49 protein-coding genes and 1 tRNA gene (1 of these 50 cut by a window edge) are annotated in these 56,992 nt (G+C 71.1%); 28 read left to right on the top strand and 22 right to left on the bottom strand.

Annotation, left to right across the window (positions count from 1 at the left end; translation table 11 throughout):
- The 3 genes from ACFP2T_RS24615 to ACFP2T_RS24605 all read left to right on the top strand — a co-directional run.
- Positions 1–568: the 3' portion of a helix-turn-helix transcriptional regulator gene (locus ACFP2T_RS24615; protein WP_377425309.1), read on the top strand. The gene continues 263 nt to the left of window position 1, outside the view; only the last 568 of its 831 coding nucleotides appear in the window; its start codon lies beyond the left edge, outside the window; its stop codon occupies positions 566–568.
- Between the two features lie 168 nt (positions 569–736).
- Entirely contained in the window at positions 737–1,831 is a 1,095-nt protein-coding gene (locus tag ACFP2T_RS24610; RefSeq protein ID WP_377425308.1) for a winged helix DNA-binding domain-containing protein, read from the top strand.
- 88 nt (positions 1,832–1,919) lie between these two features.
- On the top strand, positions 1,920–3,155 hold the full coding sequence (locus ACFP2T_RS24605; RefSeq protein ID WP_377425307.1) for a low temperature requirement protein A: 1,236 nt from the start codon (positions 1,920–1,922) through the stop codon (positions 3,153–3,155).
- Positions 3,156–3,222: 67 nt separating this feature from the next.
- Here ACFP2T_RS24605 and ACFP2T_RS24600 read toward each other — a convergent pair whose 3' ends face one another.
- Positions 3,223–3,834, bottom strand: a complete 612-nt coding sequence (locus tag ACFP2T_RS24600) for a TetR/AcrR family transcriptional regulator (RefSeq protein WP_377425306.1) — start codon at positions 3,832–3,834, stop codon at positions 3,223–3,225.
- A gap of 185 nt (positions 3,835–4,019) precedes the next feature.
- On the opposite strand from ACFP2T_RS24600, the gene ACFP2T_RS24595 reads away from it, so the two are divergent.
- Positions 4,020–4,577 carry a DUF308 domain-containing protein gene (locus ACFP2T_RS24595; protein ID WP_377425304.1) on the top strand — a complete coding sequence of 186 codons (558 nt, stop codon included), beginning with the start codon at positions 4,020–4,022 and terminating at the stop codon, positions 4,575–4,577.
- A 70-nt stretch (positions 4,578–4,647) separates the two neighbouring features.
- Here the strand turns inward: ACFP2T_RS24595 and ACFP2T_RS24590 are convergent, their stop codons facing one another.
- Both ACFP2T_RS24590 and ACFP2T_RS24585 read right to left on the bottom strand, forming a co-directional pair.
- Positions 4,648–5,604 carry a cyclase family protein gene (locus ACFP2T_RS24590; RefSeq protein ID WP_377425302.1) on the bottom strand — a complete coding sequence of 319 codons (957 nt, stop codon included), beginning with the start codon at positions 5,602–5,604 and terminating at the stop codon, positions 4,648–4,650.
- Positions 5,605–5,720: 116 nt separating this feature from the next.
- Entirely contained in the window at positions 5,721–6,323 is a 603-nt protein-coding gene (locus ACFP2T_RS24585) for a peroxiredoxin-like family protein (RefSeq protein WP_377425301.1), read from the bottom strand.
- Positions 6,324–6,396: 73 nt separating this feature from the next.
- Here ACFP2T_RS24585 and ACFP2T_RS24580 point away from each other — a divergent pair, with 73 nt between their 5' ends.
- Positions 6,397–7,017, top strand: a complete 621-nt coding sequence (locus ACFP2T_RS24580) for a TetR/AcrR family transcriptional regulator C-terminal domain-containing protein (protein ID WP_377425299.1) — start codon at positions 6,397–6,399, stop codon at positions 7,015–7,017.
- A 41-nt stretch (positions 7,018–7,058) separates the two neighbouring features.
- On the opposite strand, the gene ACFP2T_RS24575 is transcribed toward ACFP2T_RS24580, so the two are convergent.
- Both ACFP2T_RS24575 and ACFP2T_RS24570 read right to left on the bottom strand, forming a co-directional pair.
- Positions 7,059–7,766, bottom strand: coding sequence for a carbon-nitrogen hydrolase family protein (locus tag ACFP2T_RS24575; RefSeq protein ID WP_377425298.1), 708 nt, complete (start codon positions 7,764–7,766; stop codon positions 7,059–7,061).
- Between the two features lie 21 nt (positions 7,767–7,787).
- Positions 7,788–8,801 carry a UDP-N-acetylmuramate dehydrogenase gene (locus tag ACFP2T_RS24570; protein WP_377425296.1) on the bottom strand — a complete coding sequence of 338 codons (1,014 nt, stop codon included), beginning with the start codon at positions 8,799–8,801 and terminating at the stop codon, positions 7,788–7,790.
- 79 nt (positions 8,802–8,880) lie between these two features.
- Here ACFP2T_RS24570 and ACFP2T_RS24565 point away from each other — a divergent pair, with 79 nt between their 5' ends.
- Complete coding sequence (locus ACFP2T_RS24565) at positions 8,881–9,636, top strand: protein phosphatase 2C domain-containing protein (protein ID WP_377425294.1); 756 nt, start codon at positions 8,881–8,883, stop codon at positions 9,634–9,636.
- Between the two features lie 67 nt (positions 9,637–9,703).
- On the opposite strand, the gene ACFP2T_RS24560 is transcribed toward ACFP2T_RS24565, so the two are convergent.
- Both ACFP2T_RS24560 and ACFP2T_RS24555 read right to left on the bottom strand, forming a co-directional pair.
- Positions 9,704–10,693 carry a hypothetical protein gene (locus ACFP2T_RS24560; RefSeq protein ID WP_377425293.1) on the bottom strand — a complete coding sequence of 330 codons (990 nt, stop codon included), beginning with the start codon at positions 10,691–10,693 and terminating at the stop codon, positions 9,704–9,706.
- 139 nt (positions 10,694–10,832) lie between these two features.
- Entirely contained in the window at positions 10,833–11,894 is a 1,062-nt protein-coding gene (locus tag ACFP2T_RS24555; protein WP_377425291.1) for a hypothetical protein, read from the bottom strand.
- A gap of 211 nt (positions 11,895–12,105) precedes the next feature.
- On the opposite strand from ACFP2T_RS24555, the gene ACFP2T_RS24550 reads away from it, so the two are divergent.
- From ACFP2T_RS24550 to ACFP2T_RS24540, 3 genes are read left to right on the top strand one after another with little or no spacing between them, the layout of a single operon-like run.
- Positions 12,106–13,101, top strand: a complete 996-nt coding sequence (locus tag ACFP2T_RS24550; RefSeq protein ID WP_377425289.1) for an AAA family ATPase — start codon at positions 12,106–12,108, stop codon at positions 13,099–13,101.
- Positions 13,098–14,240, top strand: coding sequence for a vWA domain-containing protein (locus tag ACFP2T_RS24545; protein WP_377425288.1), 1,143 nt, complete (start codon positions 13,098–13,100; stop codon positions 14,238–14,240). The genes ACFP2T_RS24550 and ACFP2T_RS24545 overlap by 4 nt, the downstream gene beginning before the upstream one ends.
- Positions 14,237–16,585, top strand: a complete 2,349-nt coding sequence (locus tag ACFP2T_RS24540) for a CHAT domain-containing protein (protein ID WP_377425287.1) — start codon at positions 14,237–14,239, stop codon at positions 16,583–16,585. Before ACFP2T_RS24545 ends, ACFP2T_RS24540 begins: the two co-directional genes overlap by 4 nt.
- A gap of 44 nt (positions 16,586–16,629) precedes the next feature.
- On the opposite strand, the gene ACFP2T_RS24535 is transcribed toward ACFP2T_RS24540, so the two are convergent.
- Positions 16,630–18,198 (bottom strand): CATRA conflict system CASPASE/TPR repeat-associated protein, encoded by a 1,569-nt coding sequence (locus ACFP2T_RS24535; RefSeq protein WP_377425285.1) that lies wholly within the window; start codon positions 18,196–18,198, stop codon positions 16,630–16,632.
- Positions 18,199–18,201: 3 nt separating this feature from the next.
- Entirely contained in the window at positions 18,202–18,531 is a 330-nt protein-coding gene (locus ACFP2T_RS24530; RefSeq protein WP_377425283.1) for a CATRA system-associated protein, read from the bottom strand.
- Between the two features lie 309 nt (positions 18,532–18,840).
- Here ACFP2T_RS24530 and ACFP2T_RS24525 point away from each other — a divergent pair, with 309 nt between their 5' ends.
- Entirely contained in the window at positions 18,841–20,184 is a 1,344-nt protein-coding gene (locus ACFP2T_RS24525; protein ID WP_377425282.1) for a hypothetical protein, read from the top strand.
- A 79-nt stretch (positions 20,185–20,263) separates the two neighbouring features.
- Here ACFP2T_RS24525 and ACFP2T_RS24520 read toward each other — a convergent pair whose 3' ends face one another.
- Positions 20,264–20,842 carry a CGNR zinc finger domain-containing protein gene (locus ACFP2T_RS24520; RefSeq protein ID WP_377425280.1) on the bottom strand — a complete coding sequence of 193 codons (579 nt, stop codon included), beginning with the start codon at positions 20,840–20,842 and terminating at the stop codon, positions 20,264–20,266.
- Positions 20,843–21,034: 192 nt separating this feature from the next.
- Between ACFP2T_RS24520 and ACFP2T_RS24515 the strand changes: the two genes are divergently transcribed.
- On the top strand, positions 21,035–21,748 hold the full coding sequence (locus ACFP2T_RS24515; RefSeq protein WP_377425279.1) for a type 1 glutamine amidotransferase domain-containing protein: 714 nt from the start codon (positions 21,035–21,037) through the stop codon (positions 21,746–21,748).
- A 129-nt stretch (positions 21,749–21,877) separates the two neighbouring features.
- Here the strand turns inward: ACFP2T_RS24515 and abc-f are convergent, their stop codons facing one another.
- Both abc-f and ACFP2T_RS24505 read right to left on the bottom strand, forming a co-directional pair.
- Complete coding sequence (gene abc-f / locus ACFP2T_RS24510; protein WP_377425278.1) at positions 21,878–23,515, bottom strand: ribosomal protection-like ABC-F family protein; 1,638 nt, start codon at positions 23,513–23,515, stop codon at positions 21,878–21,880.
- Positions 23,516–23,545: 30 nt separating this feature from the next.
- Positions 23,546–23,671: a hypothetical protein gene (locus ACFP2T_RS24505; RefSeq protein ID WP_377425277.1), complete on the bottom strand. Its 126-nt coding sequence runs from the start codon at positions 23,669–23,671 to the stop codon at positions 23,546–23,548.
- 144 nt (positions 23,672–23,815) lie between these two features.
- Between ACFP2T_RS24505 and ACFP2T_RS24500 the strand changes: the two genes are divergently transcribed.
- Together ACFP2T_RS24500 and ACFP2T_RS24495 are read left to right on the top strand one after the other, a co-directional pair.
- Complete coding sequence (locus ACFP2T_RS24500; protein ID WP_377425276.1) at positions 23,816–24,340, top strand: hypothetical protein; 525 nt, start codon at positions 23,816–23,818, stop codon at positions 24,338–24,340.
- A gap of 69 nt (positions 24,341–24,409) precedes the next feature.
- Entirely contained in the window at positions 24,410–25,255 is an 846-nt protein-coding gene (locus ACFP2T_RS24495) for a DUF4097 family beta strand repeat-containing protein (RefSeq protein ID WP_377425275.1), read from the top strand.
- 73 nt (positions 25,256–25,328) lie between these two features.
- Here ACFP2T_RS24495 and ACFP2T_RS24490 read toward each other — a convergent pair whose 3' ends face one another.
- Positions 25,329–26,546, bottom strand: a complete 1,218-nt coding sequence (locus tag ACFP2T_RS24490) for a macrolide family glycosyltransferase (protein ID WP_377425274.1) — start codon at positions 26,544–26,546, stop codon at positions 25,329–25,331.
- Positions 26,547–26,658: 112 nt separating this feature from the next.
- Here ACFP2T_RS24490 and ACFP2T_RS24485 point away from each other — a divergent pair, with 112 nt between their 5' ends.
- Entirely contained in the window at positions 26,659–27,258 is a 600-nt protein-coding gene (locus tag ACFP2T_RS24485; protein ID WP_377425273.1) for a TetR/AcrR family transcriptional regulator, read from the top strand.
- 18 nt (positions 27,259–27,276) lie between these two features.
- On the opposite strand, the gene ACFP2T_RS24480 is transcribed toward ACFP2T_RS24485, so the two are convergent.
- Positions 27,277–27,936 (bottom strand): acVLRF1 family peptidyl-tRNA hydrolase, encoded by a 660-nt coding sequence (locus ACFP2T_RS24480; RefSeq protein ID WP_377425272.1) that lies wholly within the window; start codon positions 27,934–27,936, stop codon positions 27,277–27,279.
- Between the two features lie 76 nt (positions 27,937–28,012).
- Positions 28,013–28,810, bottom strand: a complete 798-nt coding sequence (locus tag ACFP2T_RS24475; protein ID WP_377425271.1) for an alpha/beta hydrolase — start codon at positions 28,808–28,810, stop codon at positions 28,013–28,015.
- A 600-nt stretch (positions 28,811–29,410) separates the two neighbouring features.
- Between ACFP2T_RS24475 and ACFP2T_RS24470 the strand changes: the two genes are divergently transcribed.
- A complete protein-coding gene (locus ACFP2T_RS24470) occupies positions 29,411–30,175 on the top strand; it encodes a DUF5131 family protein (RefSeq protein ID WP_377425270.1) in 765 nt (254 codons plus the stop codon).
- 1 nt (position 30,176) lies between these two features.
- On the opposite strand, the gene tcmP is transcribed toward ACFP2T_RS24470, so the two are convergent.
- The 5 genes from tcmP to ACFP2T_RS24445 all read right to left on the bottom strand — a co-directional run bounded on the left by tcmP (position 30,177) and on the right by ACFP2T_RS24445 (position 35,045).
- On the bottom strand, positions 30,177–31,370 hold the full coding sequence (gene tcmP / locus ACFP2T_RS24465) for a three-Cys-motif partner protein TcmP (protein ID WP_377425268.1): 1,194 nt from the start codon (positions 31,368–31,370) through the stop codon (positions 30,177–30,179).
- 1,003 nt (positions 31,371–32,373) lie between these two features.
- Positions 32,374–32,445 (bottom strand) — tRNA-Arg (locus ACFP2T_RS24460).
- Between the two features lie 119 nt (positions 32,446–32,564).
- On the bottom strand, positions 32,565–33,245 hold the full coding sequence (locus ACFP2T_RS24455; protein ID WP_377425266.1) for a winged helix-turn-helix domain-containing protein: 681 nt from the start codon (positions 33,243–33,245) through the stop codon (positions 32,565–32,567).
- Between the two features lie 211 nt (positions 33,246–33,456).
- A complete protein-coding gene (locus tag ACFP2T_RS24450) occupies positions 33,457–34,134 on the bottom strand; it encodes a DUF305 domain-containing protein (protein ID WP_377426178.1) in 678 nt (225 codons plus the stop codon).
- Positions 34,134–35,045 carry a DUF3105 domain-containing protein gene (locus ACFP2T_RS24445; protein WP_377425264.1) on the bottom strand — a complete coding sequence of 304 codons (912 nt, stop codon included), beginning with the start codon at positions 35,043–35,045 and terminating at the stop codon, positions 34,134–34,136. The genes ACFP2T_RS24450 and ACFP2T_RS24445 overlap by 1 nt, the downstream gene beginning before the upstream one ends.
- Positions 35,046–35,140: 95 nt before the next feature.
- On the opposite strand from ACFP2T_RS24445, the gene argS reads away from it, so the two are divergent.
- The 4 genes from argS to thrC all read left to right on the top strand — a co-directional run bounded on the left by argS (position 35,141) and on the right by thrC (position 41,048).
- A complete protein-coding gene (argS, locus tag ACFP2T_RS24440) occupies positions 35,141–36,799 on the top strand; it encodes an arginine--tRNA ligase (RefSeq protein WP_377425262.1) in 1,659 nt (552 codons plus the stop codon).
- 136 nt (positions 36,800–36,935) lie between these two features.
- Entirely contained in the window at positions 36,936–38,321 is a 1,386-nt protein-coding gene (lysA, locus tag ACFP2T_RS24435) for a diaminopimelate decarboxylase (protein ID WP_377425261.1), read from the top strand.
- 150 nt (positions 38,322–38,471) lie between these two features.
- Positions 38,472–39,818, top strand: coding sequence for a homoserine dehydrogenase (locus tag ACFP2T_RS24430; protein ID WP_377425259.1), 1,347 nt, complete (start codon positions 38,472–38,474; stop codon positions 39,816–39,818).
- Positions 39,819–39,998: 180 nt separating this feature from the next.
- On the top strand, positions 39,999–41,048 hold the full coding sequence (thrC, locus tag ACFP2T_RS24425) for a threonine synthase (RefSeq protein ID WP_377425257.1): 1,050 nt from the start codon (positions 39,999–40,001) through the stop codon (positions 41,046–41,048).
- Between the two features lie 36 nt (positions 41,049–41,084).
- On the opposite strand, the gene ACFP2T_RS24420 is transcribed toward thrC, so the two are convergent.
- On the bottom strand, positions 41,085–41,678 hold the full coding sequence (locus ACFP2T_RS24420; protein ID WP_377425255.1) for a hypothetical protein: 594 nt from the start codon (positions 41,676–41,678) through the stop codon (positions 41,085–41,087).
- Between the two features lie 334 nt (positions 41,679–42,012).
- Here ACFP2T_RS24420 and ACFP2T_RS24415 point away from each other — a divergent pair, with 334 nt between their 5' ends.
- The 7 genes from ACFP2T_RS24415 (at position 42,013) to rho (ending at position 51,961) form a co-directional block, all read left to right on the top strand.
- Positions 42,013–45,291 (top strand): efflux RND transporter permease subunit, encoded by a 3,279-nt coding sequence (locus ACFP2T_RS24415; RefSeq protein ID WP_377425253.1) that lies wholly within the window; start codon positions 42,013–42,015, stop codon positions 45,289–45,291.
- A gap of 125 nt (positions 45,292–45,416) precedes the next feature.
- A complete protein-coding gene (locus ACFP2T_RS24410; protein ID WP_377425251.1) occupies positions 45,417–46,673 on the top strand; it encodes an MFS transporter in 1,257 nt (418 codons plus the stop codon).
- A gap of 108 nt (positions 46,674–46,781) precedes the next feature.
- Positions 46,782–47,435, top strand: coding sequence for an HAD family hydrolase (locus tag ACFP2T_RS24405; protein WP_377425250.1), 654 nt, complete (start codon positions 46,782–46,784; stop codon positions 47,433–47,435).
- 79 nt (positions 47,436–47,514) lie between these two features.
- Positions 47,515–48,381, top strand: coding sequence for an SPFH domain-containing protein (locus ACFP2T_RS24400; protein WP_377425249.1), 867 nt, complete (start codon positions 47,515–47,517; stop codon positions 48,379–48,381).
- 13 nt (positions 48,382–48,394) lie between these two features.
- Positions 48,395–48,628 carry a type II toxin-antitoxin system antitoxin gene (locus ACFP2T_RS24395; protein ID WP_377425248.1) on the top strand — a complete coding sequence of 78 codons (234 nt, stop codon included), beginning with the start codon at positions 48,395–48,397 and terminating at the stop codon, positions 48,626–48,628.
- Positions 48,629–48,633: 5 nt separating this feature from the next.
- The gene (gene thrB, locus ACFP2T_RS24390; protein WP_377425246.1) at positions 48,634–49,581 is read left to right on the top strand and encodes a homoserine kinase; all 948 of its coding nucleotides are present in this window, start codon (positions 48,634–48,636) and stop codon (positions 49,579–49,581) included.
- Positions 49,582–49,879: 298 nt separating this feature from the next.
- Positions 49,880–51,961 carry a transcription termination factor Rho gene (gene rho / locus ACFP2T_RS24385; RefSeq protein WP_377425244.1) on the top strand — a complete coding sequence of 694 codons (2,082 nt, stop codon included), beginning with the start codon at positions 49,880–49,882 and terminating at the stop codon, positions 51,959–51,961.
- Between the two features lie 83 nt (positions 51,962–52,044).
- Here the strand turns inward: rho and ACFP2T_RS24380 are convergent, their stop codons facing one another.
- Complete coding sequence (locus ACFP2T_RS24380) at positions 52,045–52,926, bottom strand: NAD(P)-dependent oxidoreductase (protein ID WP_377425242.1); 882 nt, start codon at positions 52,924–52,926, stop codon at positions 52,045–52,047.
- A gap of 117 nt (positions 52,927–53,043) precedes the next feature.
- On the opposite strand from ACFP2T_RS24380, the gene ACFP2T_RS24375 reads away from it, so the two are divergent.
- Together ACFP2T_RS24375 and ACFP2T_RS24370 are read left to right on the top strand one after the other, a co-directional pair.
- Positions 53,044–53,385: a winged helix-turn-helix transcriptional regulator gene (locus tag ACFP2T_RS24375; RefSeq protein WP_377426176.1), complete on the top strand. Its 342-nt coding sequence runs from the start codon at positions 53,044–53,046 to the stop codon at positions 53,383–53,385.
- An 80-nt stretch (positions 53,386–53,465) separates the two neighbouring features.
- Positions 53,466–56,942 (top strand): phosphodiester glycosidase family protein, encoded by a 3,477-nt coding sequence (locus tag ACFP2T_RS24370; RefSeq protein WP_377425241.1) that lies wholly within the window; start codon positions 53,466–53,468, stop codon positions 56,940–56,942.
- Positions 56,943–56,992 lie beyond the last annotated feature (50 nt).

Raw genomic sequence — 56,992 nt, 5'->3', positions numbered from 1 at the left:
GGGCCTGCGCGTGGACATCCCGCCGGGGCCGCCCCGCGACGTGCCGGCCGGGATCCTGCACCTCATCGACCGGCTGGACGACACGCCCGCCTTCGTGATCGACGCTGTCTACAACCTGCTGGCCTGGAACTCCATGGCGACCGCACTGTTGATCGACCCGACCGTGTGGCCGGTCGAGGACCGCAACCTCATCTGGCAGCTCTTCGGCGGCCCACACGCCGACTTCGACGATCCGCAGGTCGACGAGTTCGCCCGGCAGTGCCTCGCCGACCTGCGTACGGCGGCGGCCCGCTATCCCGACGACCCGGGGATCAACAGGCTGATCAGCCGGCTGCGCGGCGCCAGCCCCACCTTCGTCCGCCGCTGGAACGAGTACCCGGTCGACCCGCCCCGGCCCAGTTCGACCAAGCGGATCCCGCATCCGGTGGTGGGCGACCTGGAACTCGACTGCCAGACACTGGAGATCAGCGACCGTGACCAGCGTCTGATTCTCTACACCGCCGCCCCCGGCACCCCCTCGCACGACGCGCTCCGGCTGCTCTCGGTGGTCGGACTCCAGAAACTCTGACCGCGCCTTCGGCCCGGCACGCTCCGGGCCGGCGGTATTCAGGACGGAAACTGACCTGAGAGCGGCATAGCGTCGGCCTCATGTCGCAACGGCATCGGGGCATCCGCCACATGTTCACGGTCGGCTGAGATGGCCGCCCGCAGGCCCGTACCGCGCCCGGGTGTGCGGGTGCTGAGTTCGCGGTCGCTGGGCCGGGCGGTCCTCGACCGGCAACTGCTGCTCCGCCGCGTGGACCTGCCGGTGGTCGGCGCCGTCGAGCGGTTGTTCGGGCTGAACGCGCAGAGTCCGAACCCGCCGTACGTCGCGCTGTGGAGCAGGCTGGACCGCTTCGCGATCGGGGACCTCACGCGGGCGATCGAGGACCGTTCGCTGGTCCGGTCGACGCTGATGCGAGCCACCCAACACCTGCTGTCGGTGCCGGACTTCCGGCTGGTCAGACCCGTACTGGCGGCACTGCTGCGCCGGGCCCAGCGCAATGCGTTCGGTAGCCGTACGGTCGGGATCGACCTCGACGAGCTGGCGGCCGAGGCGCGGCACCTGCTCGCCGACGGGCGGGTGCTGACCCGGCCCGAGCTGGGCCGCCGACTCGCCGCGCGGCGGCCGGGTGCGGACGCGACCGCGCTGGGCTGGAGCGTGCAGTACCTGGAGCCGGTGGTGCATCCGGCGCCGAGCGGCACCTGGAACACCTACGGTGCGACGCCCTTCGCCCACGCCGACTGGACCGGGGTACGGCCGGAGCCGACCGTCGAGGACGTCCGCCAGATGGTCCGGCGCTACCTCGCGGCGTTCGGGCCGGCGACCGTGGCCGACGCCCGAGCCTGGTCCGGCGTGGCCGGACTGCGCGAGGTCTTCGCCGAGCTCCGGACGGAACTGCGGGTCTACGCCGACGAGTCCGGCCGGGAGCTGTTCGACGTGCCGGCGGGGGTGCTGCCGCCGGCCGACCTGCCGGCGCCGGTGCGCTTCCTGCCGGAGTTCGACGCGCCGTTGCTCGCGTACGCCGACCGGACCCGGATGATGACCGACGAGGTACGCCGACAGGTCTGTGTCGGTGACGCCGTCGAACCCACCGTCCTCGTCGACGGAACGGTCGCCGCGACGTGGTCGGTGTCCCGGACCGACCCGGCCGCCACGCTGACCGTACGGCCGTTCCGGGCGCTCTCCGTGGTCGAGCGCTCGGACGTCGAGGCCGAGGCCCAACGGCTGCTCGCCTTCACCGATCCGGACGCCGCCGGGCACCAGGTACGGCTGCTGGAGCCCCGCTGACCACGCCGACCTCCATCGCCCACGCAACCCGGTCGGCGGCCGACTCGTTGGTGCCACAGGTGCGGACCGGGGTGGACAGGGGCGGACGATGGTGGCGGGACGCGGTGCCGGACTGCTGCGCTCTGCGACGAGTTCGGGGCGCGCCACGTTCCTGGAGCTCTTCTTCGACCTGGCCTTCGTTGTCGCCCTCACCCGGGTCTCGCAACGGTTCGCCGACCTCGGCAGCGACACCGGCTGGGCGCTCGTCGCCGGGCTCGGTCGTACCCTGCTGCTGTTCCTGGCGCTCTGGTTGATCTGGTCGCACACCGTCTGGATCACCAGTCGCTACGAGCCGGAGCGGTCGGTCATTCAGGCGGTCGTGGTCGGCACCATGTTCGCTGCCCTGGTGATGGCGGTGACGCTGCCGCGCGCGATGGAGGAGCGAGCGTTGCCGTTCACGGTCGCGTACCTGATGGTGATGGTGGTGCGGCCGCTGGTGGTCGCCGCCGCGCTGCGTGGCCATCCACGACGGCTGGTGCCGTTCCGGCTCGCCATATGGGCGGCGGTGGCCGCGCCGCTCTGGCTGGTCGGCGCGTTGGGCCCGGACGGGCTTCGCCTGCCGCTGTGGGCTGCCGCACTCGCCGTGGACTACCTCGCCTGGACTCTGGGCTGGCCGCTGCCGTGGCTCGGGGCTGCGGCGGTGGGTCGCTGGCGGATCGCCGGGGAGCATCTGGCCGAACGTCATCAGCAGATGTTTCTCGTCGCGCTCGGTGAGTCGATTATGATCATCGCCCTCGCCTTCAGCGGCGTGGACTACGCCGCGGGGCGCGCCGCCGCCTTCGGGGTCGCGTTCACCACCAGCGCGCTGCTGTGGCGGATCTACTTCTACCGCGCCGGCCTGTTGCTGACCGAGGCGTTGGATCGGGCGCGTATGCCCGGCCAGTTGGGTGCGGCCTCGGGACGGACGCATGCGTTGCTCGTGCTCAGCGTGCTCGTCACCGCGGTCGGCTACGAGCTGGTGATCGCCCAGCCGTACGGGCCGCCGCGGCCGACGTGGCTTCTGTTCGTGGTGGGCGGTCCGGTGCTCTTCCTCGTCGCTCGGTTGCGGCTGGAGTACGAGATCTTCGGCCGGGTCTCCCGATCGGGGATGATCGGCTTGGTGGTCCTGCTGCTGGTCCCGGCGGCGTTGGTCCGCTGGTCGCCGATGGTCGGACTGAGCGTGGTGGCCGGGGTGCTGGCCCTTGTCGCGCTGCTCGACGCGTTGCGCAGTCGGCAGCAACCGCCGGAGGACATCGCCTCGCCGATCGGGCGGGAGACGCCCGGCAATCGCGGGTCCGAGGCGTGATCGCGGGGGCTACCTGAAGCGCTCCGTCGCCCCGAAGCTGTACCAACTCACCTGTCTTCTGGCGGGATCAGGCATCCGCCGACTCGACAGGATCGGACGCGGCATGAGCGCGCAGCAGTCCCTCGACGCCGCGCAGGAAGGTGTCGCAGACCAGCGTCGGGTCGAAGAGGCAACCGGCGGCCATGGCGCCGTCGCGCAGCATGACGAAGTGCCGGGCGGCGGCCTCGGCGGGCGCTTCCTGAATGCGCGCCAGCAGTTCCGTGACGGTGTCCAGGAACCACTGGCGGTGGGCGAGCACCGCCCGGTGCACCGGGTGATCGGGGTCGGGATACTCGGCGGCGGCGTTGAGGAAGGCGCAGCCGCGGAAACCGGGGGACTGGATGCCCTGGGCGATCACTTCGCCAACGGCCCGGATGGTGTCGGCCGCCGGTAGCCCACCCTCGGCAGCCCCGTTGACCTGAGCGCGAATGGCCTCGTCGACCTGGCTCAGGTAGGCCAGAACGAGCTCCTCCTTGCCGGGGAAGTGCCGATAGAGGGTGGCGCGGGTCACCTGCGCTTCGGCGACGATGCGGTCGATGCCGACCGAGTGGATGCCCTCTTCGTAAAAGACCCTTGTCGCCGTGTTGAGCAGCCGGGACCGCGCTTCGGACGGCCGGCCTCCGGATTCTCCCCGCACCATGGCACCCATCGTAGCGGATAGAACGTTCGGTCTTGACGCTCTCCGGTCGCTGTGTCATCGTTCCCTGAGACAGAACGTTCGTTCTCCCTGGAGGCCGCCACGTGGCTCTTCGGAGCCACTCGCCCGATTCGTCCTCGGAGTCCGTTTACCGCAGCTCCAGACCAGGCAGTACCGAAAGGATCACCGTGACCCCCATTGCTGCACCCGCCATCCCCGCAGCGGCGTCCGCCCTGCGGCGGCTGTACGTCGTCCGCTTCGCGTTCGCCGTCGTCTGGGCCATCGTGATGTTCACGACCGCGTCGCACCTCGGGCCGCTCGCCGTCACGCTGCTCGTGCTGTATCCGCTGTTCGACGTGTTCGCCGCGCTCGTCGACGCTCGTTCGTCGCGGGCCACCGGATCGGTGCTCGGTCTTCACGTGAACGTCGCCGTCAGCCTGCTCACCGCTGTCGGCGTGGCCATCGCCGGCGCGTCCGGCATCCCCGCGGTCCTGCGTGTCTGGGGCGCCTGGGCGATCGTGGCCGGGGTGGTACAGCTGATCGTGGCCGCCAACCGTCGCAAGATGGGCGGCCAATGGCCAATGATCATCAGTGGTGCCATCTCCGTGCTCGCCGGCGCCTCGTTCATCGTGATGGCCGGAGCCGACGGTGCCACGCTGACCAACGTGGCCGGCTACGCCATCCCGGGAGGCATCTTCTTCCTCGTCTCGGCGCTCCGCCTCGGCCGCATCGCCGACGAGAACTGATATGGACACTCGCGCCGTCGGTGCCGTCACCGGGAACGGGTGCCGACACCGTCGGGCGCGAGTCCCCCGGTCAGAAGGTGGCGATCGGGTTGACCGGGCTGCCGGACGTACCGGCGAAGCGGACCGGCGCGACCGCGAGGTGGAAGTCCCACTGGCCAAGCTCGGCAGCGGTCGTCGCGCACACCTCCAGGTCGCAGTTGTCGAGCATCCACAGACCCATCGCGACGAGGCTCACGGCGTGGACCGGCATCAACACGTCTTCGTACCCCGACGGCTGAACGTCCTGAGGGGTGTCAGCGCCGATCAGCGCGACGTCGCGTTCATGCAGCCACGGCAGGCAGGACGCGTGCCAGCCGGCCTGCGTGAAACCGCTGGCCCCACCGGTCTCGTGCCGGAAGCGGCCATAGCCGGTGCGCAGGAGCACGGCATCGCCGGGCCGCACCCGCACACCCTGGCGACGCTCGGCCTCCTCGAGATCGTCGGGAAACACACCCTGCCCCGGCTCCAACCACGGCACATCACGGACCCTCGCGATGTCCAGCAGCACACCACGCGTGACGATCCCGTTCGCCGCCGCCGTGACGGCCCCCCACGCCGATCCCGTAGCGGCGTCGACCAGCGAGTGCGACCGCCCGTTGTACATCGTGCCGTCCCAGAAGATGTGGCACGGCGAGTCGACGTGGGTGATGGTGTTGCCGTGGAACGTGATGCCGACCCGCTCGGACGAAAAGCCCCAGCGCCGGTCGGCGTGGAATGCGGGCACCGGCATGTTCTCGGCACCCGGCATGTCGGCGGCGCACGGGCACGTCGTCGTCGACCGCTCCATCTCCTCCGGTACGGCAACCTCCCACGCGCAGGACACGCTCCTGCCGTGGCGTACGGCCCGGGCCGCCGCCAGCCGGACGTCGTCGGTGATGTGGTTCAGAGTGCCGAGCTCGTCGTCGTCGCCCCACCGTCCCCAGTTCGACAGCGTGTCGAAGTACCCGAGCACGTCGTCCTGTCCGGGCATCGCTCGCCCTGCCGTCATCCCAGCATCGACTCCTCCGGTCGCGGTTCGAGGCACCGCACAGGGTATCCCGCCCTTTTTGGGTCGCGCTGAACTACACCTACCTGCACCTGACCCCGCTCGGGGAATGGGACGGCTCAGCGCCGCTCCGGATCCGGGGATCGGGGCACCGATCGGGGTGCCGGGGCGGCCAGCGCGAGGAGTTCGTCGACCGACCACTGGTCGTAGACGTGCTCGCCGTACCGGTGTGCGAGCACCCGGCCGTCCGGCGCGATCAGGAAGTCGGCGGGCAGCCCCAGTCGGCCGCCCTCCGGGCTCGCCGCCGGCCCGCGCTCGCGCCGCCGGACGATCGCCCACGCGCTGCGCAGCACCGCCCGGACGATCGGCACCCAGGCACGCGGATCGAGCACGGCCCGGGGCGCCGACTCCACGCCGAACTCCGCGTAGAGCCGCTTGCCGGGATCGGGGATGACCGCGAACGGAAGGTCGGCCGTGTGCTGTCGCAGGTCGTCGGCGGAGGAGTGGAACACCACCACCTCGCGGACGCCGGCTGCCGTGATCTCGTCGTGCCGGACCACCACCGACCGCAGGTGCAGGTTGCAGACCGGACAGCCGGCGAATCGCCGGAACTGGAGATGGATCAGGTGTTCGCCATCCGGGACGGTGAGCGGGGGACCGGTGACCGGCGTGAGGGTGCGGGCGCTGACGACCCGGATCGGCGAACGTCGGGTGGTGGGCATCGGCAGCACTCCGGTCGTAGGCGTACAAAATATACCTACGATCGTAGGCGTATGTTGTACGCTGTCAAGCGCCATGCCGCGCCCGCGTTCACTCAGTCCCGTCCAGCTCGCCTCCGCCGCGCTCGCCGTCATCGACCGCGATGGACTCGTCGGGCTGACCATGCGGGCGGTCGCGAAGGAACTCGGGATGAGCACGATGGCCCTCTACCGCTACGTGCACGACCGGGCGGAGCTGGAGGCGCTGGTCGTCGAACTGGTGCTCGGTGCCGTCGACTCCACCCCGCCGCCGCCCGGCCCGCCCTGGCAGGCGCGGATCGAGGTGATGGTCGGGCGGGTCCGGGCCGCCGTCGGCGCCCATCCGGCGGTCGTCCCGCTGACCCTCACCCACCGGCACCGCTCACCCGGCGTGCTGCGCTGGTCGGAGACGGTGCTCGGCATCCTGACCGAGGCGGGCCTCGACGGCGGTCGGCGAGTCGTCGCGCTGCGCGGCCTGCTCAGCTACGTCGTCGGGGCGATCCAACTCGAACACCTCGGTGCGCTCTCCGGAGCCGGCACCACGGCCATCGCGGAACTGCCCCAGGCGGAGTTTCCACACCTCGCCGAAACCGCGCGGTCGGCGCGGCGGATCGGCCCCGACGAGGAGTTCGGCGGCGGGCTCGACATCATCCTGCGCGGCCTGACCGCCCCACGGTGAGTCTCCGGATCACGTGAGTGTCCTGATCAGGTGAGTCCTGATCAGGTGAGTGACGCGCGAGCGATCTCGCCCGGTCCGGTTCCCGCCTCGGCCACGACCCCGCCGTCCGGGTTCCATATCCGCGACCGGCCCGCGGCGTCGGAGTACCCTCCGCCGGTCGAGCCCGCGAAGCTGGCGATGGCCACCCAGACCCCGTGGTCGGCGGCTACCCGGCGGGCACGCTCCTCCTGGATCCCCGCATCCGAGGCGGAGTCCGTCGCCCCGGCCACGTACGCGTCGATGCCGAGCGCGGCGGTGTCGGCGGCGTGCCGAGGCACACCGGTGTCCTTGCAGACGGCGAGACCGAGTCGCCAGCCGTCCACGTCGAGCGCGACCGGCGTCGTGCCCGGGACGAACCACTCGGGCTCGGCACCGCCCAGCCAGATCTTCCGGTACGCCACGCTCGCTCCGGCGGCGTCGACGGCCAGCACCCCGATGGACGAGCGGCGGCCGGTGTCATCCGGCACCGGGGCCCCGGCCAGTGCGACCGAGCCCGATTCGGCGCAGGCCGCCACGAGCGGGGCGAGCCGCTGATCCTCGGCGGTGATCGCCGGGGCGTCCAGTTCGTACCCGGTCAGCGACAACTCGGGAAAGACCACCACCCGGGCACCGGCGGACCGGACCGTCGCGGCGTGGATCAGCGCGTTCGCGGCGACGTCGTACGGCACGCAGGGTGGCTGGGCGACGGCGATGGTCAGCGGCTGACGCATGAAGGGGGGCCGATCCGCTGCTCAGTACGAACAGTTGACGAGATTGCACTCCGGGTTGAGCCGGACGTCGAAGCGGGCCTCGACACCGTCGCGAATGTGCGCGGCGAACTTCATCACGTCCGCCGCCGTGGCGCCGCCCCGGTTGGTCAGTGCGAGCGTGTGCCGACTGGACAGGGCGACGCTCCCGTTGCCCCAGTCCGTGCCGTAGCCGCGATGGAAGCCGGAGTGCTCGATCAGCCACGCCGCGTGCAGCTTGGTCCCCTTGATGTCCGGCTGGCTGGGGCACTCCCGGGCCCGGTCGGGCACCTCTTCGAGCACCGGGTTGATGAAGAACGACCCGACGCTCCAGGTGTCGTGGTCATCGGGGTCCAGCACCATCCGCTTCTCCCGACGCAGTGCGATCACCGTCTCGCGTACGTCCGCCGGGGCCGCCGTGCCGCCGACCTCGATGCCCAGCCGCTGTGCGACCGCCGGAAAGGTGACCGGATTCGACTGACCGCTCCTTCGCAGCCGCATCGTCACGTCGAGTACGACCCAGCGGTCGCTGTGCTTGAAGACCGACTGCCGGTGGCTGCCGAATCCGCACTGCTCGGGGAGCCAACGCTCCACCTGGCCGGTCTCCCGGTCGTAGACCGACAGCGACTCCAGGACGTCGGAGGTCAGCGTGCCGTACGCCCCGACGTTCTGTACCGGTGTGCCCCCTGCCGAGCCCGGAATCCCGGACAGGGTCTCTATCCCGGCGAGTCCCTCCGCCACGGCGGTCCGGACCACCTGGTCCCATTCGACCCCGGCGGCGACGGTGAGCCGGTCGTCGACGATCTCGAACTCGGTCGACGCCATCTTGACCACCGTGCCCGGCCAGCCCACGTCGCCGACCACGAGGTTGGAGCCGCCGCCCATCACCAGCAGCGGCTCTCCCGCGCTGTCGGTGCTCCGCAGCAGGTCAACGGCGTCCGGGGTGGTCGTCGCGACGTGCAGCGCCCCGACCGGCCCGCCGATCCGCATGGTGGTGAGGTCAGCAAACGTGATTGTCACGGCTGGGAAGCTTACCGAGCGGCCCAGGTGCGGTGCCGGGCATCGGGCCGATGGCGGCGGAACCGGAAGAATCCTCGGCATGGATTTCGCCTTCGCGACCGAGCCGGCGCCGGGCCGACCCAACGAGGACCACCTCGTCGTGTCGGCCGGGTTCGCGATCCTGCTCGACGGGGTCACCGAACTGCCGGGGTTGGACACGGGCTGCCGGCACGGTCCGGGGTGGCTCGTCCGGATGCTCGGCGCGCACCTCGCGGCGGCGCTGTCGGCCGACCAGACGACGGGACTCGACCGGGCGCTGGCCGGCGCCGTCGACGCGGTCGGACGGCTGCACGCCGACACCTGTGACCTGACGAACCCGAACAGCCCGTCGTCGACCGTGGCGATCGTGCGCGAACGCGGCCAGCAGGTCGACTACCTCGTGTTGTGCGACTCGTCGGTGGTGTTCGAGGACGCCCGGGGCACCGTCGTGGTCAGCGACGACCGTACGGGCGGACTGCCCGGTTACGACCGCGACACCGTCGCCCGGCTCCGTAACCGGCCGGGCGGCTTCTGGGTGGCGTCGACCGATCCGGCCGTGGCAGCCGAGGCGATCACCGGCAGTGTCGACCGGAACGGGCTGGTCCGGCTGTTGCTCTGCACCGACGGCGTGTCCCGACTGGTCGACTTCTTCGGGCTGGGCTGGGCCGAGGTGTTCCGGCTGGCCGAGGCGGGCGGGCCCCGCGCGGTGATCGAGGCGGTCCGGGCCCGCGAGGTCCAGCACCCCGGTCGGCTCACCAGCGCCGGGCGTACGGTCAAGCGCCACGACGACGCGACCCTCGCCGTACTCCTGCGGTAGCGGCGGACGGCGGTGCGGCACGCCGGCCGATCGGGGAGGGCCGCGCCCATCCGGCCGGTACCGCCGACTATCCGGCGTCGAGCGAGCGGACGAGGTCACGCATCGACCGGATGCCGGAGCGGATCTCCTGGAGGTACCGGTCCGGCGCCGGCGATTCGTACACCGGTGCGGCGCCGATCGCGGTGGCGGCGAAGCCGACGGTCTGCACCGCGCATCCGTAGCCGTGCAGGATCCGCAGTGCGTCGCAGTGCTGGAACGGAACGTAGAGCGGCGTCGTCACCACCAGGACCCGGTCCCCGGTCGTCAGGCTGACGTTCCGGGCCCAGAACCGGTAGGTGTCCGGGGTGTTGGCGCGGCTTCCACCGGTCTCGGCGGGTGCGGCGAGCACCTCCAGGGGGCGGCCGGGGCCGTATGCGTGGCGGTAGACGCGCCACGAGGTCCGTTCCACGGCACCGGTCGAGCCCCGACGTCGCGCCGGCCGCTCGATCCCGAACGCCCGGCGTATCCCGATCTCCATCGCGTCGACCTCGAACTCCGCCGGTTCGCCGAGGACGGCGAGTTCGTGTCCGCCCAGGACCCGGAAACTGCCGAGTGCCGCCACCGTGCCGGCGGTCAGGCCGCCCCGGATGAGCTGGGCCGCGTACGCCGTGCGTTGCAGGCACGCCGGGGCCCGCCCGCCCAGCACGACCACGTGGTCGTACGACCGGTGTGCCACCGGCGCCGCGCCGACGAGCCCGAGCGCCCGCGCCGCCGACCGGACCAGTGCGGCGACCGCCGGAGTGAAGTCGACCCCGACCACCTGGTCACGCTCCACGCCGGTACCGGTCGGCGCCGCGCGCCGCTCCGCCTCCCGACGCCGGAAGTCCCAGTGTTCGGCGCTGAACTCGTCCAGCCAGGCGAGCAGGTCAGCGGTGCCCAGCCCCGGCAGTTCGGCGCCGAACGCGGCCACCAGGTCGGCCATCGGGCGGGAGGAGATCCAGCCGTGGACCCCGGCGACGATCTCGGGCCCGCCCGCCGACCCGGTGCCGGCGGGCAGGGGCACGGCCTGGTACGTCATGTCCGACATGCTGCCGCAGCCGAACCGGCCGTCGCGCCGGAAGAGCCCGGCTCGCGGCGTCGCCGCGTCGCCGCATCGCCGCGTCGACCGGCTCGCCCAGTTCGGGCAGGTCGCCAAGGTCGCCGGGGCGCCCAGGTCGTCAGGCCAGGGACCTCTCCCCGGCGAGTGTCTCGGCGGCGTCGACCAGCAGCCGGCGCGCGGACCGGATCGCCGACAGGGTCTCCTGGAGCAGGTACTCGGCGGTCTGCGGCCGGTCGTTCCACTCCGCGCCGTACCCCACGGTGTCGAGGTCGACCCCGAACGGCAGGTACAGCTGCCGGAGCCCGTCGAACGCCTGGAACGGTACGAACACCTGCGTCGTCACCACGAGTACCCGGTCCCCGAGACGCGGTCGTGCGCACCGGGCCCACAGGCGCAGGGTGTCGGCCGTGTCCGGTCGCAGCGGCGGGCGTCCGGTGCTCGCGGAGAGCACCGAGCCGATCGGCTGCCCGTCGGCGCCGACGAGTGCGGCCCGGCGCTCGTGGGTGAAGGCCGGTGGCGTCTGCTCTGCCCGGGGCAGGTTGCGGGCGGACCAGTTCGGGCACGCGTTCTCGGCCGAGGGGCAACCGCACAGGAAGGTCACCTCGGCGGTGTCCAGCCCGAACTCCGCCCGAACCGCCCCGATCATCAGGTCGAACTCGTCGGTGGCCCCCGGCGCGTACCGCTCGGCGGCCGGGCGCTCGGGCGGTTCGTGGATGAGGAGGCGGGGGCTGCCGAGGAAGCTGACCTCGCCGAGGGCGACCCCGGAGGCCTGTAGCTGCGCCGCGTACCGGGCGCGGAGCAGCGGTGACCGGTAGCCGCCGCCGAGCACGAGCGTCTTCCCGTAGTCACGCGATCGGGGTGGATGCGGGCTGACCAGGCCGAGCGCGTCGGTCAGCCGCAGGACCAGGGCCCGGGTCTCCGGGCTGAAGTCCGCGTGCACCGCCTGCGAGCGCTCCCGGTAGCTGGACCCGTCCCGGGTACGAAAGTTGAAGTGCGTGGCGGCGGTCTGCTCGATCGCGAGGGTCCGGCGGAGGACATCCGTCTGCCCCGCGGACAGCCCCTTGACGGCGGGGTCGGTCTGTCGAAGGAGCGAGTCGAGCCATTCCGGCAGGTCCTCGTCGAGATGGAGCCAGTCGCTCCGGTCGGCGTGTCCGTCGAAGATGTCGAGCAGTTCCGTCATCGGTTCACTGAACAACCATTTCTCGACCAAGGCGAACGCGTGTGTCGCCCGATCGACCTCCTGCTGTGCCGCTGGAGCTTGGGGTATGGCCGCGTCCGCCGTCACGCCCAGCACAGTACCGGCGGCAGTTGATCTCTTCAACGATCCGTCGATGTCGTACCGGCAGGTCGTAGGATCGACAGATCTTGGACCGTCGACCGATACTCTGCCGGTGACGACACCACGGTTCGGAGGTCCCTCCGAACTCGCCGCCGCGCTGGACGAGGTCGGGTACCTCCCGGACACCGGGCTTGCGGCCGCCGCCTTTCTGGCACAGCGCCTGCGTCGTCCACTCTTCCTCGAAGGCGATCCGGGAGTGGGAAAGACCGCGTTCGCGCGGGCGATGGCCGACGTGTTGGAGGCGGAGCTGATCCGCCTGCAGTGCCACGGCGGCATCGACGCCACCCAGGCCCTGTACGACTGGAACTTCCCCCGCCAGATACTCGAACTGCGCGCCGCCGGCGAGTCAGCCGGCGTGACGCCCGACGTCACGTCTCTCTACACCCGAGAGTTCCTCGTGCGGCGGCCGATCCTGAAGGCTGTCGAAACCAGTCCGTCCGTCCTGCTCGTGGACGAGATAGATCGCGCCGACGACGAATTCGAGGCATTGCTGCTGGAGGTGTTCGAGAACAATTCGGTGAGCATTCCCGAACTCGGCACCATCAGCGGCGCCACCCCGCCGCTGGTGGTCCTGACGTCGAACCGGACCCGTGAGGTCCATGACGCGCTAAAGCGGCGGTGCCTCTACCACTGGATCGACCATCCGGATCTCTCGCGAGAGGTCGAGATCCTGCGCCGGAGGGTCGAAGGGCTGCCGGACGAGCTGGCGGGACAGGTCGCCGCGGCGATGCGGCGGCTCCGCGCCGCGAACCTGGTCAAGCCGCCGGGCGTGGCCGAGGCGATCGACCTGGCCCGCGCGGCCGTCGAACTCGGCGAGCGTTCGTTGACCGACACGCTGGCCGACGCCGCGCTCGGTACGGTCGCGAAGCACCACGACGACCGCGCCGAGGTACGCCGACTGCTGGCGCCGGCACCGCTCGCGGCATCCTCATTCGCGGCCGATCCCGACCTGCCCGACCTGCCCGACCGTGCCGACCGCGCCGACCGCGCCGACCGGGCCGACCGCGCCGACCATGACGGGCACGAAGCCGGACGGGGCCGAGCATGAGCGGCGCTGACCTGGCGTCGGAGCTCGTCGGGTTCGCGGCCGAGTTGCGGTTGGCCGGGGTCGCCGTCGATCCGGCCCGGATCGCCGTCGCGGCGTCCGCGCTCACCGAGTTCCCGTCGGCCGGGCCGGACGCGATCTACTGGGGAACGAGGCTGACGCTCTGCTCCCGCAAGGCCGACCTGCCACTGTTCGACGCCGCGTTCGCCGCCCGGTTCGGCCGCCGCCCGGCAGCGGAGCCGGCACCCGGGCCGCCGGCCGAGCCGGTCGTGGCAACCGCGATCCCCGTGGACGGAACCGCCCACGGGGCCCCGGAGGGGCCGGCGGACGAACCCGGCGCGGACGCGTCCGGCGTGGACCCGCAGCGCGTACCGGGCGTCGGGGCGGCCGGTGTGGAACGGCTCGGTGCTCGGGACCTGAGGACGCTGACCGAGACCGAACGCGCCGAGGTCCTCGCCCTGATCGCCCTGCTGGGCGCGCCGGCCCGATCCCGTCGGTCGATGCGCCGGATTCCGGGTGGACGGACCCGGATCGACGTCGGCCGGACGGCCTCGGCGATGGTGCGTGGCGGCGGAGAGCTGGTACGCCTCCACTATCGACGCCGCACCGAGCAGCCCCGACGGCTCGTCCTGCTGCTCGACGTCAGCAAGTCGATGCGGCTGTACAGCGATGCCCTGCTCCGGTTCGGGTACGCGGCCGTCCGGGCCGATCCCCGTACGACGGAGGTGTTCACCCTGGGCACCCGGTGTACGCGGATCACCTCGGCGCTGCGGGCCCGGAACCCGGACCTGGCCCTGCGTACGGCCACCCGGCTCGGCGCCGACTGGGGCGGCGGTACGCTCCTCGGCCCCACCCTGCGGGAGTTCCTGCGTCGGTGGGGCGGCAGCGGCACGGTCAGGTCCGCGATCGTGGTGATCGCGTCCGACGGTTGCGAGTTCGGTGCCCCGGAATTGCTGGCCCGCCAGGTGGCGCGGCTCTCCCGGCTCGCGCAGCTGCTGGTCTGGGTCAACCCGCAGCAGGGATGGCCGGGGTTCGAGCCGTCGGCACCCGGACTCGTCGACAGTTTGTCGTACGTCGACAGGACGCTGCCGGGGCACAGCCTCGACGCGCTCCGGAAGCTGGCGGAGGTGGTCTCCCGATGACCGGCCCGACGAGCGGCGCGACGACGGGTCGGCGCGGGCCGTCCGTACCCGTTCGCCGGGTGCTGGCGCGCGACGCGCTGCTCCTGCTGGCCGCGGACGCCGACCTGGCCGTCGGCATCGTCCGGCAACGCGAGAGCCTCGCCCGGAAGGCCAGGGACGAGCCGAACCTCTTCGCGGTCGCGCTGCGGCATCACCTGGCCGCGGCGCGGAGCGCCGACGCCTGGGCGATCAGGGCCCAGGCCTGGGCGTACGCGGGGACGATCGTGCACTTCTGCGGACTCGTCGGCATCCCGATCGATACCGCCCACACCCCGGCGGACCTGTACGCGCGGGCCCTGACGGAGTTGGCGGAGGACACCGACCGGCTCTACAAGGACCTGACGCTCGGGGTGGGCAGCAGATATCTCGCGGCCCGCAGCCTCCGGTTGCACGGCGAGTACGCCGCGGCGCTCCGGCTGGTCGTCTGCCCGGCCACCTTCTTCCACGGGACCGGGGCGGAGCCGCACCGGGGGCACTTCCTCTACGAGCACGGCGCGTCGCTGATCTGGATGGGGCAGGCGATGCAGGTCCGGGACACTCTCGGCGAACTGGAGGAGGAGTACTGGAACTCCACCCGGGCCGCCGGCTACTCGACCCGGCACCGCTACGACTTCGTTCTCGGGCTGGCCGCCTGGGAACAGGGCGACCACGCCGAGGCGGTCCGGGGGATGGGCGTCGCACTGGACCGGGTCGGCCGGCCGGTGCCGGTGTCCGGCCAGCCCGGCGGCCCGGCGCCGGATCCGGACGAGGACCGGGGTGTGCTGGAGCTGTCGGCGGCCCTGGCCCTGGCCGAGTGCCTGGCGACCGGCGAGCGGACGGCAGAGACCGTCGGGCGGGCGGTGGAGCTGGGCCGCCGGGCCCTCGACGCCGCAGAACGGGTCCGGGGCCGGTGGCGGGTGGTCGCCCGGTCCCGGGCGCCGCTGGCGGTCGCCTTCCGGCGGGTCTACGGCGACATCGCCCTGCTGGCCGCCGCGCTGCCGGGTACGGACGCGGCCGAACTCGGACTCCGGGTCGCGCTCTCCGCCAAGCAGACCGGGTTCGCGAGCCGGATGCGCGCGGGTCGACTCCTGCTGAGTCCACACGTCAGTGGCCTGGTCGACGAGATCGTGCGGGCCGAGGACCAACCGGCGGAGAGCCTGGTCGGCGACGAGGCGTCCCGACAGCGGGAGCTGACGGATCTGCACTGGCAGCTCGAGGAGGCGGTGTCGCCGATGCTGGCCGACACGGTGCTGCCGGCGCCGGCCGACCTGGCGCAGCTGGTCGACGTCATCGGCACCCGGTACGCCCTGGACTACGTCGCGCTTCCGGACACGCTCGGCGACGGCACCAACTGGTTCCGCGCGTTGGTCGAGCCGGAGCGGTCGGTCAGTTTCGAGCAATTCACTCCCGGCCCGGCGTACGCGGCGTTCTTTCACGGCACGGACGGCACGGACGGCACGGAGAAGTGGCTCGGCCGGCTCGGGGACGCCGACGGCGACGCCGGGCCGGACTGGCGCGGCCTCGCCCGCGAACTGCTGCCGGCGCGGTTGCTGGCGGTGCTGGGGGCCCGCACCCGCGACGATCCGATCGAGTTGCTGGTCTCCGCGCATTCCGTGCTGAGCCTGCTGCCGTGGGTGGCGTTGCGGATCGACGACGCGGGTACCCGACTGGTCGAACGGGCGGTGACCGCCCAGTGCCCGGTGCTGACCTGTCTGTCGTACGAGGAGCCGCCGCCGGTGACCGGACCGGCGCTGGTCCGGCTCGTGTCCCGGGCCGAGGGCGGCGTCAACATCCGGCAGGAGCGGATGGCCTGGGACCTGGACAACGAGGCGGAGGTCCTGCCGCTGCACCGCTGCGCCGTCGGCCCCGTCTCGGCACCGGTCGGGCTCGACGGTCGGCTCGTCGACGCGATGGCGGACGAGTCCGCCGGTTGGCAGTTCGTGCACATCGCCGCGCACGGCGACGGCGAGGGGCTGGGCCAGTGTCTCCGGCTGCCCGAGCCGCTGGCCGCCGGGACGGCGCTCGGCCTGCACTGGCCGCCGTCGGTGCTGATGGCCTCCTGCCATGTCGGGCAGCTGGTGAACCCCGCGCACGCCGAGCCGTTGAGCTTCGTCATGGCGCTGCTCACCGGCGGCTCCCGGTGCGTCGTCGCCGGGATCGACGAGATCCCGGATCGGCTCACCGGGGCTGCGGCGAGCCGGATCGTGGACGAGATCAGGGACGGTGCCGTCCGGCTCGACGTGGCGCTCCGGCGGGCCCAGCTGGACGCGGTGCGGCATCGGGGCCCGGAACTGGGCTGGGCGCTGCTGAGCGCGTACGTCCGCTGATCGGTGGTGTGGTCGACGAGTGCCCGGTGGCGGTCGCGGGTGGGTCAGGGCGGTGGGTCGGTACCGGCCGGCCGGTCGAGCTGGCGGGACCGCAGCCGGGCCAGCGCGGTCGCGGCGAGACCGACGACGAGGCTGAGCAGCCAGGTCGGCAGCTTGTCGAGCGGGTGGCCGTCGATGGCGTACGACACGACCTCGCCGACGAGCCAGCCCAGACTCGCACCCAGCGCGAAGGTCGCGAGATAGTCGACGGTACGCAGCGGCATGTCCCGGGAGATGTTGCTCGACCAGCGCGTGGCGGCGGTCGGCAGCGCGAGCGCGAGGCTGCCGAGTACCGCGATGAGGGGCGCCTGCAGCAGGGCCGGAATGTCGACCTTGGTCTCGAACGCCTGCACGGCGGCCAGGATCATCACGATCGCCCCGACGACCGACGTCTGGACGAGCAGTAGCTGCTGCTGGAACGCGCCGAGGCCGCGTTGCACGGCGGTGGCGGTCAGCGCGGACACCCGGTCGGCCCGCTCCCGCGAGATGTCCAGGTACGCGATGTCGTCCCCGATCCGTTCGGACAGGACCTTCGCCATCGCCTGGTCGGCGGCGAGTGGCCCCCGTGCGGACGGCAGGGCCGGAACCGCCGCGGTCATGTTCGCCTTCGCGACGCCAACGGTCCAGGCGACCTTGCGCAGCCGCGCCAGCGTGGTGATCATCCCGGTCGCGTCGGTCTGGAGCTGGGTCAGCGCGTCGTCCGCCCGGACGAGGTCGGCCGGTGCCGTCGACGCGGACCGGTGCAGCGCCAGGAGCCGGTCGACGGCGCCGTCGATGTCGAGGCACAGTTGCCGGATCCGGGGGAAGTCCGCGTTGTGCACGGCCAACTCGTAGCGCAGCTTCTCGCTGTCCAGGAGGTAGTAGACGAGCGGGCCGAGCACCCGCCCGCCACTGGTCCAGGCGAACGCGTCCAGCTCGTCCTCGGCGGACTCCTGGCCGATCAGGATGAGCCGCCGCTCGCCGGGGTGGCGTGCCGGCGGTTCCCAGAGGAGGAAGTCCTGTGCGGTCCTCGACCAGTCGCGGGTCCAGGCCGTGGCGCCGCCCGGGTCCGGTACGGCCCCGCCGATCGCCGCCGCGATCCGTCCGACCGTCTCCTCGTCGAGCGGCGACTCGACGTAGGCCACGTAGATCCGCAGCGTGCCCAGGTCACCACCGGCTCCGGTGCCCGGCTCGGCGCCTGCTCCCGCGTGCGGCTCGGCGGCTGCGCCCGCACCCGGCTCGGCGGTCGTGCCATGCGGCCACTGGGCGTCCAGGTCGGCCCAGGTGGACGTCTCGAGGTTGGGCGCCAGCAGGACGGTGAGGCACATCGAGTCGCTGGCGGCGGAGAGCACCGCCTCGTAGACCCGATCGTCGTCGTGTCGCCCCCGACGGGTGGCGAGCACGTCGAATCCACGGGCGGACGTACCCGGCGGAACCCGGATCGTCGCGACGTCGGCATCGGGCGGTCCGACCTGCTTGTCCAGGAAACCCCGGTTCCACAGCGCCCGGAGGCGGTCGGGTACGCCCGAACCGTCGTCGCCGGTCTGGTCGAGTCTGGCGAACTCGTGGATCAGGAGCGCCGGCCTGATGAGCATTCGTTACCGCTCCGGCTCGACGCGGGGCTTCGTGCCGGAACGCGCGCGGTCGGCGATCACCGGGACCAGCTCGGCCAGCCTGGCCCGGAACGGCTCCGGCGCGTTGACGTCGCGGGGATCGTCGATCCGGGCCCTGACCCGGCGGGCACCGCTGGCCCCGAGCTGCTGGAGCAGTTGGCCGATCCGGCCCTGGTCCCGGTCGCCGAGCGCCTCGACCAGCTCCTCCAGATGGCTCATGAAGGGCGCCCACCTCTCCGGTGGGAGACGCAGCTCACCGGGTTCACCGAGGTCGTCCTGTAGCGCGGCCAGATCCCGGTCCAGACGGTTCCGCACGTTCGATCCCTTCCGGACAGACCCGCTCCCACTCGGCGGTCCCCCACCGAGGTCGGAAGCAGGCATGTCCATGTTGTCGCCTTCGCGTCGCCAACCTATGGCGGAGGCCGTTGATCGTCCAGGCTCTGGACGTCCGCATCCTGAATAGGGTCGCGCGAACTCCGGCGCCGGACCGTCCCTGCGTCGGGGCCGTCCGAGCCCCGACGTCCGCCGTTCGGGTGATGACATGTCCGATCGTCGGCCGGTACTAGTCGAAGCGGTCGTGCCGCTGGCGTCTCCGGGGCGCCGTCTGTCGAGGGATGCGTCGAGATGATGAGTGCCGAGCAACTACGCGGGCTTCCCCGGGCCGTACGGACGGGTGCCGTCCCCGTCGACGACGGGCTGCTGCGGCGGATCGAGGCGGAGGTCCAGGCGTACCGGGAATTTCTCGACGACCCCCGGCCGCAACTGCCGCCGGAGAAGCTGGCGGAGCTGCTGCCCGTGATGGGTTGGCTCCTCTACGAGGTGTCGCTGATGTCGCTCTGGCAGGTGACCCCCGGGTTCGAGTCGCTGACGGGTGAGGCGCGGAGGTCGGCGCGGGCCGCGGCCGACCTGATCGCCAGGACCGCCGACGCGGCACGGTCGCTGCCGTGGCCGGAGTTCGCGCCCCGGGCGCTCGGGGCGATCCGGGCCCAGGCGCTGGCGGAGTCGAAACGGGATACCGAGAGCGGCTACGACGACGCCTGGATCCTGCACCAGGAGGCGCGGACGAAGCACGCCAGCTTCACCGACAGCCATGCCGGCAGCCCGGACCGCGACCGGTACCTGCTGGACCTCGACGAGGTGCTGTTGCAGATCGCCCTCGCCGAGGCCGGCACCGCCTGCCGGACGGCGGAACGGGTCATCGGCCGGTGGATCGAGGGTCTCGACGACGAGGATCCGCCGTGGACCGAGGACGACAGTCCCCGATGGACGCAGCGGATGTTCAGCCAACTGACCGACGGCGCCGCGATCGGCGGCCGGGCGCTCGAGGTCGCCGATCGGATCAAGCAGCGGTGGGGGTTCGTCCATCAGGTGGACGAGCGGCGGCTCGCGCTCTCCACGGCCTACCAGAATCCGGGGATCATGACGGCCCGGGCCATCCTGCTGGTGCTGTCGATGTCTCCGGAGATGGAGGCGCTCGGCCGGAAGCCCGGCAACCACGAGACCTGGCCGGAGCTGCGGGCGGACCTGCTGGCCCGCTTCGAGGAGACGTACCGGCGGATCGAGCTGCCGGTGCTCGACGTCGACGGTGAACCGGTGCCGCTGCTGGCCGCGCACCAGGGAAAGATCGTCCAGCTCCGGCTGCACCTCGCACTGCTGGTTCCCGGGTACCGGTTGCCGTCGGCGCTGGCCTTCGATCCCTGCGTCGAGCGGGCCGAACTCGACGACGACGCGGTGGAGGCGCTGTCCGGGTGGCTGGCGCATGTCGGCGACGACCGGTCGGGATGGGACGCGAACGTGATCGGCTGTGCGACGAAGCCGAGCTTCGTGGCGTCCGTCGAAGCCTGCCGCCGGGCGGTCGGTCGGCCGGACGGCTACCGCGAGTGGCGGCGGCGGTGGTTCGTCCTCGACCGGTACGCGGGAGAGCCCGGCCGCCGCCAGCGTGTCGAACGGGTCCTTGACGCCCAGTAGGCCGGGGTTGACCGGCCGGACGTCCAGCTCACCGCACCGCACCTCACCGCAGCCGCAGCTCGCCGAGCCCTGCCCTGGTTCAGCCGTTCTTGAGCCGGCTGCGATAGGCGCGCATCGACATCTGTGAGCCACAGGCGGTGCTGCAGTACAGACCGGACGAGTTGCGGGTCTTGTCGAAGAACCCGGTGTGGCAGGTGGGGTGCTTGCACACCTTCAGTCGGGACCAGCCGCCTCGGGCCGCGAGGTCGGCGGCGGCGGCGAGGAGCGACCCGAAGGCACCCGGCACACCCGTCTGGGCCGGTACGAGCGTGCAGCCGTCGGTGCTGATCTTCGCGATCAGCGGATAGCGCTCCGCGATGCGGTGCAGGTACGCCTCGGCCTCGGACACCGACGTGTCGCTGTCGGCACAGCCCGCGTGGGCTCGGAAGATCGTCACGAACGTGCTTCGCAGCTCGTCCGCCGCGACGGTGTCGGCATTGGTGACCACCAGATCCCGCTCCGTCCGGCCCGCCCTGGCCAGCCACTCGGCCAGTCCGGCGCGATTCCCCGATGGTCCGGGCTGGCCGGTGTCGGCGTTCCGGGTGTTGACGAAGCTCAAGATCAGATCCGAGCTTTCACACAGGCCGGTCGGACAGATCTCCGCCACCGATGACGCCATGGCCGCACACCTCCTCCCGCCCCAGGCTAGTGTACGCCCCCGCGTAGTGATCTAACTACGTTAACCCATCACCACCGCGCCTCTCGGCGAATTGCCGTTAGTTCCAAACGTGCTACGGTCATTTCACCGCTACCGGAGCTGCCGCCGGGCCAGATCCTCGGCCCCCGGAAAGCTCCGCCGAAGGAGAACTTCATGACATCGATTCTCATGGTCCTGACCGCGGCCAGGACGTGGAGCCAGAAGGACGGCAGCCAGCACCCCACCGGGTTCTGGGCCGAGGAGTTCGTCGTACCGCACCGCATCCTCACCGAGGCGGGGGTCGACGTCACAATCGCCACCCCCGGCGGTCTGACCCCGGTCGCCGACGAGGGCAGCCTGGCGCTGTCGGCGAACGGGGGCGACGCCGAGAAGGTGGCCGAGCTCCGTTCCTACCTGACCAAGGTCCAGCACCTCCTGGAGTCGCCCGCGCGGCTGGAGGACGTGGACCCCGGCGCCTTCGAGGGCGTGTTCATCCCGGGTGGTCACGGCCCGATGCAGGACCTGGCGGTGAACCCCGACGTCGCCCGGGTCCTGGCCGCGCTGCTGCCCGATCCCACCAAGGTGGTGGCGTCGATTTGCCACGGCCCGGCCAGCTTCTTCTCCGCAGGCAACCCGGACGGCAGTTGGCTGTTCAAGGGACGCCGGCTCACCGCCTTCACCGACGACGAGGAGACCCAGGTCGGGCTGGCCGCCAACGCACCCTGGCTGCTGGAGGAGCGGCTGCGCACCGGGGGCGCGGAGTTCGAGTCGGGCCCGGCCTGGTCGTCGTATGTCGTGGTGGACGGCAACCTGGTCACCGGCCAGAACCCCGCTTCGGGGGAAGCGGCGGCGGAAGCGGTCCTGCGGGAGCTGGCTGCCCGCGCCTGAGCCGCCCTGTACCCGGCCGTACCGCCGTACCCACCAGTGGCGCTCGGGGCACGGTCGGCGGGCTTGGTCGGCGGGCGCCCCGTTGGTGGCGAGGGGGCGGGGGACACGGGGTGGCCACTCCCTCCCGCCTCAGTCGCCGTCGGGTGCGCCCGTCTCCAGCAGCCGGCCGTCGGAAAGCCGCAGCCAGCGGTCGACCCCGATCTCCGCGAGGAACCGCTCGTCGTGGCTGACCACCACGAACGCGCCCTCGTACGCGTCAAGCGCGCTCTCCAACTGGCCGACGCTGACCAGGTCGAGATTGTTGGTCGGCTCGTCCAGCAGCAGGAGTTGGGGGGCGGGCTCGGCGTACAGGATGCAGGCCAGGGTGGCGCGCAGCCGCTCGCCGCCGGAGAGCACCCCGACCGGAAGATGGATGCGGGAGCCCCGGAACAGGAAGCGGGCGAGCAGGTTCATCCGCTGCGCCTGCGGCATTCCGGGCGCGAACGCGGCCAGGTTCTCCGCCACGGTGCGGTCGAGGTCCAGCAGGTCCAGCCGCTGGGAGAGATAGGCGATCCGGCCGTCGGCCCGCTTGACCTGCGCACCCTCCGGCTCCAGTCCGCCGCTGACCACCCGTAGCAGGCTGGACTTGCCGGCACCGTTGGGACCGGTCAACGCGATCCGCTCCGGCCCCCGGATCGTCAGGTCGGCGCCGTCGCCGGCGAAGAGGGCCCGCTCGCCGTAGCGGACCTGCATCCGTTCGCCGAGGAAGACCGTACGTCCGGCCGGGACCTTGGTGTCGGGCAGTTCCAGCGCGATCTTCTGCTCCTCGCGGAGGGCCCGGCCCGCCTCGTCGAGCCGGGCCCTGGCCCCGCTGACCCGCGCGGCGTGCGTCTCGTTCGCCCTCCCCGCCGACTCCTGGGCGCCCCGCTTCATCGTTCCGGCGAAGATCTTCGGCAGGCCGGCGTTCTTGAGGTTGCGTTGGGCGTTGCTGGCCCGCCGCGCCGCCCGCTCGCGGGCCTGCTGCATCTCCCGCTTCTCCCGCTTGACCTCCTGCTCGGCGTTGCGGACGTTCTTCTCGGCGACCTCCTGCGCGGCGCGCACCGCCTCGGAGTAGGCGGTGAAGTTGCCGCCGTAGGCGCGGACCTCGCCCCGGTCGAGTTCGAGAATCCGGTCCATCCGGTCGAGCAGCGCCCGGTCGTGACTGACCAGCAGCAGGCAGCCGTTCCAGTCCTCGAGTACGCCGTAGAGCTTGTGCCGGGCGTCGAGGTCGAGGTTGTTGGTCGGCTCGTCGAGCAGCAGGACGTCGGGCCGCTTCAGCAGCTGCGCCGCCAGGCCGAGGGAGATGACCTGGCCGCCGCTGAGGGTGTGCAGCAGCCGGGTGAGGGAGAGGTCGCCGAGGCCGAGCCGGTCCAGCTCGGCGCGGGTACGCTCCTCGATGTCCCAGTCGTTGCCGATCGTGGTGAAGTGCTCCTCGCCCGCGTCCCCGGACTCGATGGCCGCCAGCGCCCGAAGCGCCGGAGCGATCCCCAACACCTCGGCCACGGTCAGGTCGCCGACGAGGGACAGGTTCTGCGGGAGGTAGCCGACCACTCCCTTGACGGAGACGGTCCCGCCGCTGGGCCGCAACTCGCCGGCGATCAGCCTGAGCAGGGTGCTCTTACCGGCACCGTTCGGCGCGACGAGGCCGGCACGGCCATCGCCAACCGAGAAGGACAGGTCCTGGAAGACCGGGGTGTCGTCCGGCCAGGAAAAGGAGAGGTTCACGCAGGAAATGGACGCATCGGACATGCGATAGTCCTCGGGTGGAATGCGGGCGTATCAGATCGCCCAGCAGGGGAACAGGGAGAGGTGGAACGACGGGACGGCCACGGCCACGGCGGCGGCGCTGCTGCGCGCCTGCCGGTGGCCGATCACTCCGGTGTCACCCGGAGATGTCGTCGTCACCTGCCACGTCTGATCCCCCTTGTTCCCGATCACTCGCCGTCCACGCTACCAGCGGGTGCTTTCCGCCCGGTATGGAAGTGCTCACCGGCGCCGGCCTGAGCCAGATGCATTGCAGTCTGAGCCAACAGGTGCCATGATGGCACCATGGACCTGAGGCCGTACGTCGAGAACCTGCGCAACGAGTTCGCCGTGGCCGCGGAGGGGGCCGATCCCGAGGGCAGGGCGCTGGCCGAGCGGCTCTTCACGCAGTTGGAGGCGGCGACCCGGCTGACGCTGCTCAACGCGCTGTCGGACGCGGCCGACGAGATCACCCGGGAACTCGCCCCAGGATCGGTCCACGTACGGCTGCGGGGGCGAGAGCCCGCCTTTGTGGTGACACCCGCCCCACACGTCGACGAGGCGGACGAGGAGGTCGGCCCGACCGCGCCACCGGCCCCGGTGCTGGCACCGGAGGGCGACGAAGGCGGCACCTCGCGGATCAATCTCCGCCTCCCCGACCACCTGAAGGCCAGTGTCGAGGAGGCCGCCGGCCGGGCCGGGCTGTCGGTCAACGCCTGGCTCGTGCGGGCCGCGGCCGGCGCCGTCGGAGCGGCCAGCGACACCGAGCGCCGTCCGGTACGGCGTGCCGAGTTGAGGTCCGGCCAGCACTTCACCGGCTGGGCACGTTAACCACGTTCACCCTCCTTTCCCGCCCTCCACAGCAGCAACACCCACCCGCCGACAATCCGGGAGACCACCATGCCTGTTTTCGAGACGCCGGAACCGATTTCCGTCCTGGTCGACCTCCCCGTCGGTGACGCGTGGATCACCGCGACCGACCGTGCCGACACCGTGGTCGAGGTGCGGCCCCGCAACGAGTCGAGCAAGGCCGACGTGAGCGCCGCGGAGCAGACCACTGTCGAATACGTCGCGGGTCGGCTGATGATCAAGGCGCCGAAGAGTTGGCGACGCTACGGCTTCTTCGGCGCGGGCCCCGCGCTCGACATCGTGATCGAGGTGCCGAGCGGGTCGAGTGTGCAGGCCGAGGCGTCGTGGGCGGCGTTCCGTGCCGAGGGGCGGCTCGGCGAGTGCCGGTTCAACACCGGTGGGCCGATCCGGCTCGACCAGACCGGGCCGCTGGACATCGACACCAGTCATGGCGAGGTCGTGGTGGAACGCGTCGCCGGTACGGCCCGGGTCACGGCCTCGTCGGGAAAGGTACGCATCGGCGATGTGGACGGGAGCATCGAGATCAAGAACTCCTCCGGCGACTGCTGGATCGGGCAGAGCAGCGGCGACGTCCGGGCCAAGACCGCGTACGGCGACATCACCGTCGACCGGGCGCTCGCCTCGGTGACGGCGCGGACCGCGTACGGCACCGTCCGGATCGGCGAGGCCGTACGCGGGTCGATCGGGCTACAGACCTCGTACGGCGGGATCGAGGTCGGCATCCGGCGCGGTACCGCCGCCTGGCTGGACGTCAGTTCCAAGCACGGTCGGGTGCATAACGCGCTCGACACGACCAACAGCCCGGCAGAGAACGAGGACACGATCGAGGTACGGGCGAGCACCTCCTGGGGCGACATCATGATCCGCCGCGCCTGACCGATCCGAGCCTGAGCCCGCAGGAGGTGTCGACCCGAGCCCGTAGGGATTGTCGACCCGAGCCCGCGGGGGATCAGGCGCTCGACACCCGCTCCGACGGGCGCAGCGGTTGCGACAGCTCGGCCTCGATCAGGTCGGCGGCTCGATCGGCGCCGCCGTGCTCATGTAGCTCCTGCCGGATCCGGGCCGCCCGATGCCGTACGTCGGGGTCGGTGGTGAGGCTGAGCAACGCCTTCCGTAGCTCCTCTGCGGTGGCGGTGGCGACGTCGACCCGCCGGGCCACGCCGAGCGCGACGAGCCGGTCGGCGTTGTCGAACTGATCCGCCGCCTGCGGCGCGGCGATCATCGGCGTGCCGCAGTAGAGTCCCTCGCCGCTACCACCCATGCCCGCGTGGGTCAGAAACGCGTCCGCCTGCTCCAGGATGGCGAGCTGGGGCACCCACGAGTGTGCCTCCATGTTGGACGGTAGCTGGCCGAGCATGGCCGGATCGATGTGCCGGCCGACCTGTAGCACCGTGTGCCAGTCGGCCAGGCCGCCGAAGGCGGTCACGCAGCGTCGGTAGAAGTCGGGGTGGTCGGTGAACTCCGATCCGAGGGAGACCAGCAGCACCTTCTCCGCCGATGCGGGCCGGGTCCAGGTGCCCTGGTGGGAGCGGTTGCCGAGAATCGGGCCGACGAAGCTGTAGACGGCCGGGTCCACCCGCTCGGCGTGTGGCTGCATCACGCGTGGGATGAGGGCGAGGCAGCGCGCCGGGCGGCCCTGGAAGGCGATGCTGTCGGTGACGGCGGATCCGTTGGCGGTGAGCCACTCCGTGAAGCGGCGGTAGTAGTCGGCTCCGCGTGGATCGCTGCGCATGGCGTCGACGGCGGGTGCCATCTCCTCCTCGTAGCCGTCCCAGGCGACGAACGTGGGCGAGAGCTGGACGGCCGGCACCTCCCACTCCTCCGCGAGCAGCCGGGCGGGTGCGCCGGCGATGTCGTAGAGGAACAGGTCGGGCCGGTCGTCCGCGTAGGCGGCGCGGAGCTGGGGCAGCATGGCGATCGCATCGTCGAGAAAGATGGTCAACGCGTCGATCGGATCGCCGGTCCAGGTTTCGTCCGGCCCCGGCAGGGTCGATTCGTACGGCTTGAGTTCGGCGCCGGTGCTCCGGACGACGTCCCCGAAGGACGGTGCGTTGGCGTACGTCACCCGGTGACCGCGCCCGACCAGTGCCCGGATCACTTCCAGGCTGGGATTGACGTGCCCGTGAGCCGGAATGCTGACCATCGCGATGTGTGTGCGGCGCTCCATGGGTTGCCCTTTCTGTCGACGAGACGCAACGTCTCGTCCCGTAGTTTGCTCGACCCGCGATCGGCTGTCAAGACGAGTCGGTCCGTCTCGTTGACGGTGTAGTGTCGACGGCATGCGTTCTCAGAGCGGGCCCGATCCCACACGTCGCAGCGAACGCTCCCGCCGCGCCATCCTCGGCGCCGCCGTCGAGTTGCTGGGCGAAACCGGGTACAACGAGCTGACGGTCGAGGCGATCGCCGCTCGGGCGGGCGTGGGCAAGCAGACGATCTACCGCTGGTGGCCGGGCAAGGGCGCCGTGATCCTCGACGCGCTGGCCGACGCGGCGGTCGACGTCGATGCGCAGATGCCCGACACGGGCGACATCCGCAAGGACCTGTACGCGATTGTTCGACCGACCGTCGCGGAACTGGCCGATCCGCGCCTGTCCGCGACCTCCCGCGCACTCAGCATCGAGACCCTCGGCGACGAGGCGCTCGCCGAGCAGGTACGTGACCGGTTGCTCCGACCCCAGTTCGACGCGGTCAAGGACCGGTTACGTGCCGCGCAACGTGCCAACCAGGTACGTGCCGACGTCGACCTCGACCAGGCCGTCGAGCTGATCTTCGGACCGATGTACTACCGGTGGATGTTCCGAATCGGACCACTGAGCGAGGAGTACGCGAACGACCTGGTGGACCTCGCCCTGGCCGCACTCGGCACCGACACCGCGTGAAGACGAACGTGGTCGGGTTCAGGGCATCAGATGGATCCGGATCCGCCTCGCGGCGACCACCGCCTCCTCCAGCACGGCCAGACGCGGCTCGGCGGACTCCAGCAGATGCGGATGACGCAGTAGTGCCAGTGCGGACAGCCGGCGGTCGGTCAGCACAGTGTCGATCATGGATCGGTCGCCGCCGCAGACCAGTGCGCTGACCGCGTCGTCGGGAGCGGTCCGCACGCCGGGCGCGTACGGCAGCAGGACCCGGGCGGCGATGTTCGCGGCCCGGGAAGTGGCAGCCTCGGCCTGATTGGCGCGCCGACGGGCGAAGCGCTGCTGCGACGAACCCCCGGCCGCGGTGCGACCCTGCACGTAGAAGCGCTCCACCTTCGAGGCGGTGATGGTCGTGCCGTCCGCGACACCGACGGCGACCGCGCCCTTGCGCGCCAGCAGTACGGCGATCCGGGGCGGTCGGACGACGCGGGCGAGCAGTGTGTCGACATCCTCCACGTCGGCAAGCCCGGGTGGCGGATGCAGCGTGGCGGTGTCGCCGTTGCTCAGGCCGGTCAGGAGGAGGCCCTGCTCGGTGGCGCCGTCGTGCCGGCCGTAGAAGCCGTCGATCCAGCCATGGATCCGGTCGGGCGAGATCTCCACCCACCGCCCACCGCCGGCGGCGGGCCGCGCCTTCACCACCTGAACTCCACCCGTCGGGTACGGCCGGTCTGCACGACCCATGTTCACACGCCGCTTCCCGGACCTCCTCCGGGAATCATTCGTGGACAGTTGCGACCCGATTGAGGAGGAACCGGGCAGTGGCGTCGATGACGTCATCGAAGTGCCCGCTGTGGCCAGGGTAGTGGAACCCATGCTCGGCATGTTCGTACTCGAGCAGCGTGCACTCGTTGCCGGCCTGCACCATCGCGTCCCGGAACCGCCGCGCGTGCTCGATCGGCTCCACCTCGTCGGCGGTGCCGTGGTGGATCAGCATCAGCGGACTCCCTGGCCGCACGAATTCGATCAGCGAGTACTCGATCGCCCGTCCCGCAGCGATGCGGACCTCCTGTTCGATGGAACGCTGAAGCTCCGGCGAGAAGGCGAGAAGATCCAGGCCCGCCGGGTTGAGGGCCACGACGGCCGCGACACCGGGTCCGGGCGCTGTCAGGGGCGTACCGGGGGCTGTCATCGCGGCGACCAGCGCGAGATGTGCACCGGCCGAGCTGCCGCCCGAGGCCAGACGCGACGCCTCGAGCCCGCGTGACGCGGCCAGCCGCCTGAAGTGCTCCACCGCCCGCCGGACGTCGGTGACGCAGTCGTCGATACTCACCGCACCCTGACCGAGCAGCCGGTACCCGGCCGACACCGCGAAGATTCCGCGCGACGCCAATTCACGGCAGTGTGGGACGAGCCCGTTCGCCGATCCCGCGCGCAGGGCGCCCCCGTGGAACAGGACGATGCCGGCCGCGAGCGGCGTGCCCTCGGCAGGCTCGAAGACCAGCAGGGGCAGTTCACTGCCGTCGGCGGACTCGTAGGCCATCGAAGATTCGCGGCAGGCTGTCATGAACGGCATTCGACCATCCACCGCAGATGACGGCCAACCACATGCCGGCCAAGGTAACGCCGTATATGGGGTCAACGCGAGGATGCCCCGGCCATCCGGTCGGGGCATCCTCGATGGTCTACTCGAACGCGAAACCTGCGCCCCCACCTCCGGGGGCACTGCGATAGATCCGAATCAAGCCCCTGACCTCGCGTTTGTCTCAGATCCAGCCCGGCGTCTGGTATCTGCCTCGACGCCGGGCGACGGAATCACGTGCTCTACAGCGCCTCGATCGCACTCGGCCAACTCGTTGCCGGTCGGGCGCTGGCTGAGGACGACGCCACGTCGGTCCTGACCGCCGCCGCCGGCCGGGTCGGGCTCGGCGCGGTGGAGACCGGCCGGACGATCCGGTCGGGTCTGCACCGGGGCGAAGCGGCCCCGGACGGTGGCCGCGTGGTTGGCGATACAACTGGCGTGCATCGCAGGTCAACCACCTGTACCACGACCACGCGACGGCTCCGCCGTTAGCCCGATGAGGGCACAGGTCGACAACAAATCACAAGTATGTGATTTGTCGCCCTGTTCATCCGAACCTATGTACGACAAGATTACGAAAACAGGAGAAGGGGGATGGCTATGGCCGATCACAGTGCGATCGAGTGGACCGAGGCCACGTGGAACCCCACCACCGGATGCGACCGCATCTCCGCAGGTTGCGACAACTGCTATGCCTTGACGCTGGCCAAACGCCTCAAGGCGATGGGCTCGCCTAAATATCAGAACGACGGAGATCCACGCACGTCCGGTCCCGGGTTCGCGGTGACCGTACACGTCGATGCCTTGGAGCTTCCCTACCGGTGGCACCAGCCTCGGATGGTCTTCGTGAATTCGATGTCGGACCTGTTCCACGCGCGGGTGCCTACTTCGTTCATCCGTCAGGTCTTTGACGTGATGGCGGCGACGCCGCAGCACACCTACCAGATCCTGACCAAACGCGCCGCCCGACTGTCCAAGGTCGTGCACCTGTTCGACTGGCCAGCGAACGTGTGGCTGGGGGTAAGCGTGGAGGACGCCAGCCAGCTCGCACGCCTAGACCATCTACGCCAGGCCCCCGCAGCGGTGCGTTTCGTCTCGGCTGAGCCCCTACTCGGCCCGCTGGCGGAGGTCGACCTGACAGGGATCCACTGGATGATCGTGGGCGGCGAGTCTGGGCCGAACGCCCGGCCAATGTCTCCGACCTGGGCACGATCTGTTCGAGATCAATGCTTGGACAGTGGTGTGCCGTTTTTCTTCAAGCAATGGGGTGGTCGCACTCCGAAGGCCGGTGGGCGATCGCTTGACGGACTCACCTGGGGCCAGATGCCGGCTATGTCCGGCGTGGAGGTAGCTGCCTGAGTCACGAACGACGAATCAGGGTGTAGTGGAAGCGGTCGCCCTTGCCGTCATTCACGATGAGGCCCTGACGGTACAGGTCTCGCACCGCCGAGCGCACGTGCGGTATCCATGCTGAACCCAGCGTGGTGCCGTACACGTCGGTCACCCGGTCAGCGATCCGGAACGGGCCGCTGGATGTCGCTAGGCGCAGGATGTTCGCCGCGATCGTCCTGACCCACTCTTGTCGGCTGGCCTGTTCGGACGCGTCGAAGTCGGGAACCACCGTGTCCAGGCCGAAGAGCGTTGGTTGAGTTGAGATTTGGCCCCGATTCCATGCTTCGCTCATACATGCCTTGCGCCACTCGGCACCCGCCTTGCCCAGCGCATCAGCAAACTGCCACACCCCCTCGACATGGCGGGTAAACAACACGAGCACGTACTTGGGCAGCAGATCGTGCCGGGGCCGGACTGGCATGCTCATCGACATGAACCCTGTCCCGTCCGCGATCATCCTGCGGTACTGATCAGCGACGGCCATCGCGGCCAGCGTTGCCCGTTGCTCGTCGCGCGCATCCGACACCGTGGCAAAGTGCTGCTGCCACCACTCACCGCCAAGAAACCGGTTCAGGTGTTGCGCTGACTTGAGGTCCGGCCCTGTCAACGCTGCGCCGCCGGTCCTGACCTTCCGCAGCGCCCCGCCCATCCGGGCCACTGACAGCACGCTGAAGTGCAGCAATACCTCTGTTGGTGGTCGTGAAGGGCGGCCCAGGAGCCCGGACCGCAGCAGGTTATAGTCCAACGCTGGCCCGAACGGGTCCAGGAAGGCAAACAGCGCGTCGCTCTTCACCATGCTCAGGATCTCGGGCAGGCATTCGTCCAAGGACTTGTGATACAGCACTGGTTTCCGGGCGCCTCCACGCTCACTGAGCACGCGGGACAGGTTTTTGAAGTTGTCGTCGTCTCGCTCGACAAAGATCGCGCGCACGGAACGAAACTTCTCGACCTGCTCGGCGGATTGGACCAGTAGTAACGGCGAACCGGGCTGGCCGTCGTCGTAGCGGCCCCGCCCGGCATAGCCGTCAAGGAACGTCACCCGGTGATGTTGCACGTTCATGCCCGCCTTCGCGGCGAACACGACCGGATAGCGGGACAAGATTCCGTGTTTGAACACCGCCGCTGCCTTCTTCGTGGCGAAAAAGTCGTCGTTGCTTGACATCCCGACCCCACCACCCATCCCGATCCGTAATCGAACGATAGCTATGGGTATCGATCCGCGCTACCCCAGAGAAGCCGGAGAAGGAGGCCGCACGACCGACGGCAAAGACAAGCGCGGCCGGTCGGCACCGGGCCGGAAACATCCGCGTCATCGAAGTCGCGCTCGCCGACGGGCTACTGCCCCGCAAGTACGTGTCGGGCGGGGCGCTGGTGCACATGGAGAGACCGTCTCCGGCGAGTTGCCGAACGTCGCCGCTGACGAGGACTCGCCGCTGCCGGTGTCGGCCAGCGCCTTAGCCCTCCGTTGCCGCAACTGAAATGGAAGCTTCCACAGACTGTTACCACCGATGATCGTCGATCGGTAGGTAACCCGTTCCAAGCTCGAACCCTTCTGGACGGGGCTAGTCGGCAGGGCCGGATCGGCCCGCGTCTGGTGGCCTTCTAGCAGGCAGCTCAAACAACGCGCCCGAGGTGAATCCCGTACGGTCCTATGTCCGCCGGAACTGACCGCGATCATCTGGCGTCACGTCGAGCAGTTCGGATACGGCCCGCGGTCGGTTGTTCGTGGGGGAGCGCAACAAGGAGGAGTTATTCATGGGCACGATCAACTGTGTGTGGCGTAGGACAGGGCCGACGTGTTCACGCCCGAGGTGTCGCGTCGCCACTGGCGCGAACGCCGTACGACCTGCGGCACGCCGCTGTGTCGACATGGCTCAACGGCGGAATACCGCCGACGCCGGTGGCCGAGTGGGCAGGGCAGTCTGTGGAAGTGCTGCTGAGGATCTACGCCAAGTGCCTAGACGGAGGCGACACGGAACTCAGGCAGCGGATACAGCGTGGGCAGCGGATACAGCGTGCCCTGGGCCACGACCGACCGGCCCGGAACTTCGGCACGTATTCGGCACAGGCACCCGCGAAACGGCCGGACATACGAAGATCGCCCCTGACCGGGTTTCGCCTGGTCAGGGGCGTTTCTGTGCTGGTCAAAGCTTCCTTAGCAAGTGTGCCCCCGGCAGGATTCGAACCTGCGCCCCCGCCTCCGGAGGGCGGTGCTCTATCCCCTGAGCTACGGGGGCTCAGCGACCACGAAAGAGTAGCAAACAAGGGTGCGCGGGACCGAATCGGTATCCGCCGTGTCGGCGTACCGGCCCCGTGCGCCCAGGGTGGCGGGAGTCGACGATCCGCCCGGCTACCGTTACCGGCCGCAACTCGGCAACGCGTGCAGCACGATGCGCGGGGGGAGTTTCCGGGGCCACTCGGCCCGGGTCCAGGAGCCGTCGACCACGACCTGTACGGCGCGGCCGTCCGGGCCGCTGAGTCGGCGCAGGAAGTCCCGGGGGAGTGTCGGGTCGACGCTCGGGGTGGCGACGGTGAACCGCACCCGGCCGCGTACGGAGACGGCGGACAGTACGTCCGCGGCGGGTACCACCCCGTGCAGTCGGGTCCGGCCGATCCAGCACAGTTCCGCCCGGTGCTCCTGGGCGGAGCGCACGATCGCCGGATACTGCCGTTCCAGCCAGTCGATCACGGCGTCGACGCAGAGGCCGCAGGCCCGGTCGGTGGGTTCACGTGGGCCGAGGCCCCAGGCTCGCAGGTAGCCGCTGACGTCGCCGTCTTCGAGCCGCTGGCCGTACCGGCGTTGGGCGAGGACGGCGACGCTCTGCCGGGTCCAGAGTTCGTCGTCCAGTCCGAGCTGGTCCGGATAGCAGCCGCGGATCGTTTCGATCAGGTCGAGTTCCTGGTCCCGGCTGAGGGTGCCCCCCTCGCCCGACCGTTGTCCGCGACGTACGGCCGCCACCGCACCGTCGCCGCCGATGGTGTGTCGACGGCACCAACTGGTGACCGACCGACGTCCGTCCCGAAGAGCAACCGCCATGTCTAGGACAACGACGACACTTCATGACTGGTCACGTTATGTATGGAGAAAGCTTGGCAAACCGGGCAACTGGGCTAAGCCGCTCTTAACGGATGTACCTCTCGCCGGTGTCAGGGTCGGGCCGGGGCACGGGAACCGGAACGGCGGCCGTCCGGGCTGGACGGCCGCCGTAGGCGGTACGGGTAACGGCGGTACAGGCAGAGGTGTCGAACTACTGGGCTCCGAACTTGCCGAGCAGGGACTGGATCAACTCGATCTCCTTCTTCTGCCCGGCGACCATGGAGTTGGCCAGCGCGGTCACCTGCGCGTCGTCGGAGAGCTCGAGGATGCCCTCGGCCATGTGGATCCCGCCGAGGTGATGATCGCGCATCAACCGCAGGAAGAGGACGTCGAAGTCGCGGCCGGTGGCGGCGCGCAGCTCGGCCCGCTGGGCGTCGGTGGCCATCCCGGGCATCAGCCCGTTCTTCACCGCACCGGCGGCGTCCGGCATCCAGGCCATTCGCGGCTTGCTGCCGGTCGGGTTCAGGTTCCAGGTCTTCAGCCAGGCCTGCATCGTGCCGATCTGGGCCTGCTGGGTGAGCGCGATGTCGGCGGCCAGGGTCCGTACGTCCGGATCGGTGGACTTCTCGTGGGCCAGGATCGACATCTCCACGGCCTGGGCGTGGTGCGACGACATGTCCCGGGCGAACCCGGCCTCCGGTGAACCGTCACCGGGCCGGAGCAGGCCCGGGGCGAGCAGTCCGCTGGCGAAGCCGAGCAGCAGCCCGAGCAGGATGGCGAGCGCCAGCGCGGCCGTGCCGGCGGTACGCCGACCCGGACCGCGCTCGATGGTCCCGTCCTCCGGGGCGCCAGCGGTCGCCAGCGCCCCCGACCCGATGGTCAAATTGATCAGCCGCCCTGCGGAACCTGCGGCTGGTCACCCTGCACGTTGTCCCGCGGAGTCGTACCGGTGGCCGTGATGCCGCCGGAGCAGGGTGCGCCGGGCTCCATGGAGGCGTTCTGCCGCAGCGCTCCGATGAAGTCGTCGATCCGGCCGTCGTCCGCGCTGTCGAGCTTGAGCTGGTAGCCCCAGGCCTGCAACGAGATCGGCTTGTCCAGGTTCTGTACCGGGCTCATCAGCATGAATTCGTTGCCACGGACCTTGCTGGCCAGCTGCTCCACCTGGTCGGCGGGCAGATCCGACTTGTACGTGACCCAGACCGCGCCGTGCTCCAGGCTGTGCACCGCGTGCTCGTTGGCGATCGGCGCGTCGTACACGTCACCCATGCAGTTCTGCCAGGCGTTGTTGTGGCTGCTGCCGACCGGAGGGTTGATCTTGTATGTCAGCGGGCCCGCCTCGTGCGACTGCTTGCCGGGGAACGGCTCCACCACCGACGGGTCGGTCTCCCGGTAGTTGGTGATGCCGTCGATGGCAGAGGCCTTGTCTTCCCAGCTCTTGCCGTTCTGGATCACCGCGTAGGCGCCGTACCCGATGATCGCGGCGGTGACCACGCCGACGGCCACGAAGAGGCCGATCGAACCCCACGAGCGGCCTTGGCTGACCCGTACCGGAGCGACCGGCCGGCGCTGCTGCGGCTTCTTGCCACCTCCGCCGCCGGACCGGTTGGCCGGCACCCGGCCGGCCGAGGAGGTCTTGGCAGCCGTCCCCGCGGGCTTGGCCCCGGCCGCCTTCCCGCCCTCGGCGGGCTTAGCCCCGGACGTCTTGCCGCCCTCGGCGGGTTTGCCGCCGGCCGGCGCCTTCTTTCCGGTGCTGACCACGGACGGACGGCGCTGTTCGCCGCCCGAGGTGCTGATGCTCATGGTCCCTCGTCAGGTCGGTCGGTCAGGGGATGGCGGGCCGTACACTCGCAGGGTCGCCACCGAGTGACCGAGTCTACCCCCGGTAACATGTTTCGGTGACTCCCGCCAATCTCGCCGAGGCCGTCCTCGCCGCCGCCCACGCCGTCTTCGCCCGGCGTGGTCTCGATCCCTCCGTACTGCCGGAGTCGGTGGCGCTGGAGCGACCGCGCAATCCCGAGCACGGCGACTACGCTTCCACGATCGCGTTGCAGTTGAGCAAGCGGGTCGGCCTGCCGCCCCGGGAACTGGCCGCCGCCCTCGCCGAGGAGCTGGGCCGGACACCGGGTGTCAAATCGGTGGAGATCGCCGGACCGGGCTTCCTCAACATCCGACTCGATCCGGCCGCCGCCGGTCAGCTCGCCCGCGAGGTGGTCCAGGCCGGTCAGGCGTACGGGAGCAGCGACCGGCTCACCGGGCAGCGGGTGAACCTGGAGTTCGTCTCGGCGAACCCGACCGGCCCGATCCACCTCGGGCACACCCGGTGGGCGGCGGTCGGCGACTCGCTGCGCCGGATTCTCGCCAAGGCCGGCGCCGAGGTCACCAGCGAGCACTACGTCAACGACGCCGGTGCCCAGATCGAGCGCTTCGGCCGGTCGCTGTACGCGGCGGCCCGGGGCGAGCCGACCCCGGAGGACGGCTACCCGGGCGAGTACGTCGCGGAGATCGCCACCCGGGTCGTCGCCGAGCGGCCCGACGTGCTCGACCTGTCGGCCGACGAGGCCATGACCGTCTTCCAGGACCGCGGCTACCACCTGATGCTGGACGAGATGCGGGCCAGCCTGGAGCGGTTCGGCGTGCACTTCGACGTCTGGTTCTCCGAGCGCACCCTGCACAGCAGCGGCGCGGTGGAGCACGCGCTGGGCCGGCTCCGCGAGCAGGGCCACGTGTACGACGCCGACGGCGCCATCTGGCTGCGCACCACCGACTTCGGTGACGACAAGGACCGGGTGCTGATCCGGAGCAACGGCGAGCTGACCTACTTCGCCGCCGACTCGGCGTACTACATCAACAAGCGGGAGCGCGGCTTCGACAAGTGCGTCTACCTGCTCGGCGCCGACCACCACGGCTACGTGAACCGGCTCCGGGCGATCGCCGCCTGCGCCGGGGACGACCCGGACTTCAACATCGAGATCCTGATCGGCCAACTGGTCAACCTGGTCCGCAACGGCGTGCCGGTACGGCTGTCCAAGCGGGCCGGCAACATCATCACGCTCGACGACATCGTCGACGCGGTCGGCGTGGACGCGGCCCGTTACTCGCTGGCGCGCTCCTCGACGGACTCGCCGCTGACCCTGGACATCGACGAGATCACCAAGAACTCGAACGACAACCCCGTGCACTACGTGCGGTACGCGCACGCCCGGATCGCCTCGCTGCTGCGCTACGCGGTCGACCTCGGGGTGACCCGGGGGGACGACTTCGACCCGGGGCTGCTCAGCCACGCCAAGGAGAACGAGCTGATCAAGACGCTCGGCGAGTTCCCCGGTGTGGTCGCGACCGCGGCCGAGTTGCGCGAGCCGCACCGGATCGCCCGCTACCTGGAGGAGCTGGCCGGCACGTACCACCGGTTCTACGACGCCTGCCGGGTCCTGCCGGTGGGTGACGAACCGGCGACCGACCTGACCCGGGCCCGGTTGTGGCTGGTCGAGGCGTCCCGGATCGTCCTGGCCAACGGCCTGGCCCTGCTCGGCGTCTCCGCACCGGAGCGGATGTGACCGGAGCGGATCTGGCCGGGAGGGATTCGGCCGGGACGGATGTGGCCGGGACGGGCGCGACGGGGACGGGTGTCACCGGGACAGGCGCCGCCGGGAAAAGCGAACCACCGCGCGTGGGCGCGGCGAAGGAGAAGTGATGCGGGCTCACGAAGCGGGGGCGCTGCACGGCGACCTCGGGGTCCGAGGGCCGGCCTGGCTGCGTACCCCGGAAGACGTCAACGCCCTCGTGCCGCACCTGTGGCCGCGCAACGTCACCCGGGACGCCGACGGCGCGCTCGTGGTCGCCGGTCTCGGCATCCGCGAGCTGGCGGCGGAGTTCGGCACCCCGGTGTACGTCCTGGACGAGGACGACCTGCGGGACCGGTGCCGGGAGTTCCGGGCAGCATTCCCGGACGAGGACATCTACTACGCCGGGAAGGCGTTCACCTGCCGGGCGGTGGTCCGGGTGATCGCCGAGGAGGGCCTGCACCTCGACGTCTGCTCCGGCGGGGAGTTGGCGGTGGCGTTGTCCGCCGGCATGCCGGCCGAACGGATCGGGTTCCACGGCAACAACAAGTCACCGGCCGAACTCGCCCGGGCCCTCGACGCCGGGGTGGGCCGGATCGTCGTCGACTCCTTCCAGGAGATCGACCGGCTGACCGCGCTGGCCCGGGAGCGCGGCGTACGGCCGCAGGTGATGATCCGGGTCACCGTGGGCGTCGAGGCGCACACCCACGAGTTCATCGCGACCGCGCACGAGGACCAGAAGTTCGGCTTCTCGCTCGCCGGTGGTGCGGCGGCGGCCGCCGCTTTCAAGATCCTCGACGAGGACGTGCTGGAGCTGCGCGGACTGCACTCGCACATCGGTTCGCAGATCTTCGACACCAGCGGGTTCGAGGTCTCCGCCCGGCGGGTGCTGGCGCTCCAGGCACAGATCCGGGACGCGCGCGGGGTCGAACTGCCGGAACTGGACCTGGGCGGCGGGTTCGGCATCGCCTACACGACCCAGGACGACCCGGCGGCACCGCACGACCTGGCCAAGCGGCTCAACAAGATCGTCGATGACGAGTGTGCCGCGCTGCAACTGGCCGGTCCGAGGCTGTCGATCGAGCCCGGCCGGGCGATCATCGGTCCGGCGGTGTTCACCCTCTACGAGGTCGGCACGGTCAAGGACGTGGACGGGCTCCGTACCTACGTCAGCGTCGACGGCGGGATGAGCGACAACATCCGGACCGCGCTGTACGGCGCGTCGTACTCGGCGACCATCGCCTCCCGGGCGTCGGTGGCCGAGCCGATTCTCGCCCGGGTGGTGGGAAAGCATTGCGAGGCTGGGGACGTGGTGGTGAAGGATGAATTCCTGCCCGCCGACGTGCAGCCCGGAGATCTTCTCGCCGTGCCCGGAACGGGTGCCTATTGCCGGAGCATGGCCAGCAACTACAACCATGTCCCACGACCCCCCGTCGTGGCGGTCCGGAACGGCCGCGCGCGGGTGATCGTCCGGCGGGAGACCGAAGACGATCTGCTTGCATTGGACGTGGGTTGACATCTTCCCGGCTCTGACCGGCAGGGAGTCCACGGTCGCCCGTGGGTTTCCTGCTGCACCGCCAACCGCCCCGGTACGACGATTTCCCGAAGGGAGGCAGCGGCGTCACCTCCCGTCCCCGGGCGGCCGGGTGTCCACGCCGCGAAGCCGATGACGAGACCAGTCCGTCTGGCCCTGCTCGGTTGCGGCACCGTCGGTGCCGAGGTGGTACGGCTGTTGCACGAGCAGGCCGCCGACCTGACCGCCCGGGTCGGTGCGCCGCTGGAACTGGCCGGCATCGCCGTACGCCGGCTCGCCCGCGAGCGGGGACCGCTGCCCGCTGACCCGTCGCTGTTCACCACCGACGCGCTCGGCCTGGTCAAGCGGGACGACGTCGACCTGGTGATCGAGGTGGTCGGCGGGATCGAGCCGGCCCGCACCTGGCTGGTCGAGGCGATGCGGGCCGGCAAGGGCGTGGTGACCGCCAACAAGGCCCTGCTGGCCGAGGACGGCGGCACGCTGCACGACGCCGCCGCCGAGGGCGGTGCCGACCTCTACTACGAGGCGGCGGTGGCCGGGGCGATCCCGCTGCTCCGTTCGTTGCGCGAGTCCCTGCACGGCGACACGATCAGCCGGGTCACCGGCATCGTCAACGGCACCACCAACTTCATCCTCTCCGCGATGGACGCCACCGGCGCCGGCTTCACGGAGGCGCTGGACGAGGCGACCGGACTGGGCTACGCGGAGGCGGATCCGACCGCCGACGTGGAGGGCTTCGACGCCGCCGCGAAGGCCGCGATCCTGGCCTCGCTCGCCTTCCACACCCGGGTGACCGCCGCCGACGTCTACCGGGAGGGCATCACCGAGGTCACCGCGGCCGACATGGCCAGCGCCAAGGCGATGGGCTGCACCATCAAGCTGCTCTGCATCGCCTCCCGGGGCCCGGACTCCACCGGAACCGAATCGGTCAGCGTCCGGGTGCATCCGGCGATGATCCCGGTCAGCCATCCGCTGGCCAGCGTCGGCGACGCCTTCAACGCGGTCTTCGTCGAGGCCGCTGCCGCAGGTCAGCTCATGTTCTACGGTCGGGGTGCCGGCGGTGCGCCGACCGCGAGCGCGGTGCTCGGCGACGTGGTCGCGGCGGCCCGCAACCACCTGGCCGGGGTCCGTGCCCCGAGCGAGTCGTCGTACGCGGCGCTGCCGATCCGGCCGATGGGGGAGGCGGTCACCCGCTACCACATCAGCCTCGACGTTGCCGACCGACCGGGCGTACTGGCGGCGGTCGCCGGGGTGTTCGCCCGGCACGACGTGTCGATCGCGACCGTACGGCAGGCGTCCGCGCCGTCCGGTCCGGCGGATGGTCCCGGTCCGGTGGGCCGGGGTGGCGACGCGATCCTGGTGATCGTGACGCATGCCGCGCCGGACGCCGCGCTCGCCGCGACGGTCGAGGAACTGCGCAGGTTGGAGATCGTCCGCTCGATCGCCAGCGTGCTCCGGGTCGAGGGCGGCAGCCGGTAGCGGACCGCCCGGCGCGGTCCGACGGTCGATCACGTGGTTGATCACGTGGTGGTCCGTTCGTCCCGCCAGGTGGTTAGCGGCTGGTGCGGGTGCAGCCGATCGGCGACCCTGGGTCACCGTGGAGCTGACCCGCCGCTGCCGACCAGACCGGGCGGGTACCGCAGGTGCGAGGAGAGAGATATGTGGCGGGGCTTGATCGAGGCGTACCGGAACCGGCTGCCGGTCAGCGAGGCCACGCCGGTGATCACTCTCAACGAGGGAAACACTCCGCTGCTGCCGGCGCCGGTGCTCTCCGCGCGGCTCGGCTGTGACGTCTATCTCAAGGTGGAGGGCGCCAACCCCACCGGCTCGTTCAAGGACCGGGGCATGACGCTGGCGGTCTCCAGGGCGGTCGAGGCCGGCAACAAGGCGATCATCTGCGCGTCCACCGGCAACACCAGCGCCTCGGCGGCGGCGTACGCGGCCCGGGCCGGGCTCACCTGCGCCGTACTCGTTCCGCAGGGCAAGATCGCACTGGGCAAGATGGCCCAGGCGCTGGTCCACGGCGCCCGGCTGCTCCAGATCAACGGCAACTTCGACGACTGCCTGGCGCTCGCCGCCAAACTGGCCCAGGACTATCCGGTGGCGCTGGTCAACTCGGTCAACATCGACCGGCTGCACGGCCAGAAGACGGCGGCGTTCGAGATCGTCGCGGCGCTCGGTGACGCCCCCGACATCCACTGCCTGCCGGTCGGCAACGCCGGCAACATCACCGCGTACTGGATGGGCTACGAGGAGGAGACCGACGCCGGCAACTCCACCCGTCGCCCGAAGATGTACGGCTTCCAGGCCTCCGGCGCCGCACCGATCGTCACCGGTACGGCGGTCCGCGAACCGTCCACGATCGCCACCGCGATCCGGATCGGGAACCCGGCGAGCTGGACGAAGGCGGTGGACGCCCGGGACGCCTCCGGCGGGCTGATCGCGGCGGTGACCGACCGGGAGATCCTGTCGGCGTACCGGCTGCTCGCCCGTGAGGTGGGCGTCTTCGTCGAGCTGGCCAGCGCGGCCAGTGTCGCCGGGCTGTTGCAGCAGGCCGCCGCCGGAATGGTGCCGAGCGGGTCGACCGTGGTCTGCACGGTGACGGGGCACGGCCTCAAGGACCCGGAGTGGGCCATCTCGACCGCGCCCTCGCCGATCACCATCCGCAACGACGTGCCAACCGCCGCCCGCGCACTCGACCTCGCCTGATCCGGGCGGCCGGCCGGAGCCGGCGGCCCGGCATCGTCAGGACTGCGGGTCGATGGTGCGGATCCGGGTGAGCCAGCCGAGGCTCAGCGGTCCGCCATAGGTCAGGCCGTGGGCGGTGCCGCTCACCGTGGCGTACGCCGAGGTGGTCACGTGCACCCGGCCGTCCTCGTCGGTCCGCCGGGAGCGGGTGGGCTCGCTGCTGCCCGTCCACGTCACGTCGATGGTCGTCACGCCGCTGCCGTACTCCTCGGCGCAGGCCACCTCCTCCTCGTTGGCGTACGTGCAGGTGCGGCGGGTCTCCTGGTAGGGCAGCCGGGTGGAGAAGCCGCCCTGGTCGAACCCGAACGAGAAGCGGCGTACCGGGACGGCGTCCGAGTTCCGGAAGACGAAGTCGCAGGTACGGCCGCTCTCGGTGTCCCGGCACTGGTTGTCGGCCCAGTCGACGTCGATGGTGGTGGCGCCCGCCACGCTGGCCACGTCGAGGTCCATACCCGCATTGCTGTCGTGGCTCCGGAACATGATGTGGACGTGCTTGCTGACCGTGTCCGCCGAGGCGGGAGCCGGGGGCAGCAGGGCCGTCGCGGTCACGGCAACGCCGGCGACGATCAGGGCGTGACGGAAGCGGGTCACGTTGCTCCTTTGTAGAGGGCTGGAACGGTCACCTTAGGCGAACCGTCCGACCTTTCTCCGGCCTTTCTGTCCGCCGCGTCGGCCGGCACCCGTACCGGATCCTGTCGCCCGATCCGGCGGACGGGGCGGCACGGGGCGGCACGGGGCGGTACGGCGAGCTGAGAGGCTGCTGAGCAGGGGTTGCCCGCCGACCGGGCCGACCCGCAGGCTGCGCCCAGCGCCCCGATTTCGGGACGGGGATGCGGGTCAGGCAGACTTCCTCCTGCCGCGCCGACGTGAGAACTCGCGCGATCACAAATCTCGCGCCAACTCGATACACAGGAGTGAGCCGCTGATGTCGTTCCTCGCCAGACTCAGTCTCGCCAACCGAGGGCTCGTCGCGCTCATCGCGATCGTGATCACGGCATTCGGCGCGTACGCCGTGCCGTCGCTGAAGCAGCAGCTCCTGCCCTCGCTGGAGTTCCCGGCCGCCTTCATCATCGCCCCGTACCCGGGCGCCGGGCCGGAGGTTGTCGAGGAGCAGGTCGCCGAGCCGATCGAGAACAGCATCCAGGGCATCGCCGGACTGGACAAGGTCACCTCGACGTCCCAGGAGGGCAGCGCCACCCTCCAGGTCGAGTACGAGTTCGGCACCGACCTCGACGACGCGGTCAACAAGATGCAGACCGCGCTGAACCGGATCCAGCTTCCGGAGGGCGTCGAGCCGCAGGTGATCGCCGGCAGCACCGACGACCTGCCCGCCGTGGTGCTGGCGGCGGCCGGCAGCGGCGACGAGCGGGCCCTCGCGGACCGGCTCGCCGACACCGTCGTACCCGAACTGGAGTCCATCGACGGGGTCCGCACGGTCGAGGTGACCGGCGCGCGCGACCAGCAGGTGGTGATCACTCCCGACCCGGCCAAGCTCGGCGCGGCCGGCGTCTCGCCGACCGCGATCGGCACCGCACTCCAGGCCAACGGCGTGACGATCCCGGCCGGCGCGGTCACCGAGAACGACCAGACCCGCACGGTCCAGATCGGTGGCCGGATCTCCTCGGTCGAGGAACTCGCCGGGATCTTCCTGCCGCCGGCCCAGGCCGGCGGCCAACCGGTCCGGCTCGGCGACATCGCGACCGTCGAGCAGCAACTCGCCGCGCCGACCTCGTTCACCCGGACCAACGGCACCGACAGCCTCGGCATCATGGTCACCGCCTCGCCGGACGGCAACGCGGTACGTATCTCGCACGAGATCCGGGACCGGCTGGCCGACCTCTCGACCGCCTCCGGCGCGACCCTGAGCGTGGTCTTCGACCAGGCGCCGTTCGTGGAGAAGTCCATCGAGAGCCTGACCACCGAGGGCCTGCTCGGGCTGGTCATGGCGGTGCTGGTGATCCTGGTGTTCCTGCTCTCGATCCGGTCCACCCTCGTCACGGCGGTCTCCATCCCGCTCTCCGTGCTGGTGGCGCTGATCGCGCTCTGGGTCGGCGAGTACTCGCTCAACCTGCTCACCCTCGGCGCGCTGACCATCGCGGTGGGCCGGGTGGTCGACGACTCGATCGTGGTCCTGGAGAACATCAAACGACATCTCGGGTACGGCGAGGAGAAACGCGACGCCATCATCGGCGGAGTCCGGGAGGTCGCCGGCGCGGTCACCGCGTCCACCCTCACCACCGTCGCCGTATTCACGCCGATCGTGCTGGTCGGCGGGTTCGTCGGACAACTCTTCGCGCCGTTCGCGATCACCGTGACGGTGGCGCTGCTCGCCTCGCTGCTGGTGTCGCTGACCATCATCCCGGTGCTGGCCTACTGGTTCCTCCGGCCGGCGAACGGCGGCGCGAGCGCGGAGGCGCTCCGGCGGGCGGCGGAGGAGAAGGAGCTGCGCAGCCCACTCCAGCGCGGCTACCTGCCGGTGATCCGGTTCGCCACCCGGCGGCGCTGGCTGACCGTCGCCCTCGGCCTGGTCGTGCTCTTCGGCACCTTCGGGCTCGCCACCCGGCTGGAGACCAACTTCCTCGACGACTCCGGACAGGACACGCTCAGCATCAGCCAGGAACTGCCGGTCGGCAGCAGTCTGGGTGCCACCGACGCGGCCGCGAAGCAGGTCGAGACGGTGCTGGAGCGTACCGACGGGATCGACTCCTACCAGGTGACGGTGGGCGGCGGCGCGAACCCGTTCGGCGGGGGCGGCAGCGTCAACAGCGCCAACTTCTCCGTCGCGCTCAGCTCCGACGCCGACGCCACAGCGCTGAAGGAGACGTTGCGGACGGAGTTCGACAAGCTCAGCGGAGCCGGCGAGGTCAGCTTCGGCGGGGCCGGTGGGCCGGGCGGCGGATCCGTCAACCAGCTCCAGGTGATCGTGCGGGCCGGCGATGTCGACGTGCTGGCCCGGGCGACCGAGCAGGTACAGCGGGCCATGTCGGACACCCCGGACGTGACGGACGTGCAGAGCAGCCTGGCGGACAGCGCGCCCCGGATCGACATCAAGGTCGACCGGGCCGCCGCCGCCCGGTTCGGGCTCTCCGACGCCGCCGTCGGCCAGCTCGTCGCGCAGCAGTTCCGGGGCAGCCCGCTCGGCAAGGTGACGTTCGGCGGTGAGCAGCAGGACGTGGTGCTGCGTACGGGCCAGCCGCCGGCCGGCATCGACGCGTTGCGGGCCCTGCCGGTGGGACCGGGCGGTGCGGTCAAGCTGGACGACATCGCCGAGGTGACCGAGGTGCAGGGACCGCTGGCGGTGACCCGGATCGACGGGGAGCGCAGCGCCACGGTCACCGGTACGTCGACCGCCTCGAACCTGGGCGCGACCACCGCCGCCCTCCAGAAGCGCCTCGACGCGATCGAGGTGCCGGGCGCGACGTTCGCGGTGGGTGGGGTCAGCGCCGACCAGGCGGAGGCCTTCGCCGACCTGGGCCTCGCGGTGCTCGCCGCGATCGCGATCGTCTTCGTGATCATGGTGGCCACCTTCCGCAGCCTGATCCAGCCGCTGATCCTGCTCGTCTCCATCCCGTTCGCCGCCACCGGTGCGATCGGCCTGCTGCTGGCCACCGGTACGCCGCTGGGCGTACCGGCCCTGATCGGTGTGCTGATGCTGGTCGGCATCGTGGTGACCAACGCGATCGTGTTGATGGACCTGGTCAACCAGTACCGGGCCCAGGGGATGGGTGTGATCGAGGCGGTGGTCGAGGGCGGCCGGCGCCGGCTGCGACCGATCCTGATGACCGCCATCGCGACCATCTTCGCCCTGCTGCCGATGGCGCTCGGGTTGACCGGCGAGGGCGGGTTCATCTCGCAGCCGCTGGCGGTGGTGGTGATCGGCGGTCTGATCAGCTCGACGCTGCTCACCCTGGTGCTGGTGCCGACGCTCTACACGATGGTCGAGAACACCAAGGAGCGGATGCGTCGCCGTCGCGGCGGGTCCGCCGATGGAGCCGGCTCGGCCGAGCCGGGCGGGTTCGGTGCCGGGTCGGGCCCGGGTACGCCGGTAGCGGCCGGCGCGGCGGCGGGTGCGACGGCTGGGCCGGCGGGACCGGTCGGCGGGCGTCCGATGCCGTCCGGAGCGTTGATCGACGGCACCGACCAGTTCGAGGTGCTGCGGCTGCCGAAGAGCCGCCGGTCGCCGCTGCCGCCGACCGAGGAGTGAGCGGGCTGCTGGAGAACTGAGCGGGCTGACGGAGAACTGAGCGGATCGGGCCAGGCCGGACACCCCGGCCTGGCCCGCCGCCGTCCCACGAGGGGTCCGGACGCTGGCGGGTAGGGTCCCGGTACGTGTCGTCACCCCTTTCTGTCCTTACACGCAACCGTGACTTCCGCCGTCTGCTCAGCGCCGAACTCGTGGTGTTCGGGGCCGACTGGTTCGTCATGGTGCCGCTGCTGGTGCTGCTTCCGAAGCTGACCGGCAGCGGTGTGTGGGGTGCACTGGTGCTCGCCGTCGACAACGGAATCCTCGCCCTGCTGCTGCCGTACGCCGGGACCGTCGCCGACCGACTGGACCGCAAGAAGATCCTGATCGCGTCGAACCTGACCGCGCTTGCCGCGATCGTCCTGCTGCTCGGCGTACGAAGCTCCGGCACCGCCTGGCTGGCGCTGCTCGCGATCGGGGCGGTGGCGATCGCGAAGGCGTTCTACTCACCCGCCGCACAGGCGGCCCTGCCGAACGTGGTGGACCCGGAGGACCTGCCCGCCGCGAACGCGATCGCGGGCTCGTCGTGGGGCACGATGAGCATCGTCGGGGCGTCACTAGGCGGGGTGCTGACCGCCGCGGTGGGCCCGTACGCCTGTTTCTGGGTGGCGTCGATCGGCCTGGCCGTGGCCTCCGGCCTGACCTGGCGGATCCGCCGCCCGTTGCAGGCGCCCCGCGATCATGACCTGCCGACGCCGCATCCGTGGACGGCGATCCGGGAGGCGTTGCAGTACATCGGGCGGCGTCCCCGGGTACTGGCGCTGGTGACCGTCAAGAGCGCGGTCGGTCTCGGCAACGGCGTGCTGACCGTCTTTCCACTGCTCGCCGGCCTGTACGGGGTCGGTGCGCTGGGCACGGGCCTGCTCTTCGCGGTACGCGGCGCGGGCGTGCTGGTCGGGCCGCTGCTGATGCGCCGGGTGCTGCACCACCGGTCCTGGCTGTTGCCCGGCCTCGCGCTGTCGATGTCGGCGTACGGGCTGGGTTATCTCGGCGTGTCGCTCACCAACTGGTTCCCGCTGGTCCTGGTGCTGGTCTTCGTCGCGCACTTCGCCGGGGGCAGCAACTGGGTGATGTCGAACTACGCGTTGCAGGGGGAGGTGCCGGACCGGTTGCGGGGCCGGGTCTTCGCCACCGACATGATGCTGGCGACCGTGGCCATCGCGGTCAGCCAACTGGCGGTGGCCGGCGTGGTGGACCACGTCGACCAGCGGGTGGTGCTGGCCGGCTGCGGGCTGACCACCCTCGTCTACGCCATCGGCTGGTGGGTGGCGACCCGGCGGCTGGACCTGTCCGGCGAGGAGGGCCCGGAGACGGCCCCGCAGCCGGCGGGCCAGCCAGGCTGACCCGAGGCGCGGTGGCATGGGGCGAGGGGACGGAAAAACCGGGCGACGCCGATATTGCGGGGTTGCCGGGGGTACTCCGGGGCCATCGACGTGGTGCCGGATGCCCGAGTGGCCGGCCGCCTGGCCAGGTGGCGCGGCGGTCGGCTGCTGCACCCGCGCGGGCTCTCATTCACCGGGCAGGTCGAGCTGTGGGGGCCGCTGGCGGTCCGGATGGCGGGCCGTCCGGGCCGCTGTGCCGGGACCGTACGGCTCTCCCGTGGCACACCCACCCCGGACGGCTGGCCCGACCTGTTGGGCCTCGCCCTCCGGCTGCACGGGGACGCCGGCCCGTTCGACCTGATGCTCTCCACGAGCAGTCAGCGGCGGGTGCTGCGACACCTGCCGATTCCGAGGTACGACTTCGCCGGCCCGTACGGCAGCCTGTTGGCGTACCGGATCGACAACCGGCGGGTGTATGTCACCGCGCGCTCGATCCGCCCCCTCGGCCGCACCCTGGACGAGGTGGCCTCGGTCGCCGACCGGGACGCGGCCTGCCTGGACCTCTTCGCCGTCGGCGTGACCGGTCCGTGGCGCCGGTTCGGGCGGGTCGTCTTCGGCGCACGGCTGCCCGACGAGGTGGACGCGGCGCTGGCCTTCGACCCGGACGGCAGCCGTGGTTCGGGGCCGCACCCGACCGGCCTGATCCAGCGGCTGCGCGTGGCCAGCTACGGGTTCTCGCAGCGGGCCCGGGGAGCCGCCGCGGACCAGACCCGGCTGCCGTGACCCCACCGCGACACCACTCTTTCTCTCGTGGCGCCCGTCGGCTATCGTTGTGATATCACATCGCTAGCAGGGAGATGTCATGGAACGAGGCGCCTTCCGGATCTCGGGGTTCATTTCGATCGGAGTTCTGCTGCTCCTGGCCGCCGCCGGGATCGCGAGCATCCTGCCGGTTCTCGACGAGCCCGGTGTCCACCCCAGGATCGTCGCGGTCAGCGTCGGGTACGCCGTACTCGCCGCGGTGATGGCCACCGGGTTCACCGTGGTCAATCCGAACGAGGCCCAGGTCGTGCAGTTCTTCGGCCGCTACGTGGGCAGCATCCGGGACTCCGGGCTGCACTGGACCTGGCCGCTCACCGACCGGGCCCGGGTCACGCTGCGGGTACGCAACTTCGAGACCGCCCGGCTCAAGGTCTCCGACGCCGACGGCAATCCCGTCGAGATCGCGGCGGTCGTCGTGTGGCAGGTGGTCGACTCGGCCAAGGCCGCGTTCGCCGTCGACGACCACGTCGAGTACGTCGCCGTGCAGTCCGAGGCGGCCGTCCGGCACCTGGCCACCAGTTACCCGTACGAGGCACACGACTCCGGTCGGGCGAGCCTGCGGGACAGCGTCGTGGTCAGCGAGGAGTTGACCTCCGAACTGCGCGAACGGGTCCAGTTGGCCGGCGTGGAGGTGCTCGAATCACGTACCACGCACCTGGCGTACGCGCCCGAGATCGCCCAGGCGATGCTGGCTCGTCAACAGGCGAGCGCGATCGTCGGAGCCCGGTTCAAGATCGTCGAGGGTGCGGTGGGCATGGTCTCGAACGCGCTGGAGCGGTTGCGCGACGAGCACGTGGTGGAACTCGACGAGGAACGGAAGGCCCAGATGGTGGCGAACCTGCTGGTCGTACTCTGCGGTGACCGGGCCGTCCAGCCGGTGGTGAACGCCGGATCTCTCTACAGCTAGGGCCCGCACACCGATGGCCGAACGCAAGAAACTTCTGCTCCGAATCGATCCGCAGGTCTACGACGCGATCGCCAGGTGGGCGGCGGACGATCTTCGCAGCGTCAACGCCCAGATCGAGTACGCGCTGCGGCTGGCGCTGCGTTCGGCCGGTCGGCCACCGCGACCGTCCCGCGACGACGCGGCGTCCGGTGCGGCCGGTCCGGGGGAGGCGCCGGGGTCCGTGCCGGATGGGGAGGACCTAGCATGAGCCGGATGCGGCCCTCCTTCCTTTCCGAGCCGGTCCGGGTCCGGGTGCCGGCGACCAGCGCCAACCTCGGCCCCGGCTTCGACGCGCTCGGCCTGGCGCTGGCGCTGTACGACGACGTCGGTGCCCGGATCAGCCCGGACGGCTGCCGGGTCGAGGTCACCGGGCAGGGCGCGGGAGAGTTGCCGGACGGCGACGAGCATCTGGTCGTCCGGGCCATGCGGGCCGGCTTCGACGCGCTCGGCGGCCAACCGTCCGGGCTGGCCGTCGAATGCGTCAACCGGATCCCGCAGGCCCGTGGCCTGGGCTCCTCGTCGGCGGCGATCGTCGCCGGGGTACTGCTGGCCCGGGCCCTGGTGATCGACGGGGACCGGGATCTCGACGACGACGCGGCGCTGCGGCTGGCTGCCGAGCTGGAGGGTCACCCGGACAACGTCGCGCCCTGCCTGCTCGGCGGGTTCACCATCGCCTGGTCGGAGTCGGACGGCCCGGCCCGGGCGGTGACGCTGCCGGTCTCCCCCGACGTCCACGCCACCGTTTTCATCCCGCAGGAGCGGGGACTGACGGCGGTGGCCAGGGCCGCCCTGCCGGCGACGGTGCCACACGGCGACGCGGCCCGGAACGCCGGACGGGCCGCTCTGCTGGTGCACGCCCTGACCGCCGACCCGAGGCTGCTTTTCGCGGCGACCGAGGATCGGTTGCACCAGGACTATCGCGCGGGCGGAATGCCCAATAGTGCGGCACTTCTGGCTGAGTTGCGTGCTGCCGGTGTGGCCGCTGTGATCAGTGGGGCGGGCCCGTCGATTCTGGCGCTGACCAGCCTCGACGAGGAATTCACGCCGGGAATGCGCTGGACCTCGCAAAGGTTGCCCATAGACGTAGCCGGGGCACGGGTCTATAGGGGTAGACTGGGACACGCCGAGCGGGACCCTGTTGCCGCAGGTCGGAAGAGTTGATTACGCTCTAGACCTAGCACAGCCGCGAAGCAATGCGACTCCTGCGGGTCGGTGCACCCCCGAAGCTTTCGGCGGTCAGCCCGTCTCACCCCTGCCTAGGTTCACGCCGCACCGCAGTTTCCACAGGTCGCCGCAGGCGGCGAGACCTGCTCACCGACGTTGGTGGGTCGGGAAACCAACCGGCTGCTGTGTTACAGACTCCCGCGACGCGTCATGCGAGGCGGGTGCACCGAGGCCGCCCGGCCGGTTAGCTCTTCGAGCCACGGGCAGCCCCGGCCTTAACGAGGGAAGGAATCCATTGAGCGACACCACCGACGTGACGTCGGATGTTTCCAACGTCGCTGGCGAAGCCACCGCAGGTTCTACCCGCCGTCGGCGGACCGGGACCGGGCTGTCGGCGATGCTGCTGCCAGAGTTGCAGAGCCTGGCCGCGTCGCTCGGCATCTCCGGTACGGCCCGGATGCGCAAGGGCGAGCTGATCACCGCGATCTCGGAACGGCAGGCCGGCACCGCCGGTGCCGCCAGTGGCGGTGCGCCTCGTCCCCGCGCCGAGGTGTCGGCCGCGGCTGCGCCGGCCCGCGACGAGGTACGGGCCGAGGTGCGCGAGAGCGACCGACCGGACGGTGAGCGCCGGGCCGCTGCTGAGCAGGTACCGGCCACTGCCGCCGCCGGCGGCGAAGGGCGGACGCGTACGTCCCGGCGGTCCAGCCGGGCCGCTTCCGCCACCGCCGAGGTGGAGACCGAGGCGCCCCCGGTGGAGCGGGCCGAGCGTGGCGAGCGGGCCGAGCGTGGCGAGCGGGCCGAGCGTGGCGAGCGGGCCGAGCGCGGTGACCGTGGCGAGCGGGCCGAGCGCGGTGACCGTGGCGAGCGGGCCGAGCGCGGTGACCGTGCCGACCGTGGCGAGCGGGCCGAGCGCGGTGACCGTGCCGAGCGTGGCGACCGGGCCGAGAGCGCCGAGCGGACCGAGGGTGGCGAGCGCGGTGAGCGGGCCGACCGTGGTGACTCCCGGAACGGCCGTGACCGTAATGACCGGGGCGAGCGCGGCAACGACCGTGCCGAGCGCGGCGAGCCGCGTGGAGACCGGGGCCAGCGCTCGGTGGACCGGGACAACGACGGCGACGACGACGACAGCGGTGGACGGCGCAGCCGGCGTAGCCGGTTCCGGGACCGGCGTCGGGGACGCAACGACCGTCCGGACAACGGCGAGGGCGGCGGCAGCAGCAGCCGCGAGCCGCAGGTCAACGAGGACGACGTGCTCGTTCCGGTGGCCGGCATCATCGACGTGCTCGACAACTACGCGTTCGTCCGGACCACCGGCTACCTGTCGGGTCCCAACGACGTCTACGTGTCGATGTCCCAGGTCAAGAAGTACGGCCTGCGTCGCGGTGACGCCGTCACCGGCGCGGTCCGGGCGGCCCGGGACGGCGAGCAGCGGCGGGACAAGTACAACCCGCTCGTCCGGCTCGACACGATCAACGGGATGGACCCGGACGAGGCGAAGCGGCGGCCCGAGTTCTACAAGCTCACCCCGCTGTACCCGCAGGAGCGACTGCGGCTGGAGACCGAGCCGCACATCCTCACCACCCGGGTCATGGACCTGGTGACGCCGATCGGCAAGGGCCAGCGGGCGCTCATCATGTCTCCGCCGAAGGCGGGTAAGACCATGGTGCTCCAGGCGATCGCCAACGCGATCACGACCAACAACCCCGAGTGTCACCTGATGGTCGTACTGGTCGACGAGCGGCCCGAAGAGGTCACCGACATGCAGCGCTCGGTCAAGGGCGAGGTTGTCGCGGCCACGTTCGACCGCCCGCCGCAGGACCACACCACGGTCGCGGAGCTGGCGATCGAGCGGGCCAAGCGCCTGGTCGAGCTGGGCCACGACGTGGTCGTACTGCTCGACTCGGTGACCCGGCTCGGTCGGTCGTACAACCTGGCCGCGCCGGCCAGTGGTCGGATCATGTCCGGTGGTATCGACTCCACCGCGCTCTACCCGCCGAAGCGTTTCCTCGGCGCGGCGCGGAACATCGAGAACGGCGGCTCGCTGACCATCCTCGCCACCGCGCTGGTGGAGACCGGGTCCGTGATGGACACGGTGATCTTCGAGGAGTTCAAGGGCACCGGCAACGCGGAGTTGAAGCTGGACCGGAAGATCGCCGACAAGCGGACCTTCCCGGCCATCGACATCCACCTCTCCAGCACGCGTAAGGAAGAGATCCTGCTCGCGCCGGAAGAGCTGGCCATCATCCACAAGTTGCGCAAGGTGCTGCACTCCTTGGACTCGCAGGCCGCACTCGACCTGCTGCTGGACCGGCTCAAGCAGTCCCGGACCAACATCGAGTTCCTGATGCAGATCGCGAAGTCCACCCCCGGGGAGTGACCCGGGGCGCCCACAGCGGCGCGATTCGACACCACCAACGAGGGGCCCGGCCGATATCGGCCGGGCCCCCCNNNNCGACCCGCTCAGCGGACGAGCAGGTCGATCACGCCGGTCTCGCTCTCGTCGGCGTGTCCGTCGGCGAGTCGGCGCGCCATCAGCTCCATGTACGGGGTCATCAGTTCGGCGCTGACTCCCTGCTCCTCGGCCGTGCGGAGCAGGGTCGCGTTGCCCGCGACCATCATGGCGAGGTTGGAGCTCACCCCCACGGTGTAGTCGCCGCTCTCCAGTTGAGCGGCGGTGCCGGGCACGAGCGTGGCCATCGCGGTGAGCCACTCGACGAGCAGCGGGGCGAACTCCTTCGGCGCGATCTCCTCCCTCCTGATCAGGGCGAAGGCGTGCGCGACCCCGGAGAACATTCCGGTCATCGCGCTCAGCAACGCCACGTCGTGCAGGGCGGCGAAGCCGGGATCGCCGCCCACGTACCTGGTGCCGGTGGGTACGGCCAACGTGCGCTGATGGGTGTCGAAGAGCGAACGGGACCCGCTGTAGAAGACGTAGCCGCCGGACTCGGGAACGCCGATCATCGGCGGAATCGCCATGATCCCGCCGTCCAGGAAGCGCCCGCCGCGCTCCCGGGTCCACCGGGCGAGGCTGCGGGCCTGGGCCGGGGTGCCGGTGGTGAGGTTGACCAGGTCCTTGCCGGTCAGGTCGGCGTCGGTGAGCGCCTCCCGGACCGAGGCGTCGTCGAGCAGGCAGGCCACCACGAGATCGTTCGCGGCCACCGCCCCGGCGGCCGTGCCGGCGACCGTCGCACCCTCGGCGGCGAGTGGTTCGGTCCGGCTGGCGGTGCGGTTCCATACGGTCAGCGGATGCCCGGCGCCCAGCCAGGTACGGGCGAGCGCGGTGCCCATGGCACCGAGCCCGAGGAGGGTGAGAGAGGTCTTCGCAGGGGTGTTCGTTTCCACGCTCACTAGACTTGCCGCCGCGCCTCGACGCGGACAAGTACGCACCTCGAAGTGGGTGGTTACCTCGAAGTGGGTGGTTACCTCGACGTGCGCGGGGCAACCAGGAGGGGGTGGGTGATGCTCGGTGCGCGACGGCCGGGGGCGTACGTCTGCGGAATCGACGCGGCGATGGACGTGGTCGGCGGCAAGTGGAAGGTGCTGATCCTCTGGGCGCTCGACGAGCAGGTGTGCCGCTTCGGTGAACTGCGCAGGCTGGTGCCCGGGGTGACCGAGAAGGTGCTCGCCTCCCATCTGCGGGAGTTGGAGGCGGACGGCATCGTGCGCCGGGAGGCGTACGACGAGGTGCCGCCGCGCGTCGAGTACTCGTTGACCCCGCTCGGCGTGTCGCTGAACGAGGCGCTGGCGCCGCTGGGTGCCTGGGGGCGGGAGCACGTCCTCGGTGGTGGCCCGGACCGGTAGCCGCCGCACGGGTGGAATTTTCCTTCGGTTCAGGTGTCAGGTATTGAAACTTCTATACGTGGTCGGGTTGACTACCGGACATGGTCATCCGCCGCCGATCCGCCCGCCTCGCCGGTCTGCTGCTCCTGGTGCCGTCCCTGACCGTCGTCGGCCCGGTCCCGGCCCTGGCCGCCCCGGTGCCGGCCGCCCCGATCCCGGCCCCCGCCACCGGCACCGCCGTCGACGAGAGCCCCCGCGCCTCCTCGTCCGGCTCCCCGTCGTCCACCCCGGTCGCGGTCGCCGCCGCCGACGCCGACGGGATCGAGACGGACAGCCGGACCCGACCCGTCGCGCCCGGACTCGACCTGACCTCTTACGACCGGTTCGACGCGAACGGCTGGATCCGGGCCGACGCGCTCACCGCCGACCTGACCGGCGGGCTCAGCGTCGACTACGTCAACTCCGGCGAGGTGGCCAAGGCCGAACCGCTGCGGAAGGCGGTCGACCGGGCCGGCGCGGTGGCCGCGGTCAACGGAGACTTCTTCGACATCAACAACTCGGGCGCGGCCCAGGGCATCGGCATCCAGGGTGGCCAGCTCGTCCAGTCGGCGGTCGCCGGGCATGTGGAGGCGGCCGGGGTGACCGCCGAGGGAGTGGGCCGGGTCGTCCAGGTGCACTTCGACGGCACCGCCACCCTGCCGAGCGGGCCGGTTCCGCTCACCCAGTTCAACAACATGGTCGTCGCGGGCGGCGTCGGCGTCTTCACGCCGCTCTGGGGCTCGTACCCCCGCAGCCGGGCGGTCGAGGGTGCCGGCCGGGTCACCGAGGTGACCGTGGTCGGCGGTCGGGTCGGTACGGTGGCCGACGCCGCCGGCAGCGGCCCCATCCCCGCCGGTACGACGATCCTGCTCGGCCGGGAGGCCGGCGCCGACGCGCTCGCGGCGCTGCGCCCCGGCGACCAGGTCGACATCGCGTACGCGCCCAAGCCGTCGGACGGAAGCACCCTGCGTGCCGCGGTCGGCGGCAACCGGGTACTGGTCCGGGACGGGGTGGCGCAGAACATCGGCGACGTCAACTCCGAGCCCCGGACCGCGGTCGGATTCTCCGCCGACGGCCGGAAGATGTACCTGCTCACCGTGGACGGGCGGCAGGCCGACAGCCGGGGCGTGACGCTGACCGAACTCGGCGCGATGATGGCCGAACTCGGCGCGCACAACGCGCTCAACCTGGACGGCGGCGGCTCGTCCACCCTGCTCGCCCGGGAACCCGGCCAACCGGCCGTACGGGTGGAGAACGCCCCGTCGGACGGCTCGGAGCGTCCGGTGCCGAACGGCCTGGCGCTGTACGCCCCGCAGGGGAGCGGCCGGCTGACCGCGTACTGGGTGAAGACCGTGCTCGATCCGATGACGGCGCCGGGGATCGGCCCGGTGCGCGGCGGGCGCCCGGACCGGGTCTTTCCCGGCCTGACCCGGCGGCTGAGCGCGGCCGGCTACGACGAGACCTACGGGCCGGCGGCCGGCCGGCCGAGCTGGCGGGCCGAGCCGGCGACCCGGGGCACGGTCGACTCCGCCGGGGTGTTCCGGGCCCGGCTACCCGGCGCGGCCACCGTCACCGCCGCCCGGGGCCGGGCGAAGGGCACCCTGGCACTGACGGTGCTCGGGCCGCTGGCCCGGATCGACGGCACCGTGGACAAGGTCGGGCTCTCCGGTGCGGACGGTACCGGGACGTTCGGCGTGGTCGGCTACGACGCCGAGGGCAACACCGCGCCGATCGAGCCGGCCGACGTGCGGCTGGAGTACGACCGGGACCTGCTGGAGATCACCCCGGCCGGGGACGGCAACCTGTCGGTGCGGGCCAAGGTCGACAGCGGCGCCGGACTGGTCACCGTGCGGGTCGGCGGGACCAGCACCGTCGTACCGGTGACCGTCGGGCTCACCGAGGTACCGGTGGCGATGTTCGACGACGCGGCCTCGTGGCGGTTCAGCGCGGCCCGCGCCACCGGATCGGCCACCCCGGTGCCGGGCCGGACCGGCACCGGCCTGAAGCTGGCGTACGACTTCGGCCAGTCCACCGGCACCCGGGCCGCGTACGCCGACCCACCCGCCTACATCCCGGTCGCCGGCCAGCCGCAGGCGTTCGGGATGTGGATCCACAGCGCCGGCAACGGAGAGTGGCCGAGCCTGCACCTGCACGACGCGCTGGACCAGCAGCACGTGCTGCGCGGTCCGTACCTGGACTGGACCGGCTGGCGGTACGTCGAGATGGCGGTGCCGGCCGGGGTGGTGTACCCGGTGCGGATCCGGCGGTTCTACGTGGCGGAGACCGACGCGGCGGCGGCGTACACCGGGGAGGTGGTCATCGACGACATCGTCGCGAAAGTGCCGTCCGAGGTGACCCCGCCGGCCGAGCCGCTCCGGACCGACCGGGTGGTGCTCACCGACGGCACCGTGGACCGGGCGCCCTGGCGGTTCGCGGTGCTCTCCGACGCCCAGTTCGTCGCGGCCGACCCGGACAGCGACCTGGTCGCCCAGGCCCGCCGTACGCTCCGCGAGGTCAGGGCCGCCCGACCGGACTTCCTGGTGATCAACGGTGACTTCGTGGACACCGCGTACCCGGCCGACTTCGCGCTGGCGAAGCGGATCCTGGACGAGGAACTGGGCGGCACCCTGCCCTACTACTACGTGCCGGGCAACCACGAGATCATGGGTGCCCCGATCACGAACTTCCGGTCGGTGTTCGGGGACACCTCCCGGGTCTTCGACCACACCCCGGCCGGTGGCGGTACCCGTACCCGGTTCGTCACCCTGGACACCTCGACCGGCAGCCTGCGCGGCGGCGGCTTCGCCCAGGTCCGGTCGCTGCGTACGGCGTTGGACGACGCGGCCCGGAATCCGGCGATCGGCTCGGTGGTGGTGCTGGAGCACCACGCGCCTCGGGACCCGACGCCGGCCAGGGCGAGCCAGCTCGGCGACCGCAAGGAGGCGGCGCTGCTGGAACGGTGGCTGGCCGATTTCCAGCAGGACACCGGCAAGGGAGCGCTGTTCGTCGGCGCACACGTCGGCACCTTCCACGCCGACCGGGTCGACGGCGTGCCGTACCTGATCAACGGCAACGCCGGCAAGAACCCGTCGACGGCCCCGCACCTGGGCGGATTCTCCGGCTGGACGATGTTCGGCGTCGATCCGGTGAGCCCGGCGGAGGCGGCGGCGGCCCGGCGGAATCCGCTGGCGGACGGGCCGCAATGGGTGAGCGCGCAGACCCGGGCGCATGTGGACAGTCTGGCCCTGGCGGCCCCGTCGGCCCTGCCGGCCGGCGCGGCGCTGCCGGTGACGGCCACGGTCACCCAGCCCGGTGGTCGCCAGGTGCCGGTCGCCGCTCCGCTGAGCGCCGACTGGTCCGGCTCGACGAACCTCCACATCGGATCGGTGTGGGGCCTGCGACCCTGGCACGCCGCCTGGTTCGACCCGGACACCGGCCGGCTGACCGGGCTGCGGTCGAGCGGGTCGGTGCGGCTCACGGTCACGGTCAACGGCGTCTCCGCCCAGGCGACCGTCCCCCTCACCCGAAAACCCGGCTGACCCCTCGCCACCTCCCACCACTTCCCACATGATCCCGGAGAGTTCGGCCG

This window comes from Plantactinospora solaniradicis, from assembly GCF_042658085.1.
Taxonomy (GTDB): Bacteria; Actinomycetota; Actinomycetes; order Mycobacteriales; family Micromonosporaceae; genus Plantactinospora; species Plantactinospora solaniradicis.
This window is presented reverse-complemented; position numbering and strand designations above follow the sequence as displayed.

What these genes read in the sequence shown, in the direction of transcription:
- ACFP2T_RS24475 (WP_377425271.1), bottom strand. Translation starts at nt 28,810, where the DNA reads ATGCCGTTCATGACAGCCTGCCGCGAATCTTCGATGGCCTACGAGTCC.
- ACFP2T_RS24485 (WP_377425273.1), top strand. Translation starts at nt 26,659, where the DNA reads ATGCGTTCTCAGAGCGGGCCCGATCCCACACGTCGCAGCGAACGCTCC.
- ACFP2T_RS24535 (WP_377425285.1), bottom strand. Translation starts at nt 18,198, where the DNA reads ATGCTCATCAGGCCGGCGCTCCTGATCCACGAGTTCGCCAGACTCGAC.
- ACFP2T_RS24545 (WP_377425288.1), top strand. Translation starts at nt 13,098, where the DNA reads ATGAGCGGCGCTGACCTGGCGTCGGAGCTCGTCGGGTTCGCGGCCGAG.
- ACFP2T_RS24580 (WP_377425299.1), top strand. Translation starts at nt 6,397, where the DNA reads ATGCCGCGCCCGCGTTCACTCAGTCCCGTCCAGCTCGCCTCCGCCGCG.
- ACFP2T_RS24370 (WP_377425241.1), top strand. Translation starts at nt 53,466, where the DNA reads ATGGTCATCCGCCGCCGATCCGCCCGCCTCGCCGGTCTGCTGCTCCTG.
- ACFP2T_RS24495 (WP_377425275.1), top strand. Translation starts at nt 24,410, where the DNA reads ATGCCTGTTTTCGAGACGCCGGAACCGATTTCCGTCCTGGTCGACCTC.
- ACFP2T_RS24600 (WP_377425306.1), bottom strand. Translation starts at nt 3,834, where the DNA reads ATGGTGCGGGGAGAATCCGGAGGCCGGCCGTCCGAAGCGCGGTCCCGG.
- thrC (WP_377425257.1), top strand. Translation starts at nt 39,999, where the DNA reads ATGTGGCGGGGCTTGATCGAGGCGTACCGGAACCGGCTGCCGGTCAGC.
- ACFP2T_RS24525 (WP_377425282.1), top strand. Translation starts at nt 18,841, where the DNA reads ATGATGAGTGCCGAGCAACTACGCGGGCTTCCCCGGGCCGTACGGACG.
- tcmP (WP_377425268.1), bottom strand. Translation starts at nt 31,370, where the DNA reads ATGTCAAGCAACGACGACTTTTTCGCCACGAAGAAGGCAGCGGCGGTG.
- ACFP2T_RS24400 (WP_377425249.1), top strand. Translation starts at nt 47,515, where the DNA reads ATGGAACGAGGCGCCTTCCGGATCTCGGGGTTCATTTCGATCGGAGTT.
- ACFP2T_RS24565 (WP_377425294.1), top strand. Translation starts at nt 8,881, where the DNA reads ATGGATTTCGCCTTCGCGACCGAGCCGGCGCCGGGCCGACCCAACGAG.
- ACFP2T_RS24515 (WP_377425279.1), top strand. Translation starts at nt 21,035, where the DNA reads ATGACATCGATTCTCATGGTCCTGACCGCGGCCAGGACGTGGAGCCAG.
- ACFP2T_RS24470 (WP_377425270.1), top strand. Translation starts at nt 29,411, where the DNA reads ATGGCTATGGCCGATCACAGTGCGATCGAGTGGACCGAGGCCACGTGG.
- ACFP2T_RS24415 (WP_377425253.1), top strand. Translation starts at nt 42,013, where the DNA reads ATGTCGTTCCTCGCCAGACTCAGTCTCGCCAACCGAGGGCTCGTCGCG.
- lysA (WP_377425261.1), top strand. Translation starts at nt 36,936, where the DNA reads ATGCGGGCTCACGAAGCGGGGGCGCTGCACGGCGACCTCGGGGTCCGA.
- ACFP2T_RS24375 (WP_377426176.1), top strand. Translation starts at nt 53,044, where the DNA reads ATGCTCGGTGCGCGACGGCCGGGGGCGTACGTCTGCGGAATCGACGCG.
- ACFP2T_RS24575 (WP_377425298.1), bottom strand. Translation starts at nt 7,766, where the DNA reads ATGCGTCAGCCGCTGACCATCGCCGTCGCCCAGCCACCCTGCGTGCCG.
- abc-f (WP_377425278.1), bottom strand. Translation starts at nt 23,515, where the DNA reads ATGTCCGATGCGTCCATTTCCTGCGTGAACCTCTCCTTTTCCTGGCCG.
- ACFP2T_RS24490 (WP_377425274.1), bottom strand. Translation starts at nt 26,546, where the DNA reads ATGGAGCGCCGCACACACATCGCGATGGTCAGCATTCCGGCTCACGGG.
- ACFP2T_RS24520 (WP_377425280.1), bottom strand. Translation starts at nt 20,842, where the DNA reads ATGGCGTCATCGGTGGCGGAGATCTGTCCGACCGGCCTGTGTGAAAGC.
- ACFP2T_RS24500 (WP_377425276.1), top strand. Translation starts at nt 23,816, where the DNA reads ATGGACCTGAGGCCGTACGTCGAGAACCTGCGCAACGAGTTCGCCGTG.
- ACFP2T_RS24560 (WP_377425293.1), bottom strand. Translation starts at nt 10,693, where the DNA reads ATGACGTACCAGGCCGTGCCCCTGCCCGCCGGCACCGGGTCGGCGGGC.
- thrB (WP_377425246.1), top strand. Translation starts at nt 48,634, where the DNA reads ATGCGGCCCTCCTTCCTTTCCGAGCCGGTCCGGGTCCGGGTGCCGGCG.
- ACFP2T_RS24540 (WP_377425287.1), top strand. Translation starts at nt 14,237, where the DNA reads ATGACCGGCCCGACGAGCGGCGCGACGACGGGTCGGCGCGGGCCGTCC.
- ACFP2T_RS24555 (WP_377425291.1), bottom strand. Translation starts at nt 11,894, where the DNA reads ATGACGGAACTGCTCGACATCTTCGACGGACACGCCGACCGGAGCGAC.
- ACFP2T_RS24605 (WP_377425307.1), top strand. Translation starts at nt 1,920, where the DNA reads ATGGTGGCGGGACGCGGTGCCGGACTGCTGCGCTCTGCGACGAGTTCG.
- ACFP2T_RS24395 (WP_377425248.1), top strand. Translation starts at nt 48,395, where the DNA reads ATGGCCGAACGCAAGAAACTTCTGCTCCGAATCGATCCGCAGGTCTAC.
- ACFP2T_RS24590 (WP_377425302.1), bottom strand. Translation starts at nt 5,604, where the DNA reads ATGACGGCAGGGCGAGCGATGCCCGGACAGGACGACGTGCTCGGGTAC.
- ACFP2T_RS24445 (WP_377425264.1), bottom strand. Translation starts at nt 35,045, where the DNA reads ATGAGCATCAGCACCTCGGGCGGCGAACAGCGCCGTCCGTCCGTGGTC.
- ACFP2T_RS24430 (WP_377425259.1), top strand. Translation starts at nt 38,472, where the DNA reads ATGACGAGACCAGTCCGTCTGGCCCTGCTCGGTTGCGGCACCGTCGGT.
- ACFP2T_RS24455 (WP_377425266.1), bottom strand. Translation starts at nt 33,245, where the DNA reads ATGGCGGTTGCTCTTCGGGACGGACGTCGGTCGGTCACCAGTTGGTGC.
- ACFP2T_RS24585 (WP_377425301.1), bottom strand. Translation starts at nt 6,323, where the DNA reads ATGCCCACCACCCGACGTTCGCCGATCCGGGTCGTCAGCGCCCGCACC.